At 42.8% G+C, this 45,133-nt stretch carries 37 protein-coding genes and 1 riboswitch; of the genes, 6 read left to right on the forward strand and 31 right to left on the reverse strand.

The genetic code is table 11. The features are described from left to right. Positions 1-198 precede the first annotated feature (198 nt). Positions 199-903: a Bax inhibitor-1 family protein gene (locus VB077_RS00005; protein WP_323413149.1), complete on the reverse strand. Its 705-nt coding sequence runs from the start codon at positions 901-903 to the stop codon at positions 199-201. A gap of 157 nt (positions 904-1,060) precedes the next feature. On the opposite strand from VB077_RS00005, the gene VB077_RS00010 reads away from it, so the two are divergent. Further along, positions 1,061-1,276: a small acid-soluble spore protein Tlp gene (locus VB077_RS00010; protein WP_323413150.1), complete on the forward strand. Its 216-nt coding sequence runs from the start codon at positions 1,061-1,063 to the stop codon at positions 1,274-1,276. An 86-nt stretch (positions 1,277-1,362) separates the two neighbouring features. Here VB077_RS00010 and VB077_RS00015 read toward each other — a convergent pair whose 3' ends face one another. Then, positions 1,363-2,271, reverse strand: coding sequence for a radical SAM protein (locus VB077_RS00015; protein WP_323413151.1), 909 nt, complete (start codon positions 2,269-2,271; stop codon positions 1,363-1,365). Between the two features lie 287 nt (positions 2,272-2,558). Between VB077_RS00015 and VB077_RS00020 the strand changes: the two genes are divergently transcribed. Then, positions 2,559-2,765: a hypothetical protein gene (locus VB077_RS00020; protein WP_323413152.1), complete on the forward strand. Its 207-nt coding sequence runs from the start codon at positions 2,559-2,561 to the stop codon at positions 2,763-2,765. After that, a complete protein-coding gene (locus VB077_RS00025; RefSeq protein WP_323413153.1) occupies positions 2,749-3,219 on the forward strand; it encodes an acetate uptake transporter family protein in 471 nt (156 codons plus the stop codon). The genes VB077_RS00020 and VB077_RS00025 overlap by 17 nt, the downstream gene beginning before the upstream one ends. 129 nt (positions 3,220-3,348) lie before the next feature. Here the strand turns inward: VB077_RS00025 and VB077_RS00030 are convergent, their stop codons facing one another. Next, positions 3,349-4,824: an aldehyde dehydrogenase family protein gene (locus VB077_RS00030; protein WP_323413154.1), complete on the reverse strand. Its 1,476-nt coding sequence runs from the start codon at positions 4,822-4,824 to the stop codon at positions 3,349-3,351. Between the two features lie 165 nt (positions 4,825-4,989). Between VB077_RS00030 and VB077_RS00035 the strand changes: the two genes are divergently transcribed. Beyond that, positions 4,990-5,856, forward strand: coding sequence for a helix-turn-helix domain-containing protein (locus VB077_RS00035; RefSeq protein ID WP_323413155.1), 867 nt, complete (start codon positions 4,990-4,992; stop codon positions 5,854-5,856). Here VB077_RS00035 and VB077_RS00040 read toward each other — a convergent pair whose 3' ends face one another. Both VB077_RS00040 and VB077_RS00045 read right to left on the reverse strand, forming a co-directional pair. Continuing rightward, positions 5,857-7,059, reverse strand: coding sequence for a DUF2974 domain-containing protein (locus VB077_RS00040; RefSeq protein ID WP_323413156.1), 1,203 nt, complete (start codon positions 7,057-7,059; stop codon positions 5,857-5,859). 113 nt (positions 7,060-7,172) lie between these two features. After that, positions 7,173-7,943: an NYN domain-containing protein gene (locus VB077_RS00045; protein ID WP_323413157.1), complete on the reverse strand. Its 771-nt coding sequence runs from the start codon at positions 7,941-7,943 to the stop codon at positions 7,173-7,175. 192 nt (positions 7,944-8,135) lie between these two features. On the opposite strand from VB077_RS00045, the gene VB077_RS00050 reads away from it, so the two are divergent. Then, on the forward strand, positions 8,136-9,626 hold the full coding sequence (locus tag VB077_RS00050; RefSeq protein ID WP_323413158.1) for a Ppx/GppA phosphatase family protein: 1,491 nt from the start codon (positions 8,136-8,138) through the stop codon (positions 9,624-9,626). Positions 9,627-9,720: 94 nt separating this feature from the next. Here the strand turns inward: VB077_RS00050 and VB077_RS00055 are convergent, their stop codons facing one another. The 12 genes from VB077_RS00055 to VB077_RS00110 all read right to left on the reverse strand — a co-directional run bounded on the left by VB077_RS00055 (position 9,721) and on the right by VB077_RS00110 (position 23,280). Beyond that, complete coding sequence (locus tag VB077_RS00055; RefSeq protein ID WP_323413159.1) at positions 9,721-10,185, reverse strand: (2Fe-2S)-binding protein; 465 nt, start codon at positions 10,183-10,185, stop codon at positions 9,721-9,723. After that, a complete protein-coding gene (locus VB077_RS00060; RefSeq protein ID WP_323413160.1) occupies positions 10,178-11,083 on the reverse strand; it encodes a xanthine dehydrogenase family protein subunit M in 906 nt (301 codons plus the stop codon). Before VB077_RS00060 ends, VB077_RS00055 begins: the two co-directional genes overlap by 8 nt. Positions 11,084-11,095: 12 nt before the next feature. Further along, on the reverse strand, positions 11,096-11,545 hold the full coding sequence (locus VB077_RS00065) for a hypothetical protein (protein WP_323413161.1): 450 nt from the start codon (positions 11,543-11,545) through the stop codon (positions 11,096-11,098). Positions 11,546-11,562: 17 nt separating this feature from the next. Beyond that, positions 11,563-12,507 carry an ABC transporter permease gene (locus VB077_RS00070; protein WP_323413162.1) on the reverse strand — a complete coding sequence of 315 codons (945 nt, stop codon included), beginning with the start codon at positions 12,505-12,507 and terminating at the stop codon, positions 11,563-11,565. Beyond that, positions 12,449-13,543 carry an ABC transporter permease gene (locus tag VB077_RS00075; protein WP_323413163.1) on the reverse strand — a complete coding sequence of 365 codons (1,095 nt, stop codon included), beginning with the start codon at positions 13,541-13,543 and terminating at the stop codon, positions 12,449-12,451. The genes VB077_RS00070 and VB077_RS00075 overlap by 59 nt, the downstream gene beginning before the upstream one ends. Continuing rightward, on the reverse strand, positions 13,537-15,063 hold the full coding sequence (locus VB077_RS00080; RefSeq protein ID WP_323413164.1) for an ABC transporter ATP-binding protein: 1,527 nt from the start codon (positions 15,061-15,063) through the stop codon (positions 13,537-13,539). Before VB077_RS00080 ends, VB077_RS00075 begins: the two co-directional genes overlap by 7 nt. 57 nt (positions 15,064-15,120) lie before the next feature. Beyond that, entirely contained in the window at positions 15,121-16,149 is a 1,029-nt protein-coding gene (locus VB077_RS00085) for a BMP family protein (RefSeq protein WP_323413165.1), read from the reverse strand. Positions 16,150-16,177: 28 nt separating this feature from the next. Continuing rightward, entirely contained in the window at positions 16,178-18,277 is a 2,100-nt protein-coding gene (locus VB077_RS00090; RefSeq protein ID WP_323413166.1) for a xanthine dehydrogenase family protein molybdopterin-binding subunit, read from the reverse strand. 9 nt (positions 18,278-18,286) lie between these two features. After that, a complete protein-coding gene (gene ade / locus VB077_RS00095; protein WP_416337007.1) occupies positions 18,287-20,065 on the reverse strand; it encodes an adenine deaminase in 1,779 nt (592 codons plus the stop codon). Beyond that, positions 20,065-20,808, reverse strand: coding sequence for a GntR family transcriptional regulator (locus VB077_RS00100; protein ID WP_323413167.1), 744 nt, complete (start codon positions 20,806-20,808; stop codon positions 20,065-20,067). Before VB077_RS00100 ends, ade begins: the two co-directional genes overlap by 1 nt. 128 nt (positions 20,809-20,936) lie before the next feature. Beyond that, positions 20,937-21,038, reverse strand: a riboswitch (purine riboswitch). 102 nt (positions 21,039-21,140) lie between these two features. Further along, positions 21,141-22,406, reverse strand: a complete 1,266-nt coding sequence (locus tag VB077_RS00105) for an O-acetylhomoserine aminocarboxypropyltransferase/cysteine synthase family protein (protein WP_323413168.1) — start codon at positions 22,404-22,406, stop codon at positions 21,141-21,143. Between the two features lie 16 nt (positions 22,407-22,422). Next, positions 22,423-23,280: a pyridoxamine kinase gene (locus tag VB077_RS00110; protein WP_323413169.1), complete on the reverse strand. Its 858-nt coding sequence runs from the start codon at positions 23,278-23,280 to the stop codon at positions 22,423-22,425. 149 nt (positions 23,281-23,429) lie between these two features. On the opposite strand from VB077_RS00110, the gene VB077_RS00115 reads away from it, so the two are divergent. Continuing rightward, positions 23,430-24,008, forward strand: a complete 579-nt coding sequence (locus VB077_RS00115) for a hypothetical protein (protein ID WP_323413170.1) — start codon at positions 23,430-23,432, stop codon at positions 24,006-24,008. Here VB077_RS00115 and VB077_RS00120 read toward each other — a convergent pair. The 14 genes from VB077_RS00120 to VB077_RS00185 form a co-directional block, all read right to left on the reverse strand. Then, positions 23,998-25,092: an XdhC/CoxI family protein gene (locus VB077_RS00120; RefSeq protein WP_323413171.1), complete on the reverse strand. Its 1,095-nt coding sequence runs from the start codon at positions 25,090-25,092 to the stop codon at positions 23,998-24,000. The two genes, VB077_RS00115 and VB077_RS00120, sit on opposite strands and share 11 nt — an antisense overlap. A 117-nt stretch (positions 25,093-25,209) precedes the next feature. Beyond that, positions 25,210-26,130 (reverse strand): SufD family Fe-S cluster assembly protein, encoded by a 921-nt coding sequence (locus VB077_RS00125; protein WP_323413172.1) that lies wholly within the window; start codon positions 26,128-26,130, stop codon positions 25,210-25,212. After that, positions 26,111-26,866, reverse strand: a complete 756-nt coding sequence (locus VB077_RS00130; protein ID WP_323413173.1) for an ABC transporter ATP-binding protein — start codon at positions 26,864-26,866, stop codon at positions 26,111-26,113. The genes VB077_RS00125 and VB077_RS00130 overlap by 20 nt, the downstream gene beginning before the upstream one ends. A 213-nt stretch (positions 26,867-27,079) precedes the next feature. Continuing rightward, the gene (locus VB077_RS00135) at positions 27,080-28,507 is read right to left on the reverse strand and encodes a flotillin family protein (RefSeq protein ID WP_323413174.1); all 1,428 of its coding nucleotides are present in this window, start codon (positions 28,505-28,507) and stop codon (positions 27,080-27,082) included. 17 nt (positions 28,508-28,524) lie between these two features. After that, on the reverse strand, positions 28,525-29,016 hold the full coding sequence (locus VB077_RS00140) for a protease (protein ID WP_416337008.1): 492 nt from the start codon (positions 29,014-29,016) through the stop codon (positions 28,525-28,527). 226 nt (positions 29,017-29,242) lie between these two features. Further along, complete coding sequence (locus VB077_RS00145) at positions 29,243-29,452, reverse strand: hypothetical protein (protein WP_323413176.1); 210 nt, start codon at positions 29,450-29,452, stop codon at positions 29,243-29,245. Further along, a complete protein-coding gene (locus tag VB077_RS00150; protein ID WP_323413177.1) occupies positions 29,428-29,703 on the reverse strand; it encodes a phage holin family protein in 276 nt (91 codons plus the stop codon). The genes VB077_RS00145 and VB077_RS00150 overlap by 25 nt, the downstream gene beginning before the upstream one ends. A gap of 6 nt (positions 29,704-29,709) precedes the next feature. Next, positions 29,710-29,997, reverse strand: a complete 288-nt coding sequence (locus VB077_RS00155; protein ID WP_323413178.1) for a hypothetical protein — start codon at positions 29,995-29,997, stop codon at positions 29,710-29,712. A gap of 220 nt (positions 29,998-30,217) precedes the next feature. Further along, positions 30,218-34,021, reverse strand: a complete 3,804-nt coding sequence (locus tag VB077_RS00160) for a phosphoribosylformylglycinamidine synthase (protein WP_323413179.1) — start codon at positions 34,019-34,021, stop codon at positions 30,218-30,220. A 212-nt stretch (positions 34,022-34,233) separates the two neighbouring features. Then, on the reverse strand, positions 34,234-35,091 hold the full coding sequence (locus tag VB077_RS00165) for a bacteriohemerythrin (protein ID WP_323413180.1): 858 nt from the start codon (positions 35,089-35,091) through the stop codon (positions 34,234-34,236). Positions 35,092-35,184: 93 nt separating this feature from the next. Continuing rightward, positions 35,185-38,643, reverse strand: a complete 3,459-nt coding sequence (locus tag VB077_RS00170; protein WP_323413181.1) for a bifunctional glycogen debranching protein GlgX/4-alpha-glucanotransferase — start codon at positions 38,641-38,643, stop codon at positions 35,185-35,187. 62 nt (positions 38,644-38,705) lie between these two features. Then, positions 38,706-40,109: a glycogen synthase GlgA gene (gene glgA / locus VB077_RS00175; protein WP_323413182.1), complete on the reverse strand. Its 1,404-nt coding sequence runs from the start codon at positions 40,107-40,109 to the stop codon at positions 38,706-38,708. Between the two features lie 133 nt (positions 40,110-40,242). Then, on the reverse strand, positions 40,243-42,138 hold the full coding sequence (gene glgB, locus VB077_RS00180; protein WP_323413183.1) for a 1,4-alpha-glucan branching protein GlgB: 1,896 nt from the start codon (positions 42,136-42,138) through the stop codon (positions 40,243-40,245). Positions 42,139-42,152: 14 nt separating this feature from the next. Beyond that, positions 42,153-44,861, reverse strand: coding sequence for an EAL domain-containing protein (locus VB077_RS00185; RefSeq protein ID WP_323413184.1), 2,709 nt, complete (start codon positions 44,859-44,861; stop codon positions 42,153-42,155). Between the last annotated feature and the right edge of the window lie 272 nt (positions 44,862-45,133).

The raw sequence follows: 45,133 nt of genomic DNA on the forward strand, positions 1-45,133 counted from the left end.
TTGAAAAAGGAGTGCGGTTAGGCCTTTTTGGCATGCCCATTTTATGAGTGGGGTTCTTCATCTCCTTTTGCTCATCGTAATTCCCAGGGACTTTATCCCATCTTGGAGATTTCCTCCCTTTTTATTCCGAGAGGCTATTAAAGACATTAAAAACTAGGCATTATCACTAAAGCCTAGTTTTTAACTTCATTACAGTGGCTAATCCCTGCTTCCGAAGCCGCCATTGAAGATCATCACGATATTTAAGATAAAGGTAAACAGGTTAATAAAGTCTAGGAATATATTTAGGGCAACCATCACTGTTTCATCAGAAGTACTATGTTTCATGCGTTGAAAATCAAAAGCCGTAAGCAATCCAAATAATACTGCGCCGCCAAGGCCAATCGCTAAAGAAAGTGGATTACTCCTAAAAAACAGGGATAGAATCATAATCCCAAGGAGAACGAGAAGACTAGTAAAAAGGGCTTTGCTCCATGTGCTTAAATTGCGCCGGGTTAAGTACCCATAAACTCCGCAGCTCGCAAAGACGATGAAGGTTACTAAAGACGCTTGCCCAAGAAGTATTGCACCATTTGCTGTTGACATTAACATTTGAACGGTTGGTCCCAGAACAGCACCCGTACAGGCCGCAAAAACGAGTGCCAGCCCTCCGGTCAATCCTAGCGCGGGTTCTTTTCCTTCCGCTGCATCTCGCCCGCTCAGAATCGGGATCGCAAAAATGAGGATAAACTCAATAATCACTGCAGGAATAAAATATTGGGGCGGCAAGAGAAATGCACCTGCCGCCATCGCTAAAAACATGAATGAGAGTAATCCCATAACTTGTGTCATAGCGATCGGTTTAGTGCTTCGTCTATCCATAACTGTACGTGTATATTCTTCAGAGTACTCATTGTTCCCCATAATCTCATCTCCTTTAAACTCTATATTATCATTATATCCGAATTTGTATCATATTAAAAGAAAAGTACCCATTAAATAAAAATGTATACGTTGCATAGCATCCGGCAAAATGGGTCATCATAATAAGGCAAGTCTTAATAGAAGCGGAGGGATTACATTGGCTAAACCTGATAACCGGGCAGATAATGAGATACACCTTCAGCAACATATTAACCACACGCTAGATAATTTGCATGAAGCTGAGGAATATCTTGAAGAATATTCGGATGAAATTACCTCTAAAGAAAAGCGTGATATCGAAGTGAAAAATGAACATCGCAAAGAAAGCATTAATGCTTTTATTGACGAAAAAAGAGATGAATCACAAGGCTAAAAGTCAAATTACGTGTGCGTTCCACCCATAATGGAAACAGTTCCTTTCCAATAGGAAGGGAGCTGTTTTATTATTTCGGAATAAAGTCATACCCCTTCTAAATTAAACTTTGGCGTATAAGCTTCTTTGGCTGATGAAATCTCTTGGGCAAAACCGTTTTCTAATCCTATTTTAAAGAAGTAATCAATGATCTTATCATATTCTCTTCCGAATAGTTTCCTGCTCAGTTCGGGATAATCACTTGCCCTGTACATCGGTGTATACTGCCCCATAAGGCTTACGTAGATGTTCTTCGGTAGGTTAGAGGCGATCCATTGAAGCACTTTCTTTGAGTTTTCTAAGTGACCGGGCAAAATTAAATGTCTTATAATCAAGCCTTCCCAAATTATTTCTTCTTTATCAAATTTGGGCGCACCCACTTGATTATACATTTCAATAATGGCTTCCGAAGCATATTCAAAATAATTTTCTATGCCGGAGTACCTTTTTGCGAGGTCATTTTCGGCGTATTTAAAGTCGGGAAGGTACACATCGACAAGCCCGTTCAACCCTTTTATTTGCTCGGCACTCTCATAACCGTTTGTATTATAAATGACAGGTATATTTAAGCCTCTCTGCTTAGCGATAATAAGCGCTTGTTTTACCTGAACCAGATATTGAGTCGGGGACACAAGGTTAATATTATGAACACCTTTGCCCTGTTGCCTAATAAACAGATCGGCTAACGCTTCAATCGAAATTTCCTTTCCAAAGTCCTCTTGGCTAATCTTGTAGTTTTGGCAGAATACGCACTTTAAATTACAGTGTGAGAAGAAAATGGTACCGGAACCTCTTGTTCCGCTGATACAAGGTTCCTCCCACTTATGGATAGATGCCAAAGCTACCTTGGGATTAATTCCTGCTCTGCATACGCCTCGCTTTCCTTCTATTCTATTAACTCCGCAGTTTCGCGGACATAAAGTACAATTTTGTAATTTGTTCGTTAGTAGTTCCATGTTTTTTACCCCATAATTATTAACTTAATCATCGTTAATATTTAAACATATCATACCATATTCGTCGACATTAAAAGAAATTATGGCAACCTTATCTAGAAATCGACTATACGTGCTATATTATAACGTTCGGAATATTCATAATATTATGTACATTTATGTTCTTCTATGATATTATCTGAAATATATTTAACTGTATTAAAGTTCTATTTATACTGAGAAAGGAGGAATAACCAAAATTAAACTTACGGATTGCTGATTTAGTAAATTAAAAGGAGGAATGTGATATGGATCCACAAGAAGTAAAAATCAGCTATACGGGTGCTGATCCTACTGCATTTGGCGTTTTAGGTTTATCCTTGGTATGCTTTGTAGCTTCGTCTGCAAAATTGGGTTTTACTGATCCTAAAGCAACCGGTTTACTTTTTGTTTGGGCAGCATTATTGGGAGGTATCGTCCAAATTATGGCCGCAAGTATTGACTTTAAAAAATAACGTATTCGGCGGCACAGTTTTAGGGGCGTACGGTTTTTTCTGGGTAGGAATGGCTCTTTCCTGGGCGACTATGAACGGAATGTTAGGCCAGGGAATGAAGGCTGCCGTTGATCCTAAGATGTTAGGTGTAGTTTTTGTGGGTTACCTAATATTCTCACTTTTTATCACAATTGCTTCTTTCGAAGTTAACATTCCTTTTTTAATAATGTTATTTCTTATTGATATACTCTTTATCTCCCTAGCAGGTGTATCATTTAATATGGGCCCTGTGGCATTACTCGCTAAACTTGCCGGTTGGTCTGAATTTATTATTTCACTCGTTGGTTTTTATGCCTCAGGAGCAATATTTTTCAAAAATTTCTACAGCCGTGAAATCTTGCCTCTTGGCAAGCCACTTAATCTTATCAAAAAGGGATCTTCTACTCAAGTTCATGGTCAGAAACATAGCATGTAAGGAATTAAAGAAATGATTGGCTTGCGCCAAGCCTTAGCGCAACCAGAAGTCTTAGTTGCCTTCTACCTGCATACATAATAACGCTCCGGCTGCAAAATGCCGGAGCGTTTTTCCGTATAGGCTATTATTTTAATACAGACCGAATTTGTCCTCGGTAAGGCTGATATAGATGTTCTTCATTTGAGTGTAGTGGTCAAGGATGACCTTGTGGGTTTCACGGCCTATGCCGGATTTCTTATATCCGCCAAACGGTGCGTGAGCAGGAAGGTTGTTATAATTATTAACCCACATTCTTCCGGTTTCAATGCTCTTAGCCACGCGGAAGGCGCGGTTGATATCTTTCGTCCATACAGCGCCGCCGAGGCCATATTCACTGTCATTTGCCATTTGAATAACTTCGTCCTCGTCCTTAAACTTAATGAAGCAGACGACAGGTCCGAAGATTTCTTCCTGGGCAACGCGCATGGAGTTCTTAACATCAGCTAAGATGGTCGGTTTCATGAAGCTGCCCTTTTCTAGGCCGTCTTCCTTAATCTGATAACCTCCGGTTGCGACACGAGCCCCTTCCTTCTTGCCGATTTCGACGTAGTTGAGGATTTTCTTGATCTGCGTGTCGTTGATTTGCGAACCCATGATGGTATCTTCTTTCCAAGGCAGACCCACTTTAATGTTTTCAAATGCTTTGACCGCTTCTTCCAAAAACCGATCATAGATATCTTCATGGACAAAGACTCTGGAACTTGCGCAGCAAACTTGTCCCTGATTAAAGAGGATACCCATTTGCAAGCCTTCCAACGCTTTATCCCAAGGAATATCGGGGAAGTAAATGTTCGCGGATTTTCCGCCAAGTTCGAGGGTTGAAGGGATTATTTTCTTAGCAGCAGCTTCGGCTACTGTATAACCGACTTCCGTCGATCCAGTAAAGGCGAGCTTTCTTAAGCCCTCGTGTTCAAGGATATAATTACCGGCACCCGATCCTCTGCCTGTAATGATATTGACGACACCTGCGGGCAGAACTTCGTTTAACAGCTTGGCCAGTTCAAGAACGCTAAGCGAGGTTGTCGAGGACGGTTTGAAGACAATACAGTTTCCGGCAGCTAAGGCCGGTGCGAGTTTCCAGGCGGCCATGAGAATGGGGAAATTCCAAGGAACGATTTGGCCGACGACACCGAGGGGTTCTCTGAGAATAATGCTCAAGGTGTCCTTGTCGATCATTGTTGCTTCGCCCTCTAAGGTTCTGATGGCTGAGGCAAAATAACGAAAATGATCAGAACTCAGAGGAAGATCAATATTCCTAGTTTCACGGATTGGTTTACCATTATCCAGGGTTTCAATCATTGCAAGCTTTTCTGCGTTTTCGTCAATGAGATCGGCAATCTTCAGCAGCATGCGCGCACGTTCCTGAGGACTGACATTTTTCCAGCTGGGGAAAGCTTTCCAAGCAGCTTTGACGGCAAGATCCACGTCTTCCTTCCCTGCATCAACACATGTTGCAAGGAGTTCGCCGTTAGCCGGATTGTACGTTTTAAATGTCTTTCCTTCTTTGCCGTCAACCCACTTTCCATCGATGTAAAGTTGGTAGGTACTATCCATAATCTTTTCCATGTAAAATCCCCCTTTTTCATTAAATAATGGCTTATAGGGGTAGTATAAAATGATAATACGAAAAATTCTAACAATTATTAAAATAAACTATCAAAATTTTAAAAATCTTAATATTTCCAAGCTCGTTTCATTTAACAATATGATATATTTAAGGGGGGTGTCCTTATGCTTACTAATTTTAACCGTAATTATGAATTATCTGATCGGATTGAGACCAATTTTATGCGTATTCTATATTACGATTTTGCCAAAAACTATTCTGACACCTACAAATCGTATGAATATACGCGACTATGTACGATTCTTGAGGGTGAGAAGCATGTGAGCATCAATCAGGATACCTTTACTTACAATAAAAAGAAATTTCTGTTGATGCCGCCTCAAACAAAAGTTCATATGACGATTGATACACCGACCAAGGCGCTTGTTTTTGAACTGGATGATAACTTGATTCAAAAGGTTAGTGAAAGTGTAAGCTTGGACTATAACGTTGATTATGAAACTCTCATTCAAGATCAACTTCTATGCGCACAGGAAAATGAAGAGTTTCAAGATGTATATCACAGGATTGTCAAAATCTTGACTTCTCAATGTAACCAGAAAGAATATCTTATCGATTTATATGCTCAGGAACTAATTTATCGCCTCTTTCAGGTCAAAGGGGTTACCCAATTATTAAATTGCGGACTGGATAATCCAATAAAAAAAGCCCTTTACATTATCCATAATGAATATATGCATCCCATTACGATTCAGCAGATTGCGGCAGAACTCAACATGTCAGAAGCCAACTTCTGCCAGTACTTCAAAAAAATAATGCGAATTACTCCAAAAGAATATCTAACAGATCTCCGCATGGAAAAGGCTAAAGAATTAATCAGCAATTCCAAAGTAACTGACGTTGCTTATGACCTGGGATACAATAATATTTCTCTCTTTATAAATCATTTTAAAGAGAAATATGGTATCACGCCTAAGCAGTATCAAAAACAGCTGCTTCAAATTCATGGTAACCATTTACTAACAACCTGATTATTTTTTCGTTACAAATATCCTGCTAATATCTTTACCCATTGTAAACCGTACGGAATTGCGAAGTGCTTTTTGACTTTCCTTAAAGAAGATTTCAATTGAATTCTTTAATTGTGCCTGAGTTACTGTATCCATATTCTTATAGGTTTTGATCATGGTATTTGCCATAGTCAGTTTTTCCTTTGATAATTCGCCAAAGGTCTTTGCTCCCGTAGCTTGCAGGATTTCGAACAGGGCGTCTACAAATTGGGCTCTTTGCTTTAGGGACAGCTGATCAACCCATGCCCTTATGGCATTATTGAAGTTTAGGCTGCCCTGGGTAAGATCTTCCTCATAAATAAAATGAGCGCCTTTGACCTGCCATGTGAATGCATCATGCTGCATAATTCCCGTTTGACTGCTGTCCACGACCTTATACTCCTCGCAATGTTCAAGCAGCATCCCTATCACTGACGATTTAGGGATCAGGGTGTTGATCTTGCGAAGTATACTTTGATATCCCTCGCTCTGGATAACGTGGGCTTGAAATCCTGGCCCATCATTATTATAGATGCCCAGTATCCTTTCACGCATTTCTTCTGTGGCGCGGGTTGCTGCGTATACTGCCAAATTGCCCCCTTTGGAATGACCGCCTAAATAGAATTTGCCGTTGAGTTGCGAAAAAATACTGTTTATGTAAATGACTGCCTGTTTCTGGGATTGGACTTCATCCATAAAACTCATTTGGAAGTCTTCCTTCCAGCCGATCAGGGAATCATCTGTGCCGCGAAAGGCAATATAGTGCTCCTCATTAGATAGTGAAAATACAATGGCTGAAAACTGCTTAAACTGTTCATAGTCCATTTGATTCACGTAATGCGAGAGTTGAATATCCTGATAACGTGTTGAGCTAGCAGCTTTGAATAATAATTTAGGGATCTGTCTAAATAATGGATGATGCTGCAAAGACTCAATTCTATTTCGTTTTTCCTTAAAGCGTTCCGCTGCTTCTGACAATGTAATTGAGCCCTCATCCGTCTCTTCCGGAACAATTCCTTCGAAAGGAAGATACGAAAAAACAGAGAAAATCAAATTATCCACTTTATTAAAGCCATCGCGGCTAAAGCTTAAGTCCCCTCGCCAGTCCAGATAATCAAGAATACCGGACATTTCTTTATTCTTTTTTGTTAAGCCGATCTCTTTCACAGTTCCTTTCTCCTTCATTTAACGACCTCCTTTCTATTTATAATAACGGTGATAAGCAATTCATTCCTATTTTCAACCTAAAGCAAAATCTCAAGTTATTCCGAAGAGAATACGCTTGAGATAATGGAGGTTTAAGCTTGCGTTTTATTTTTATTGATGTTTTTTACAAAATAATGAATGATATGAGGGTTGCTTGTTTTCCGTGGTTGAATCTCAAACTGTTTTAAAGAAGATATCAGCGGGGTGAGCTTTGTATGACCATAGTTTCGAGTATCAAAATCCGGATAACGCTTATTCAGCCTCTTGCCTACCTCACCTAAAAATGCCCATCCATCTTCATCTGAACTTTCCGTAATGATTATTTTGATCGTTTTAATCAGTTCATCTATACTGGCCATCCCGTTTTTCGGAATATCCTGCTTTTCAATTCGGGGGCTGGAGATAGCCTGAACTGAAGTTGTAGGGCTTCCCGCTAATACTTCAAGATATTTGAATTTTTCACAGGCGGATATGAACGGCGTCGGTGTTTTTCTTTCTCCCATGCCGATGACATACATACCGGCTTCCCGAAGGCGGGATGCCAGCTTTGTAAAATCACTGTCACTGGAAACAATACAAAATCCATCTACGTTTTTGGAATAAAGAATATCCATTGCATCAATGATGAGAGCCGAATCTGTCGCGTTTTTACCTGTGGTATAGCTGTATTGCTGAATTGGTGTAATCGAGTAATTGAGAAGCACTATCTTCCAGGCATTTAATTGGGGTTTTGTCCAATCCCCATAAATTCTTTTATATGTAGGAATTCCGTGGTTGGATACCTCATCAAGAATATATTTAATGTATTTATCCGATACATTATCTGCGTCAATCAGTACGGCAATTTTCTTATCATTCTCCAAATTACTACTCCTCCTTCTTTGAAAGCGCTTTATCGCAGCTTCTATTTGTGATTATATCATAATTGTAAATTTGTAGCTTTTTCTTTGTTTTAATATTTAACATATTCTTGAAAGAGAAATATTTTTATGTCATACTACGGGTAAAATTAGGTCTGATTGTGTAATATACGCGCATTATATGAGGAGTAAGATATGAAAATAATAGGAATCATTGATATGGGTTCAAACTCCATACGCCTGGTACTTGTTCAGATCACTAAAAATTCCTATCGCATTATTGATGATGTCAAACATTCCGTTCGGCTCGGCAAGGATATTCTGCCCAATGGCAATCTTCATCCGATTCGGATGCAAAAAGCTGTGGAGACCTTGCTATTTTTCAGAAATCTCTGTGACGGTGTTAATGTCGATAAAATCGTTGTCGTGGCTACCGAAGCCGTCCGTAAAGCTGCGAATTGCAAGGAATTTCTTGACCTTGTCAAACAGACAACAGGGCTTAATGTGCGTGTACTGAAAGGATCACAAGAGGCTTTTTATGACTATTTCGGCGTTGCCAATTCACTTGATCTCTCCGAAGCGCTTATTATGGATATCGGTGGGTCCAGCACTGAACTTATCTGGATGAAGGACAAGAAAATATGTGAGGTAACAAGCATCCCCCTGGGGTCGATTCATATCTCCGAACAACTTGAGGAAGCAAAGGGAAATGTCTATGAAAAAGAAAGAGTGGTCACTAATTTATTGATCAAGGCTTACCATGAGATCGGGTGGCTGCCGCATAACATCCCGCTGGTTGGAATCGGTGGGAGTTTTCGAAATATCGCGAAAATCGATAAGAAGAAAAAGACTTACCCTCTTGAAGCTTCGCACAATTACTATCTGACGAGCGAACGCGTTCAAGAAATTCATAAACTAATCTTAACAACTCCTGCCCGCCGCCGCAAAGATATTAAGGGACTTTCTCCCGATCGTGCCGATATTTTCTGGGGAGCAACCACCGCGATTAATGCCTTGATCATGTATTGCGGCATTAGCGATGTTTATGTCAGCGGTTATGGTTTGCGGGAGGGCCTCATTTTTGAGTACCTCTTGCCGGATCTTAATCCGGTTAATGACGTTCTGGACTTTTCACTGCAAAATCTTATGAATAATTTTAACTTGAATCAAAAGCATGCCTACCATGTATGGGGGCTTTGCCGTTCCATGCTGGAGCAATTGAGTCCTGATCATGAAATTGATCCATCTCAAGAAAAGATCCTTAAAACAGCGGCACTTTTACACGACTGCGGTATCAATATCAGCTATTATGACCATCACTTGCATTCGTTTTATACCATTTTAAATTCACGGATCAATGGCCTCAGCCAGCGTGAATTGCTGATTGCGGCGTATGTTGCCGCTTATCACCGGAAAAGCAATTTTAAAATAAGCAATGACTACAAACCCTTGCTTCTTGAGGAAGGTCTAAAGACAATTCGTAAGCTGGGCGTTATTTTAAAATTGGCTGAAGCATTGGACCGCCGTATGAATGGCAATGTCACAAATATCGAGTGCTTAAAGGAATCTGAGGCGGTCACGCTAAGACTTCTTTCTGAATCTAATCACGATCTTGAAGCGAAAGAAGCTTCAGATTCCGCAGCGCTCTTCGCGAAGGAATTTGGGAAAAAGCTTGCGATAATCTAATTATAGCCGATACCTTTTCTATGAAAGGGGCGTTCCAAACGATAATTTGCGTTTGAACGCCCCTTCTTAATTTCGCGATCCTAATAAAAATATTCTATGAGTCAGCAGCTTTCCTAACGGCATCAACAATTTTTTGATAGCCAGTACAGCGGCAGAGGTTACCGGATAGGCCGCGGCGGATCTCTTCCTCCGTAGGCTGCGGAATCCTATCTAGCAGGGCCTTAGTAGCTAAAACCATGCCCGGTGTGCAATAGCCGCACTGGACAGCCCCTACATTGATAAAGGCTTGTTGAATCGGATGAAGGTGTTCTTCTGTACCGACTCCTTCTATCGTTATGACATCTTTACCGTCTGCCTGAATCGCAAGAACCAAACAGGAATTAACAAGCTCACCGTCAAGAAGTACACTGCAAGCCCCGCAGTCGCCTTCACCGCAGCCCTCTTTCGTTCCGGTTAATCCCATAACTTCGCGCAGCAGGTACAAAAGCGTTTTATCTTCCTCAACATTGATGGAGGCTAATTTACCGTTAATAGTTAATTTAATCGTTCTTTCAGACATAAGCGTCGTCCTTTCTCCCCTTTTGTTTCTCTTCATTAGCCAGAGAAAGTCTTTGCAGTGCGTCCTGAAGCATGATTTGGGCTAGATAACGCCTGTATTCAGCTGTAGCCCGAAGATCAGAAATTGGTGATATTGCTTTTTGAACGTACCGGCTGGCAGCTTCTATTGTCCGGATATCCAGCTTATGACCAACAAGAAAGGATTCTGATTCTTTGGCCCGAACCGGCGTAGATGCGACTGAGCCCAGGGATATCCGTGCATTTAAGCAGACATTTTGCCTATCTAATTCGATATTTACAGCCAGATTTACCATGGAAATTGCTAAGGCCTTGCGCAAGCCCGACTTTAAAAAGAGCGATTGCCGGCAGATATTCAGCGGAAGGCTCACCCTGGAAATCAGTTCATTGGGCTGAAGCGCTGTTTGCCCTACTCCCTTAAAAAACTCGGTAATCGGGAGCTGACGTTCTTGGAGTTGGCCGGTCGATGAGCGGCTCACGAGGGTTAAGACTGCATCATAGACCATCAACGGAGGGGCACAGTCCGCGGCCGGTGAAGCACTTTGTAAATTGCCGGCCAATGTTCCCCGATTTCGAATTTGCGGGCTTCCTACCGACGCGGCGGCCAGATTTAAAGCAGGGCAATATTTTAAGAGGACGGGATGTGCCTCCATTTCAGTATGGGTGACGAGGGCTCCGATTTCCAAGACTTCTCCCTTAACTTCGATCATCTTCCATTCATTAAGCTTTGACAGATCAACAAGCCCTGACGGAGCAGCTTTTCCTTGGTGAAGGTCAACTAAGATATTCGTTCCCCCGGCGATCGGCCGATAATTCCCATTTAGACTTAATAATTCAAGGGCCTGAGCGGGGGTCTGCGGTGAAAAGGTTTTAAAACTCATTCTAAGATCACCCTATAATTTTTTAAATTTTTCGATATAGCTTCCATCGGCAACGTCACGAAAAGCGTCAATATAGTACTTTCCTTCTACATAAGCCAGTTTTACTTTCATTTTTTCCCCCGGTAACCGCGAAGCAACGGTAAAAATGGCTTCACCGGACTTTTGACCTTTCGCTAAATCCACTTCATCCAAGTAAATATAAAGCGGCGTGAGATACGGATAGGAACGTTCATGGGCAAAGTTCTGAACAAATTCTTCGCGGCTCAACTGATTTTGTATTTCCGGCAGAAGATAATCATAGAGGTCTGCCGGATTATTGTCGTTGACGGCTTTAGCAAATCGATTGGCTTGCGCTGCAGCCTGCGCTTTACCCGGAGAATTCCAACTCACAGTACCGATGAGAAGTAATACTCCGATCATTATGACCCCGGCAATCCGAAGTCCTCCTTTTAAGCTCCTCATTATATCCCCCTCATTGATCAGCGTTCCGAACGCGAGTATGGCAACGTATAGGCTGCCGGGAATTCTGCTTTTTTAGAAACACTGAGTAAGACCAAGATGGTTAGAACATAGGGCAGCGCAAGCAGAAATTGATGCGGAATGGGTACGCCGATAGCTTGAAGTCTTAACTGCAAGGCATTAGCCCCTCCAAAAAGGAGTGAGGCACCTAAAGCACGGTACGGATTCCAACGGGCAAAGATGACAACCGCTACGGCGATAAACCCTCGGCCTGAGACCATACCGTCAATGAAGGAATTCATATAGCCAATCGAAAGAAAAGCCCCTCCTAAGCCGGCAAAGGCTCCGCCGATCATCACACAGAGATAGCGGATCACACCTACATTAATACCCTTTGAATCCGCAGCTCGCGGATTCTCCCCTACAGCGCGCACTTTGAGCCCGAATGTCGTTTTTTCGAGTACAAAAGCGGTCACAATGACGAAAAGCAGCGTTATGTAGACTAAAATATTGTGATTAAAGAAGATCGGTCCAATGATTGGGATATTCGTTAGGACTGGAATTTCCAGCGGATCAAAGGCATTAACCTGAGGTGGAAGCTTCTGAATTCCAAACATTACACGATACAAGAATGCTGACAAACCAGTGCCTAAGATGGTAATCGCTGTACCGGCAATGACCTGATTGGCCTTCACCGTTATACTTAGAAAGCCCATAAGGAGAGAAAAAGTGATCCCTGTGACGACTGCTGCCAAAAGTCCGAACCACAAATTCTGAGTAAAATAAGTCCCTGCAAAACCTGCAAGAGCACCCATTAACATTATTCCCTCCAGGCCCAGATTAAGAATTCCGGAACGCTGGGTAAATATTTCTCCGAGAGCAGGCAAGAGGATAGGAACACTCATTCTAATTGAGCCCGCGAGCAGACTGACGAAGAACCCCATGGTTAAAATGTCGGTTTGCAACTTTATCCCTCCATTGGGTGTAAACCACCCGGCTAATTACGAAGACAATGACTAAGCCCTGGATTACAGTTATCAAGGAAAAAGGAATTCCCTCCATGAGCTGCATCGTATTTCCGCCTACCATTAGAGCGGCAAAAAAGAATGAGGCAATGGCAATACCGAAGGGGTTTAAATTCCCGAGTAAAGCAATAACAACAGCGAGGTTGCCGTAACCTGAAGAAATGTCATCTAACAGGCGGTATTGAACCCCCATTACTTCTGTCCAGCCGGCTATCCCTGCCAGTCCTCCGGAAATGATCATTGTCAGAACAACCATTTTGGAAACGTTGATGCCGCTGTATTTAGCAACTTCCTCACTCTGACCGACTAACTCGATCCGCAAACCAAGGGTTGACCGCCAGAAGAAATAACCAAGAATGATGATGATTGCAGCGATAATCGCACCTGCATGAAGGCGTGTACCTTGGAATAGAATCGGTAAATGAAAGAGTTTATTGATGAGCGGGGTTTGCGGAAAACCATGGCCATCCGGATCAATCATCGGATAACGGATCAGCCAGCTTAACAAATAGGTCGCGATATAGTTTAGCATTAAGGTTGTGATTACTTCATTAGCATTGAATTTTGCCTTTAACCAGCCTGCCAGTCCTCCCCAAAGTGCACCGCCGATAAAGGCAGATAAGAATGAGACCGGCCATAAGACAGCTGCGGGTAATTCAAGGTTCAAGGCAACAAAGGCTGCAAAAATAGCGCCTATTGTAAACTGACCATCTCCCCCAATATTCCAAAGCTGGCTTTTAAAGGCGATCGAAATTCCGAGTGCCATGACCATTAGAGGCGTCGCTTTAACCATTACCTCGGCTATCCGGCTCGGTGAGCCAAAAGCACTCAAAAGCAGCGTATGAAAGGCTTCTGTCGGATTATGTTCTGAGGCGAGAAGAAGCAAAGCACTCACGCCAAAGGCAAGTGCTACGGTTATAACAGCCGGCAGGGCGCTGTTTAAAAAGTCCTTAATTATCGTTTTCATCTTCAACATGCTTCTCCCCCTTCACGCCTGACCCCGGCCATGAGTAAACCAATCTCATCAACACCGGCATTTTTTCCGAGAATGCCAATAATTTCTCCGTCGTACATGACGGCAATTCGATCCGAAAGCTGTAAAATCTCTTCGAGATCTGCAGAAATCAGCAGCAAACCTGCTCCCTTGGCAGTTTCCTCAAGGAGCTTTTGGCGAACATACTCTGTCGCTCCAATGTCTAAACCTCGAGTCGGTTGATTCGCAATAATAACCTCTGGTTTTGAACTTAATTCACGTGCCAAAATAACTTTTTGCTGATTACCTCCGGAAAGCTCCTTGACTTTCGTGTTGATGGAATTCGCTTTGATATCGTACTCCTCCATAAGTCGTTTCGCATTTTCACGGATGGCCTTGAACTTTAGCAATCCTCGGCTGGCGAAATGAGCATGGTGAAAATTCTTTATGATCAAATTCTTGCTGATACTCATATTCATGGCTAAGCCTGTTTTGTGACGGTCTTCAGGAATATGCACGATTCCCGCATTGATGAATGCTTTCGGTGGCGCTTGGCTTAAATCTTGGCCCTTGAGCAGAACCTCTCCTGAGGTAGATGCCCTTAGTCCTGTCAAAACCTCGCAAAGCTCTCTTTGACCATTGCCATCAACTCCGGCTATTCCTAATACTTCGCCGGCCTTTAGGAAAAAGCTTACATTCTTGAGAGCGGGAAGGCCTTTATCATCGTCAGCCTCTAAATGTTCGATGACCAACTTTATTTCACCAAGCCGGGATTGTTGATGATTAAAGTTAAAAAACACGTCGCGTCCGACCATCATATTGGTCAGTTCACGTTTTGTCGTTGCGGGAGTCACCTTCGTGTGACTGACAGAACGACCGTCACGCAAAACGGTTACCTCATCGACGAGGGCTAATATTTCCTCTAATTTATGGCTAATCAGAATAACGGATTTTCCGTTATCCCGCATCATTCTCAAAATTTCAAAGAGTTCCTCGGCTTCTTTCGGCGTTAACACAGCTGTAGGTTCGTCAAGGATCAGTATTTCAGCACCCCGATAAAGGGCAGAAAGAATTTCTACACGTTGTTGTTCACCGATTGAAAGCTGTGATATCTTCGCTTTCGGATTAACATTAAGATTAAATTTTTGCGACAGAGCTAAGAGCTCTTGGGCGATACGTTCTGAATCAAGGAGCGGACCTCGCTGCGAGCGAAGACCGAGCATTACATTTTCTGCAACCGTCATAGGACGGACCAGCATAAAGTGTTGATGAACCATGCCTATCCCAAGGCTCATCGCCTTCTGGGGACTATCTATTTTTACATTTTGACCATCGATTAAAATATTTCCACTTTCCGGTTGGTAGAGTCCATAGAGACAATTCATCAGTGTCGTTTTTCCGGCACCATTTTCGCCAAGCAGTCCATGAATGGACCCCTTTTTTAATTGAAAGTTAACTTTATCATTTGCCGCAACTTTGTTAAAAACTTTTGTAATCTCTTTCATCTCAACGGCTAAATCCACAGTTTCTACCCCCTAAAGTAAGCGAGCGGGGCCTAGAGCAGGGGCCCCGCCAAAAAGCTACTTTTCAAAATTTGGCATGGTAATTTTGTTATCCACAAAATCTTTCTTGGTTGCTTCAAGTTTTTCTTTAACATTAGCCGGAACCTTACTGTCCAGATTATGGTAAGGTGCAACGGTAATTCCGCCGTTAGCTACGGTTAACATATACTTTTTATCCGTTCTGTTCATAAAGTTATCATTTAAAATATCATCAACGATTTGTTTGATAACGGGTGTCCAGTTATAGACAATTCCAGATAAAACATAGTTAGGGGCTAAGACGTTTTGATCGGCAACGTTTCCAAGGACATATTTTTGCTTTTCATTAGCGGCTTCAACAGCACCAAGTCCAATTCCATCTCCGGAGTGCCAGATTACATCGGCGCCGGCATCATACATGGACATTGCACCCTCTTTAGCCTTAGCTGCATCACGCCAGTCACCGGTATAGAGTTCTTGAATTTTAATATTGGGATTAACTTGTTTTGCGGCATATTTAAAAGCTTCATGACCGCGATAGATTTCAACTGAGTCAGCACCGCCGACAACTCCAATACTATTGGTTTTTGTCATCATGGCTGCAAGGGTTCCCATCAGATAACCGCCGTCTTCTAATTGAATATCATAGAGACAAGTGTTTTGAGCGGTTTTATAGCCGGTTCCTAAAGCAAATTTGGTATTTGGAAATTCCCCGGCAACTTTAATGAGGGGCTCTTGAAATTGAAATCCGTGCCCGATAATCAGATCATAGCCTTGGGTTGCGAAATCGCGTAATGCGGGCTCAATGTTGGAAACTTCGTAAACGTTTTCGGAATATGTAACTTCAATTTTACCGGCATATTCTTTTTCCAATGCTTTCATGCCTTCATACATGGCTTGGTTCCAGGAAACATCATCTACTTTACCCGGGAGAATTAGTGCAACCTTCAGGGGTTTAACATCAGAATCCGTTTTTTTCTCAGAAGAGGCACTTGAATTACCGCATCCGGTTGCTAACAGGCTTACGACTAACATGACTACGATCAATAAACTGAGTTTCTTTTTCATAAAGTTTTTCCTCCTTTTTATTCGGGCATCAATTCAGCACCAGTTTCTCACGTGAGATGGGAAGCTCTGTAATGGGCCGGCCGACAACTGAGCTTACGGCAGCTGCAATTGCCGGAGCAATAACCACTGTTCCGACTTCTCCTGCCCCTTTTAAGCCCATCGGACCTGATTCCTCATATTCAGTAACATGAACAGCAGTAATTGCTGGGGAATCCAAACAGGTTGGAATTAGATAGGATGCTAAGGATAAATTTTTCGGGATACCTTCGATGAATTCCAGTTTTTCCGATAGGGCATAGCCAATACCCATTATGATTCCACCTTGAATTTGTCCTTCCAAAGCCATTGGGTTGATTACTCTTCCGGCTTCAGTCACAGCATACACATCAAGAAGTTCAATCTCTCCCGTTTTTAAAACGCGGACCTTAGCTGCTTGCACAATAAAAGTGTACATGCTGTGCGGTAAACCAATTCCTAAATCCGACTTTTTCACTTCGGGGAAAACGGATTCGCCGATCCCGATGGGATAAGAAATACCTGCTTTACGTTGGCGTTTTAAATCCTCTACAGCCTTGAGAAGTGCGTTGCCGCAAATATAGGAGGTTCGGGAGGCTGCTGTCGAGCCGCTTTCATGGGTTAAGGCAGTATCCCCCATAATGACTTTAATTCGATCAGGAGAAACCTGCAGAGTTTCGGCAGCCAACTGAACAAAAAGAGTGTTGCTCCCTTGGCCGATCTCCACGGTGCCGATTTTCACCACATATGTCCCATCGGTTAAGCTTTCAACTTCGACTTTAGCGTGATCCGGGAGACCTTTGCCCATGCCGCAGCTGAGGTAACCGGCAGCCATCCCGTAACCAATTAAAGGATCGGTGTTAATCGCCTGTTCCCGCCAAAGCGGCGATTTTCCAAGGAGTGCCAACGCTTCCTTAAGTCCTGCCGAGTACTCGATAGTATGACCAAGACACCCTTCTGCTCCTTTATATAAGGCATTGCGATATCTCAGCTGAATCGGATCAATCTCAAGAATTTTAGCTGCCCGATTGAGCAGGGTTTCCATGGCAAAAGAAGTTTGCGGAGCACCAAAACCGCGCATGGCACTTGCGGCAGGTTTATTGGTGTAAGAGAGATAACCATCCAGCGATACATTCGGGATCTCATAAGGTCCTGACGCATGTTCGATTCCCAGTCCAAGAACGGCCGGACCAAGTGCGGCATAGGCTCCGGTATCAAAGTAAATCGTTGCTTGATAAGCAGTTATTCGTCCCGATTGCTCGAAGCCAACTTTGATATGTATTTTGGCGGCATGCCGCTTATAGGAAGTGCCTAGGGACTCCTCCCTCGAAAATACCAGCTTGGCCGGTAAGCTTGTTTTCTGAGTAACCAGGGCTAAAAAGAGCTGTACGGTAATACCGTCTTTTCCCCCGAAGCCGCCGCCGATGATTGCGGAATGAACTCGAACCTTATCCAACGGTATTCCTAAACAGCGCGATATTTCCTCACGGTCATAAAAAGGATTTTGGGTACCGGCAATGAGTGTCAATACGCCCTGCTCGTCAAGATATGAGACGCCAGACTCGCGTTCAAGATAGAGGTGATCAACCACCGGAACTTGAAAGTCATCCTCTAGCACGAGAAAGCTTTCACGAAACGCTTGTTCCGGTTCCCCTTTTGTAAACGGAATATGGGCTAAGAGGTTGCCTCCCTTATGAAGCTTGGGGCTGCCCTCTTTTAGTGCTTCAACAGGATCGTCTACTACTGCTAAGGGTTCGTAAGACACTTTAACAAGCTGTGCATAGTAATTGGCCTTTTCGAGCGTATCGGCGGCAATCAGGGCCAGAGGTTCGCCATAAAAACGAACTTTATCTTTGGCAAAAACCGGCTGATCTTTGATGATGCTACCGTAACTGTTTTCATAAACATCGTCAGCTGTGAAGCAGTATACTCCCTCGACACCTTGGCAAAGATGGATGTCGATAGACAATATATTGGCATGGGCTTCTGTCGCGCGAACCAGCTTAAGGTATAACATGTTCGGGAAGGAATAATCGCTGGGATAGCAAGCTTTTCCTGTGACTTTGGCAATACCGTCGATGCGCGGGAGTGAGCTTCCTATTATTTTTGACATTTTCAACACTCACGATCCGGTTTCAATAACCGTTTTAATTTGACAATGCTTGAGCACATCGATTAGTCCATGATCGGTAAGACCGAGCTCCGGAACGGTCGGCAAGGAAATAAATGAAAGGGTCATAAACGGAGCAGGCAGTTCACAGCCCATGCTTTTAGCAACCTGATTGAGTGAGGTGAGCTGCTCCATAACTTTTTCTGCCGGCAGCGGACTCATAAGTCCACCGATGGGCAGCGGAAGTACCCCCAAGATCTTTCCGTCTTGCACGGCAGCAAAGCCGCCTTGATGTCTGGCTATTTCTTGAGCGGCCAAATACATATCCTGATCATTCGTCCCCACAATAACTATGTTATGGTGATCATGCGAGACGGACGAGGCCAGGGCTCCTGACTTGAGCTTAAAGCCGCGGACATAGCCGACTCCGACTTGTCCGTTTTTCCCATACCGTTCAACTACCGCCAGCTTAAGAATATCGTGTTCTGTATCGACCTGAACTTGTTCAGAATCAATGTTTAACCATTCTTCGGTTTTATTGTTAATGATTTGATCGGGATAGAGATTGATGACGTTTACTTTGGCACTTTTTCCTCGGGCTTTTACAGCAAAATCAGCGGGTTTAAAGTTGAAAGATAAGTGAACGGTCTCCATCAAAAATTCTGGAAACTTCTCAGGCTTTACTTCGGTCGTGAGTTTTCCCTCTTGGGCAACAAGCTGACCCTCTTTAAACACATAAACCGGTTTTATCGTTTTTAAGTTATCTAAGAGAACGAAGTCGGCATAACGCCCGGGAGTAATGGCGCCGAAGAGATGATCGAGGCGAAAGTGCTTAGAGGTATTGATTGTGGCCATTTTGATTGCTTTAATCGGATCAAGTCCTAGGTCAATACTCTTCTGAATGTTATAGCTGATGTGTCCTTCTACGGCGATATCTGTAACATGTTTATCATCCGTACAGAAAAGCAAGTTTTCAGTCGGTAAGTGATGCTCAACGGCACCTCTTACCAGCGCTTCAACATTGCGTTCGGTACTGCCTTCCCGAATCAAGGCCTTGATACCTAAGCGCAGCCGCTCCACAAGTTCTTCATATGTTACGGATTCGTGGTCATCGGAAAGACCTGCCGCTGCATAGACATTCAACTGATCCCAATTGAGTCCGATCGCGTGGCCATTGGCAACCTTTCCCTGCTCACGAGCACTTATAACTTTTGCTAAATACTCTTCACGAACACCTAAGATTTTGGAGGGATCAAGTTCGCCCAGGCTTGCTGCTTGGTTCGATTTTAAAAGTTCTTTGACTTCTTCAACTCCTAGAACCCCCCCTGTTGTTTCCAAACCGGGAGCTGTTGGCACGCGTGATGGAATTTCCAGATAGATCCGATACGGCAGTTCATCACTATGACTTATTAGTGCTTCTAAACCTTTAATCCCCGCGACGTTAGCGATTTCCATAGCATCCACAAATAGAACAGTCGTCCCCCAAGGAACAATAACACTTGCTAAGGCTTGCGGTGTAAGCAAAGTGGGTTCGATATGAATGTGTGCATCCATAAAACCGGGGACGGCATAACGACCTTCAGCATCAAAGACGTGGTCTGCCTTGACTTCCCAGGAAGGATTAATAGCCGCAATTCGGCCATTTTTAATGACCATATTTCCGGAGTAAATCGTCTCTGTGAAGACATCGATAATTTTTAAATTCGTTATGTACAGATCGGCCGGTTCCTCTCCAAGAGCCACTCGCAGTTCTTGAGCTAATGTAGCAACCGTTTCCTTCATTGCTGTCATCAAACCTTTCTCCTCAAAACGGTAAATTCTAAAATTCCCGGTGCGTAATATTCCTTTGATAATAGAATGGGTTGCTGCCTAAGATCGTAACCAACTTCATCAAGATGCAAGATCGGACTACCCTCGGGAATTTGAAAAATTGCTGCTAAATTTTTATCAGCTAGGCATGGTTCTATCTTCGTAAGATCCATTTCCACTGAGCGCTGGCAAAATTGCTCTAAGAACTGAAAAACCGGAGGCTCTAAGTCTTTATCCTGATAGGTTGGATCAATGACCAATTCCTTTGGAATGTGGTCAAAGCATAGAATCGCGGGTCTTTGATCAGCAAGCATAAGGCGTTCAATAACGATGAGTTCATCTCCCTCATTGATCATCAGGCGCTTCGCAGCATGCTGATCTGCCCTCATCCTGCCGGGCTTAACATAAGCAATTGAAGGCATATATCCTGCATCGGCAAGTTCTTCAAAAAATTCTTTTTCCAGATCGAGACGTGAAACGATCTGGAGGACATGCTTATTGACGATTGTTCCTATTCCTCGGCGGCGTGTAATAAAACCTTCACTCTCTAAAGCAGCGAGCACATCACGAACAACAGTCCTGCTAATCCCCAGTTTTTGAGCAAGAACTTCTTCGGAGGGCAGTCTGCCCTTTGCATCGAAGGCTCCATCACGTAACATCGCAATCATAACTTTGCGAGCCTTAGAGGACAGTTCCTCGTTGTCTATTTTCGGAATATCTGACATGTTACACTCCTTAACTTTAAATAAGTGATAAGTAATAAGTAATACTTATTTTTAAGCTAAAAATAAACCCAAGCGTCAATTTTCAATAAAAATAATGAGTGAAAATTGACCGCCTGGGTTTTACCCTGTCGGTGTATACTTTCGCCCATAGTCAGACGATTTACGGTCGTCTGGTAGAAACTCGCGGACCCTATCTCCGCTATTATATGAACGGATATGCAACTAATTTCGACATTTATTTTATCAAAGTTGTCTTATATGGTCAATAGAAAGATAAAGCACCGGCAACTATATCTGCCGGTGCTTTTTGGGGTTCGGTTTTTGAAGTGTATTTAAATGCTATCAAGTGCTTGCTGAAGATCTTGAAGAATATCATCAATATTTTCCAAACCTACGGAAAGGCGAATTAATCCCGGGCTTATTCCGGCTTCGACAAGCTGACTTTCAGTCATTTGGCGATGGGTTGAACTTGCCGGATGGAGAACTAGCGTACGAACATCCGCAACATGTACGACGTTGAAGGCAAGGTTCAAACTGTCAATAAAGTGAACGGCTGTTTCCCGTGTTCCTTTAAGGACAAATGAAATAACACCGCTTGTACCTAAGGGCAGATATTTTTGGCTAAGCTGATGATAGGGATTTCCTTCTAATCCGGGGTAATTTACGATCTCCACTTTATCTGATTGATTTAAAAACTCAGCGACGCACTGAGCATTTTGACAATGCTTTTCCATCCTAACGGCAAGCGATTCAAGGCCTAAATTTAAAAGAAAAGCAGCATTTGCAGAGGGATACATGCCTAAGTCACGCATCAGCTGTACTCTGGCTTTCGCAATATATGCAGCCTTATCAAAATTCTCGGTATAGACTACGCCATGATAAGATTCATCCGGCTCTGTAAATTCAGGGAACTTCCCATTTGCCCAATTAAAATTCCCGCTGTCAACGACAACACCGCCGACCTGAATGGCGTGACCATCCATATATTTCGTTGTTGAATGAATGACAATATCTGCTCCATGCTCGATGGGCCGACAGAGAATAGGTGTGGCAAAAGTATTGTCAATGATCAGGGGAACCTGATTATTATGGGCAATGCGGGCGAATTTTTCGATATCCAGGACGGAAAGAGCAGGATTGGCAAGTGTTTCGCCAAAGATTGCCTTCGTATTAGGTCTGAACTCCTTTTGAATCTCTTCTTCTGAGGCATCCTGATCTATAAAGGTGCATTCTATGCCAAAACGTTTCAGGGTTACGGCAAAGAGATTAAACGTACCTCCATATATTTTAGAGGCACTGATCATATGGTCCCCGGCTTTCATAATGTTGAGAATACTGATAAACGAAGCAGCTTGACCGGAAGTAGTACAAAGAGCACCTATCCCACCCTCGAGCGCTGCAATTTTAGCTTCTACAGCTCCCACTGTGGGGTTCGATATGCGCGAATACATATGGCCATCAACTGACAGGTCAAAAAGATTACCGATAACCTCGGATGAATCATAAGTATATGTCGTACTTTGATAAATAGGCAAAGCTAAAGTATCTCCATTTTTCGGGTGATAGCCTTCGTGTAAACATTTAGTTTCAATTTTCACGTTTTCCCAACTCCTTTTATGTGTAAGATAACCCTAATCTCTCTATTAAATAGGGCAAGGCTTTTTCAAAGCAGACTCCATAGCGTCTTTCTTGTTCCGCTTCTACAGTCAATGAAATACAGCGATGGGTATAATCCACAGCGATTTGAATCGCTTCTTCCAGAGGAAAATCATTGAGCAGGGCGGATAATAAAGTACTGCCAAAAATATCCCCGGTGCCATGGAAATTGCCGTCGACTTTTTCATTAAAAGCATACATTACTTTGTCTAAGTCACAATCATAAGCTGCGGCACCTAATTTATCATTTTCAAAGGAAACCCCGGTAAGCACTACCTTTCTCGGTCCTAAAGCAGCTAACTTTCTAAGCACTTTTTCAATATCGTCCTGAGTATAATTATCGCCTTTATACTCTTCATCCAGGATGAAGGCGGCCTCCGTTAAATTGGGAACAATAATATCTGCCTCAGCACAGAGTTTGGCCATGCCTTTAGCCATTTCCGGAGAATAAACGGTATATAAAACACCGTTATCAGCCATGACGGGGTCAACCATGATAAGTGTATTCCGAGTTTTAAACCGATCAAAAAGGCCGGCGATTAAATCAATCTGTTCAAAGGAGCCTAAAAAGCCACTGTACAAGGCATCAAATTTTAAATTTAGGGATTGCCAATGTTCAGAGATAGGATCGATGTCTTCGGTTAAATCGCGATAGGTAAAACCTTCAAAACCTCCGGTATGCGTGGACAGAACAGCGGTCGGCAACACACTTGTATCGAAGCCTGCCACCGAAATAATCGGCAAGGCAACAGTCAATGAACATCTTCCTACACATGAAATATCATGAATAGCGAGTACTCTCTTTTGTTTGTTCATAGTTTTAAGTATATCTCCTTCTCTAATTTGACTATTCAAGATTAAAATCACTATAATATTGAAGAGTATACAACGCATTTACCACTTTTTGCAAGAGTTATTAAAAAGTAATGTTATCTATAAATGATTTCATAAGAGGGGGGTTGGATATGAAGCGGTTTACATTTGGTTTCTATATTTTCTTAAGTGTATCGATACTCTTGGAGTGCTTCTGGCTGATTCAACAAAAGGAATGGGCATCTTTGGGTATGTCACTGCTCACCCTGATTTTTTTGGCTCTTCCCTTTCTGATCGAAAAACGTTTTAAATTGGAATTTCCCCGTGGATTTCTTAGTGTTTTTCTTCTTTTCCTTTATGCGGCGATATTCTTGGGAACGGCCAATCATTTCTATGTTCGATTTTGGTGGTGGGATAAAATGCTCCACGGTGTTTCAGGGGTGATCTTTGCAAATCTTGGTTTTTTAATCGGGAAGCAGCTGAACCCCGGTATATTGAGCCCAGCGAAATTAAGTCGGATATTCATTTCTTTATATTCTTTTTGCTTTTCAGTTGCATCCGGTGCCGTTTGGGAAATCTACGAGTATACCATGGATCAAACATTCGGCTTCCTTTATCAAGGTGTTGGAATTTATGATACAATGACCGATATTATTGCGGATACGCTGGGAGCGTTGGCTTTTGGAATATACCTTTACTTTAAGGGAACCAAAGTAATACCTAAGCAGTAATCTTTTGAATGAAAACTTTCATGGTTCCACCGCACACCATACCCTCTTCACCGGCAATATCATTTGTCAGATCGACAGTACAGATGATGGGACTGTTCTGATTTAATGCCATCCGTCCGGTTCGGCGTATTTCGGATTCAGCACATCCACCGCCTACTGTACCTACTGTCCGCCCATCCGCAAAAATCAACATTTGGGCTCCCGGTTTACGGGGAGCAGAACCTTTTACCTCGATAACGGTTGCTAGGCTGGCAGCAATATCTGAACCATTCTGTTCAATTCCGGCTAAGGCCTCCACAACTTCATCTTGAATCTCTAATTCACCTTTTTTCCTCAGAGTTAAGAGAGGATCTTTTCTGCGCGTCATTACAACTTCTGCCATAATACTTAAGGCAATTTCTTCCGGAGTTTCAGCACCAATATCAAGCCCAATAGGAGAATGAAGCCTGGCCAAAAGCTCTTCTGAAAATCCCTTTTCCTTTAAATTGTTTCTCATTTCGGCAACTCTGCGACGGCTGCCGATCATACCGATATAAGCACAGGGTGAATCGAGAAGCATTTCGACACACATTTGATCATACTTATGCCCCCTTGTCACAATGACAATATAGGTATGGTCACTCACCGGAAGACGTCTTATCGTAGCAGCAAAATCGTTACAGATAACTTCCCCGGCTTGGGGAAAACGAAAAGGATTTGCGTAGTCTGGCCGATCGTCTATGACTATCGTCTTAAAACCCATCATATGACCCAGTTCGACTAAGGGCAAGGCTATATGCCCCGCGCCGAGAACCCACAGTGTTGGAACAGGCGATAAAGGCTGGACAAAAACTTCAACCGTGCCTTCTCCGGGTTGTCGAGTTTCGAGACGCACAGTTTCAGTGCGCTGCGCTTTTTGACCGAGGCTTATTGCTTCGTCCTCCGGGAATAAAGCATGGGGAAAATCCCCGATAATTTGCTCGGTTTCAATTTCAACAAACCATTTGCGACCTACAAATTCCTTGGCTGCACCATCCCCGCCGATGATCGTCTGGACGCAACCTTTCTTTTGACTTTGAATCGTATTTTGAATCTCATTCCACATCTGTGATCATTGCTCCTTACTTTATTGAAATATTGATGACAAGGGCCGCTACGCTGTGAACGTGATGTTCAGTGGTAGCAGCCCTTTTTATTGCATTCCCTGCTCAGAAAGTGCTCCTTATTTGAGGAAACCTTTAAGAATCGTATCCTCAGCCTCTTTTTCCGTTAGTCCCATTGACATCAGTTTAATTAACTGCTCGGATTCAATCCGGCCGATTGCCGCTTCATGAATAAGCTGTGCTTCACTATGTTGGGCAGAAATACGCGGAGTCGAAAAGACTTGGGCATTATGCATAATGATCGAGTCACATTGGACATGACCGAAGCTGGCACTTTTCCCGATTAAATCAAAGTAGAAGTTCTGTTTGGAATGACCTTGGGCGACAGAACGAGAAATAACTTGGGCGGAAGCACCATTTCCATTTAATTCAACGGAAATTTTGGATTCGGCCCACTGATCTTGATCTGTCAAAAGACGTTCGGTAATAATCAGTTTTGCCTTTGCTCCCAGACGAACCTCAGTATCCCGTTTCGTACTGTCAACGCCCCGTATTTGCACCATTTCCATTTCGACGGTAGCGCCTTCTTCAACTTCCAGAATAGTCTTTGGGTTTAAGATTCGGCCCCCTGTGCCATCCCCTTCGCCGTAGTGCTTTTCAACATAACGCATTTTGGCCCCTTTGCGCACATTGAAAGTATGAATTCCATCATGACGGGAATTGCAGCTTCCGTTGTTATGAATACCGCAGCCCGCTATGACAACGACGTCTGAGTATTCCCCAATTTCAAAGGTATTGTAAACCAGGTCATTAAGATTTTCCTCAGTAAGAATTACGGGAATATGGACACTTTCTCCCTTTGTATAGGGTTTGACAATGACATCAATCCCGGGTTTATCCAGTTTGGTCAGGATATCGATATTCTTCGTGGTTTGACGTTCGACTCCTTTTCCATTCTTACGAATATTGAACGCGCCCTGAGGTACTGCATGTAAATCTGCAATCGTTTCAAGCATGTGTTTATCGAGCGAATTGAGCATCGTTAGCCATCCCTTTCTCACAAGGATTAGTGCAAAGGCAGTCCTCATTCTTAAAGATAACGGAAAGAAGTCTATCTTTCTCTGCTTGTTGACTGATTGTACCGTTTTTCAAAAGAATGATTTCATCGGCCAGTTCAAAAATTCGTTCTTGATGAGAAATGATAACAATCGTTGTATTATACTGTTCATGAATATGGCGGAACGATTCTGCCAGCTTTTGAAAACTCCAAAGATCAATACCGGCTTCCGGTTCATCAAAGACAGCTACCTTGAGGTTGCGAGCTAAGACGGAAGCGATTTCAATCCGCTTCATTTCCCCGCCTGACAGACTGGCATCAGCATCGCGATCGAGGTAATCTTGAGCACAGAGACCTACACTGACTAATAAATCACTGATATTCACTTTTTCGGGATTAGAGGCAGTAGACAACTCTAGCAGTTCCCGAACCGTTAATCCCTTAAAACGGGGCGGGTTCTGAAAGGCATAACCTACCCCCAAACGAGCCCTCTCGGAAATGTCTTTATAGGTGATATCCTCACCATCAAGCAAAATTTTGCCCGAAGTCGGCGAATAAATCCCCATCAATATCTTTGCCAGAGAAGATTTACCACCGCCGTTGGGTCCGGTTATTACATATATCTTTTTACTCTCCAGTTTGAGATTAATTCCTTTTAGAATCTCAGTGTTTTTTTCGTCGCTTTCAACCTGAAACGACACATCCTCTATCTCAAGCATTGTTTTCCTCCTTTAGATTTAGAACTCGTCCATTTAGATTGATTATTAGTTTTAAGTATTATTCAGACTGAGCGCTGTGTCAAGTTTTTTAGCATACAATTATTATTATACAAAGAATTGCTGCCGGATGGAAGAGATTAGAGATATTATCGTCAGGTTAAAAGCGATCGGGTTAAAAGCAATCGTGTTTCAATCCAATCAAAGCCGCGCGGGTTAAGAAGATATGTTCTTTGAAGTTAAATTCTTAACAAGTTCTGTGAAATCGACCCCAGTTACAGATTTAACCATTTCCGGTGCAGTCGCCATAAGTGAAGTTACATAGTTGCTTACGCGTGCAGCTCCCTCTCCATTACCCGTATCAACTACGGTCAGTTTATCTATAGATTTCATGGGTTCAGCAACTTTTCCTGCCAATTCAGGAAGCATCTTAACAACAACATCAAGAACGGCTGCCTCGCCAAATTTCGCAAATGCTTCAGCCAGTTTCTCTTTCGCTTCTGCTTCAGCCAGACCGCGCAAGCGGACTACTTCGGCTTCGGCAGAGCCTTCAGCCTTTTTAGCCTCCGCCGTCGCAATTCCTTGAAGCCGCTTTTGCTCTGCCTCCGCTTCCGCTACCCGTAAGCGTTTAGCTTTTTCTGCCTCTGCTGCCTGTTCGATTGCATATCGATCCGCATCGGCCCTTTTCTTGACATTTGCATCATACTCTTTTTGAAGCCGCTGCGTCTCTTTCTCCTGAAGATCAATTTCCCGTTCTTTACGAACCAGCTCAACCTTCATTTCTTCCTCAACTGTAATCTGCTTCGATTTTGCGGTCTGAATTGCATAGGCTTGATCTGCCGACGCTTTGGCAGTGTCCTGTTCTCTTTTGAAAGCAGCAATTTTAAGTTCTTTTTCCTTGAGCGCTTCCGCTACATTCGTATCCCGGATGAGTTCTGCCTTTTGAGCCTCTTCTTCTGCTTTCGCTTTTTGGATCCTAGAATCCCTTTTTGCTCCTGCCTCAGCTACATCTGCATCGCGGAGTACCTCCGCAATTCGCGGACGCCCAAGAGCCTCTAAATAGCCCTGCTTATCTCGGACATCTTTAATAGTAAAAGAGACAATCTGCAACCCCATTTTTTTCAAGTCCAGGGCGGCAACGGACTGAACCTCTTGAGCAAATTTATCTCGGTTTTGATATAGTTCTTCGACTGTCATTGTCCCAAGGATTGCTCGAAGATGACCTTCTAAAACCTCTTGTGCTTCTTTTTGCAAAGATTCCACCGGCTTACCCATAAATTGTTCGGCAGCCGTTGCAACATCTTCAATTGAACCGCCAATTTTTATAATAGCCACACCATCTGCCAAAACCGGAACACCATGGCTTGTATAGACCTCGGGTGTTGAAACATCGAGTTTAAAGGAAAGCAGAGAAAGAAAATTTGCTTGCTGGAAAACAGGCAGAATAAAGGCCCCACCCCCGCGTATGATCTTTGTCTTGTTACCGCCGGAGTCGTTTTTTAAAACATTCTTGGTCCCGAGAAAGGATCCGGTTACGATCATCGCTTCGTCAGGCCCCACTGTTTTGTATCTTGCCCAAAATGTAAGCGCCAAGACAATGATAACAGCTACGACGATCAAAGGAATCACTAAATAATCAGGCATAAAATCCCCCCCTTGAATTAATTTTGGCTAACAACAGAAACAACACCATTTTCGACTTTAGTGACGAAGATTTTTGTTTCTATTGGCAACTCCTTTCCTGAGTGACTTGAAGCAATGTGATTGGAATGGCCCGCACCAACCTTGAGGATGACTTCACCATATCCCTGTGCGGGAATAGCTACGGAAACTTCCCCGGTTAAGCCAACCAAATCCTGCATAGAATAGGCAATCGAGTTTTCGCTGTTTTTCATGGGTTTTATATAAGCAAAATATATTATGATGGATATAGCAATCGCAAAGACTATGGATAAAATAACTATGACAATAGGGTTCATTAGAGTATATCGTGTCAAAAGTATCCCCGCAGCCCCAAACACGGTAATTCCACTTACTAAAACCATGGGTTGAAAACTATCCCCGAGTAAGTCCCCAAATATGTCCCCAAAGATTATTGTCACAAGGGCGAAGAGGAGTCCTCCAAATAAGCAACCCCAAAAAAGACCTTGCATCATATTTCTCCTCCTTTTTCCCAACGGACAGTGTGATATTTACCTTTCTACTCTATTTGCTTTGATATACTAATATTACAACAAAATGCGCGGTATGGGAATATGTATACGAATTACATATAATTTACAACACTTGTATTTCCCCCAAAAATAAAGGGATAGGTTTTTTCCGCGTAAGGCGAAAAGAACCTATCCCTTTTGCTTTAATTAACTTTAAAACTCATAACTATATTTTCTTCGCGATAGAAACAGCTAAGCTTACAATATTTTCACGAATTTTAACGGAATCAGCAGACAACATCCCTATAACAAAGCAGGCAAAGGTTGCCGGCAAAAAATTCGCAAGAAGCCATTTCTTCGGTTCAAGTGAAATTGCACTCTCTTTCAGTTGTCGCTTTGCTTCCGCGACAGTTAGGACATCTTTTTTTTCGCGCACAGAAGCAACCCTCCCCCAATAAGGAATGCCAATACTGCATTAGCAAAAGCAGCCAAGAAAGGCGGCATAAAAATACAAAAAGCGAGGTAAATCCCGTATACAATCAGAATGAAGCCAACCAAAGCCATTATAAGGGCAACGAGGATTAAACCAATAGCGATCGCGGTATTGATCGCTTTGCCTTTAAGCTCGCTAAATTCTGCTTCGGCCAGGTCCGCAATCTTAATAACGAAATCTGCAATAGCTTCCATATTCTACTACTTCCTTTTCAGCAACTTTACGACTATAAATCCAAGTCCAAAGGCTGCTAAAAGAGTCATTACAGGATGTTGTTTCGCTGTTTCCACACCCTTATCAACAGCATCCTTCCCTTTTTCCCCCACCTTTTCGATTGCTTCTTCGCCCTTTTCCAAAGGTTTTTGGACTGCTTCCTTTAAAAATTCGTATCCAAAGTCCAAAGCGAGAAGTGCAGCATCCTTCAATTGATCCAAAACAACTGTTTTATCAGTGGCAGCTGTATTATTTTCAGTGTAATATTCTTGCATAATATGTTCCTCCTCTAAATATACTTTTACGATTATTTATAACGATGCAATAATATGTTAAAGGACCTATTTGCACCTCCTTGCTTAATGTGAATACAATATTTACTCCTTGTATTATTCTAGTTGAAATTGATATATTTTTAAATATAATTTTTAGAAATTAATGAAATTAATAATAAAAAAAATAAATTTAAATTAATAACTCAATAGGACACATGGTTTATATAAAGTAGTTTACGCCACCCTCAAAAAGAGGTTGATATTTATTGCCGGAAATATTGATGGCGACACCTTCTCCTGTTCTTTCGGAATGCCCCATCTTACCAAGAACCCGGCCATCCGGACTGGTAATTCCTTCAATCGCTTCATAGGAACCATTTGGCGTATAAAGGACATCATTGCTCGGATTTCCTTCAATATCCACATATTGAGTTGCAACCTGTCCGTTGGCAATCAGTTTTTGGATTACTTCGGGCTTAGCTACAAATCGTCCTTCTCCATGCGAAACTGCAATCGAGTGAATATCACCCAGTTCAACGCCGCTGAACCAAGGAGACAAGATCGAGGTTACTTTGGTTTGAACCATACCGGAAACGTGACGCCCGATTTTGTTATACGTCAGCGTTGGGGAATCTTCAGTTAGATCAACGATTTCACCATAAGGAACCAATCCCAGCTTAATTAAGGCTTGGAACCCATTGCATATGCCAAGCATCAAGCCATCTCTCTGATACAAGAGTTTCATAACTGCTTCTTTAATCAGAGGGTTTCTAAACATTGTTGCGATAAATTTCCCGGAACCATCGGGTTCATCCCCGGCACTAAAACCACCCGGGAGCATGACAATTTGGGATTGCTCAATCTTTTTCACCATTTGTAAAATGGATTGTTCGACATCACCGGCCGTAAGGTTTCGAATGACGAGTGTATCAACCACACCGCCGGCTTTTACAAAGGCCTTGGCCGAATCATATTCACAGTTTGTCCCCGGGAATACGGGTATAAAGATTCTCGGTTTTGCAATTTTTATGGACGGCTTATGAGTGTTACGACGGCTATAACGAATCGTTTGCGGCTTCGCTACTTTTTCCGTCTTCGTAGGGAAGATCTTTTCCAGAGGTTTCTCCCATGCTTCGAAAGCTGTGTCAACCGGGATTTCAACACCATTCAGGATAATCATTGGATTCTTCTGAGTATAACCAAGCAATCGATAGTAAACGTTACCGAAGGCCTCCTCTAAATTGACTGTTTCCCCGATTTCCAGAACGATTGAGCCATAGTCACAAGAAAACATTTTTTCAATCTCAACCGGTTTACTAAAGTTAAGTCCAATTCGATTGCCAAAGGTCATTTTACTTATAGCTGCAGCCAGTCCGCCCATCCGCACGCTATAGGAAGCTAAAACCTTTCCGGACCGGATTAATTCATGAATTTTTGAATAGTTTTGACGCAGCGCTTTAAAATCAGGAAGCTCGTTACTATCACGGATAGCCGGAACAAGGACGACCTGACTTCCCGCCTTTTTGAATTCCTGCGAAACGACATCCTCATACTTCATAACATTTACAGCAAAGGCAACTAGGGTCGGTGGCACATGAAGATTCATAAAGGTTCCGGACATGCTGTCCTTGCCGCCGATTGCCGGGATTTCGAGTTCCTTCTGAGCATAATAAGCCCCCAGCAAAGCACTGAACGGCTTACCCCATTTTTCGGGGTCATGACCCAGCTTTTCGAAATATTCTTGGAGTGTCAGGCGCACCTTCCGATAATCTCCGCCTAGTGCAGCAATCTTAGTTACCGCATCAACAACGGCATAGAGAGCTCCGTGGAAGGGACTCCATTTCGCTAACTGTGGATTATAGCCGTAAGCCATCACGGTCGCCGTATGCGTCTCTCCAGACTCAACCGGAATCTTAGCGACCATTCCCTCGGCCGGAGTCGCTTGATATCTACCGCCAAAAGGCATCAATACGGTATTTGCACCAATCGTCGAGTCAAAACGTTCGACTAAGCCTTTTTGGTTGCAGACGTTTAAGTCTTGTAGGTTCGCCATCCAGGCATTAGTTAAGGCGGCAGCTTTATCGTTAAGGGTTAAATTCTGTTCAAGTACTTCAGGTAAGCGCTTAAAGTAATTCTTCTTGGCATCAGGAAGATTCACTTTAACGTCGGCATGCTGTTTAACTCCATTTGTGTTTAAAAACTCGCGGCTGATATCAACAATCGGCTGGTCACGCCATTTCATTATTAAACGAGGTTCAGCTTTAACCTGAGCAACGAGTGAAGCTTCCAGATTTTCTTCTTGGGCATACTTAACAAAGGCGTTAAAGTTTTCGGCAGCAATAACAACCGCCATCCGTTCCTGGGATTCGGAAATCGCAAGTTCGGTTCCATCAAGGCCCTCATACTTTTTCGGAATGGCATCGAGGTTGATCACCAAGCCATCGGTTAATTCACCAATCGCCACCGAAACCCCGCCTGCTCCAAAATCATTACAACGCTTAATCATAGTGCTCACCTTGCTATTACGGAATAAGCGTTGAATTTTTCGTTCTGTCGGCGGATTTCCTTTTTGAACCTCTGCCCCGCAGGCTACAAGCGATTCTTCGGTATGTTCCTTGGAAGAGCCTGTAGCCCCGCCGCAGCCATCCCGTCCTGTCCTTCCGCCGACAAGCACGACGACATCTCCGGGTTCAGGCGTTTTCCGAATGATATTAGCCCGAGGAGCAGCTGCAATTACAGCCCCGATTTCCATCCGTTTTGCAACAAAGTCCTCATCATATATTTCTGTAACTTGCCCCGTCGCCAGACCGATTTGATTGCCATAAGAGCTATAGCCTGCTGCGGCACCTGTGGTAATCTTGCGTTGCGGCAATTTGCCGGGAAGAGTATCCTCAACTTTGGTTCGCGGATCGGCGCTGCCCGTTACGCGCATCGCCTGGTAGACATAGGTACGGCCTGATAAGGGATCACGGATAGCTCCACCTAAACATGTTGCTGCTCCCCCAAAAGGTTCGATCTCAGTGGGATGATTATGGGTCTCGTTTTTGAACATAACGAGCCATTCTTCTTCCTGTCCATCGATGTCAACGTTTACGACAATGCTACAAGCATTGATTTCATCCGATTCGTCTAAGTCTTGTAAAAGCCCCTTCTTTTTAAGTTCTTTAGCTCCCAAGATCGCCAAATCCATAAGGCAGACATCTTTATGGGGAAGTTTTTCGCCATAAACTTCAGCCCGGGTTCTAAGATATTCTTCATAAGCAGTATTAATGGGAACAAAATAATTTCCTTCGTCAATTGTCACATTTTCTAACTTTGTAAAAAATGTGGTATGACGGCAGTGATCCGACCAATAGGTATCGATTACACGAATCTCAGTAATCGTTGGGTTTCTTTTTTCCGTATCTCGAAAATAACTCTGACAAAACGCGAAATCCTCAAAGCTCATAGCCAGACCTGCGTCATCAAAGAATGCTTTTAATTCAGCCGATGTTCTATCGATAAAATCCTCCAGTATTTCCACATCAGGCGGAATATCTGCTTCAAATTCTAAACTTGTCGGTTTCTCTAAAGACGCTTCCCGAGATTCAACCGGGTTGATACAATAGTTTTTAATATTCGTCAAGTCTTCCTCAGTGATTTGTCCGGTAAGCACTATCACTTTTGCTGAGGCGATGTTCGGTCGTTCATGCTGGGTCAAAATCTGAACACATTGGGCAGCCGAATCCGCCCGTTGGTCATATTGCCCCGGAAGATATTCCATAGCGAATACCCAATCATTGGGCGAAATCTCGAGCTCGTCATCATAAACCCAATCAAGCGGAGGTTCGGCAAAAATAATATTTCGGGAAGCAACATATTCTTCATCAGTTAACCCGGAAATATCATAACGGTTAATGATTCTTAGCCCTGTTAGCCCTTTAACTCCTAAATTCTCAGTTAAATCACTCAATAGACCTTGAGCTTCAATATTAAATCCCGGTTTTTTTTCAACAAAAATTCTTCTGACAGCTTGCGCTTCCATATTTTCCTCCACTTCACACACTTTTTCCGAACTTTCGGCGTTATTTTCCCCAAAACGTTCTGTTTTTATCATAATACCACGATAAACTTTATACCGCTAGCCTGCAATTTGATGTTTTTAATCAGAATTATAAAAGAAAAATAGAACTAAGGCTGCTGTTCCGGAACTTCAGTCCGGATGCAGCAGCCTTAGTAAAGTAATATAAATCACAACTACCTTTTATTTAGGGCAATATTTAGGGAGAAATCTCCGATTTCCGTACCGATCGTAACAACATAAGCTTCTTTACAGGCAAGGGAAATGGATTGATTTTTGCCTAATATAACCTGGGGTGAAGTAATATCACAGCGATAGTTTGCACTAGCCAGGTAACTAACCGCATTACCGCTGATAATATTTCCTACTTCTCCAAGGGCCGAAGTTACGAACACATCTATTTTCTCAAATTCCATTCCCGACATCGATTTAACGATTGTCAGAGCGGTTGGTTTTGAATAACTAAACATGACTGAACCTGTAAGGTCACCAACAACACCAATCAAAGCATTGACTTCTTTGCCCTCGTAAAGATCATTGATCTCAACGATTTCTTTCTTTTTAGCCTCCAGATTTAACATCTGTTTGAAAACATCTTGTGTGGCTTGAACAAAAGGGTTTATCACTTCAATGTTCTTCCGAACAAATTCCCCCATCTTTTGATCTTCCCTGGCAACATGGTAAATCAACCAGGCCATAAGCTTACCCGCAAATTCTTGGCTCAGTTCTTCGGGGTAATCTTCATCCTCCATTTTATGGGCATATTTAAAGACATCAGCTTTAAAATCTTCGTGGTGTTTATGATGTTCGTCTGCCGCGGGGTAATTAATTTTTCTTTGGTAGACTTCCTCGTTGGCAAAGTGTTCTACGACATAACTTTGCATAAAGGACATCGTTTCCTTTACGCGATCAATTTTCTGCTCCCAGGGTCTATTTTCTTTGATTGCCTGCAAAAAGTCGGATACTCGTTGAAATAGTTCTCGATGTTGTTCATCAACTGTTTCTATACCAACACGATAGCTTTCTTTCCACATCCTGTTTATCCTCCACTTTTAAACTATTCTAATTTATTTTATCATTCTACAACCGGTAAAGAATTCCTGCCGTTTCATTAATCTTTGTGACGGTTAGTTATCAGATATACTTCGTTGTGTTAGGTCGGTTAAGTTTCGCAGGTACTCCGTCATATTTGCAGACAAACATTCCTGTGAAACCTGCCATTGCCAATTGTTGCCGACGGTTCCCGGAACATTCATCCGCGCTTCTGAATCAAGCCCCAATATATCTTGGAGGGGCAGAATTACCCAAGAAGCCGTACTCTTGTATAATTCTTCAATTATATCACGACAAGCCTGCCGACATTCTTCAAGTGTGCTCGAGACATTTGCCAAGGTCGTTTTATACCACCCCAGTAAGGTATCGTTATCATGTGTACCAGAGTAATAGATTAACTGCGAATCCCCCCTGTCCTTGAGTTCACTAACCGGTGTAAACTGGAAAACTTTCATTCCGGGAAACCCAAAAATCCGGCGAAGGGTTTCTACTTCGGGCGTGATCATTCCTAAATCTTCTGCCAGTAAAGGCAGTGGCCCAAATTCCTCAATTAAGCTTTCAAAAAAACGCTTACCCGGACCTTTCTGCCAATGCCCGTTGATCGCCGTCTCCTCTTCTGCATCGATCTGCCAATAGGCCTCAAATCCACGGAAATGATCTATTCGAGTATAATCAAACAACTTTAAGGTCTGTTTAATTCTTCTCTTCCACCAGTGATAATGTGTCGCTTCATGCACTTGCCAATCATAAACAGGGTTATCCCAACGCTGTCCTGTTAAACTGAAATAGTCAGGCGGAACCCCGGCAACAGCACTAGGCTTGCCTTGAGCGTCAAGTTTGAATAATTCGCGGTTTACCCAGACCTCGCAGCTGTCTGCTGCCACATAAAGAGGCATATCGCCGATTATTTTAACCTTTTTAGAGGCTGCGTAAGCTTTTAATTCCTGCCACTGTATATAAAACGTATACTGAACGAAACGATAATAATCTATTTCCTCAGTTAGCTTTAGTGTATACTCTTCAAGCTTCTTAGGAACGCGCGTGGAAATTTCGCTTTCCCAATCATACCAGGGGATTCCATTAAAAAGTTCCTTTAATGCGCTAAACAGGCAGTAATCTGCAAGCCATTCGGAATTTTCGCTTATGAACTTTTCGTAGTTATCCAAGGTCAAATATGCAGATCGGGTGGATTGGCCAAAAGGGTTCGTCAATTGTAAGCGAAAAGCGAGGAAAGCTTTCCGCAGCAATCCTTCTTTGGTTTTCTTATATGCATTAAAATTTTCTTTTTCGATTTGAGCCGCATTTTCGAGAATGGCTTCCTGAATGGTATCCCTTGGGAGAAGGCCTTCCTTGATTAAAGGATCAAAGCTGATCAGGAACGGATTCCCCGCGAAAAGTGAATCACTTTGGTAAGGAGAATCTCCTAGGCCGACTGGATTTAAGGGCAAAACCTGCCACAAGGACTGGTGGGCTGATGCCAGAACGTCAATAAAGTGGAAGGCCGAATCTCCTAAATCACCTATTCCCCAAGGCGACGGCAGAGAGCTTATATGCAATAGGACTCCCGAGGCTCTTGTCAGTTGAGTTGCAAAGTTGGTCTTATCATCTTTCTTTATAAAGAAGGCCCTAGCTGACAAAGGATTTATCGGTATGATCCAATCATCTTTGTCCAGGGGGGTTAAAACCTCACTTGTTAGGAGATCAATCACCCATGGAATTGTTTCCGAATTCAAATCCAGCTCAATTTTTTGTGCTGTAGTACAATTTCGATTAACCAGTACCCAGATTGACTCTTGCGGATTTGTCCGCACAAAGCCATAGACATCCTCACCGAAATGTAAGGACTGAAACTCCCCTGTTTGCAGCACTTCATATTCCCGGCGCCAGCGGACCATTCGTTTAAACCAATTTACGAGTTCTTGATCTTCCTTACCCCACGGAAAAGTACCTCGGTTATAGGGATCACTATATCCTTCCATTCCGGCTTCATCACCATAGTAAATGCTGGGCACACCGGGGAACGTCATTTGGAGCAAACTGAATAGTTTAAGCTTTTGAACCGCCAACTGCCGAGCTTCAGCAGAAAGGCGGAAGGTTCGCCGTTGTTTATCGGTTAAATTCGCTTCCGGAGGGGCATCTCCGAGGAGGGTTAAGATTCGGGCTCTGTCATGACTTCCCAGCAGATTCATTAAAGCATAAAAGTTCTCTCGAGGATAAGTTTCATAAAGGCTCATGACATGGCGATGGACCTGAGATGCCCCCAAATCCCCGCGCAAAAAGTGAAGCAAGCACTCTCGTATCGGATAATTCATGGTTGCGTCGAGTTCTTGCCCCCAAAAATACTGCCGAAGTTCACCATAACTCATTTTATTGGAGGCATTCTCCCACACTTCACCAATCAAAACGGCGCTGGGATTGATTGCTTTCATCGCTTTTCTAAAATCCCGGATAAAAGCGTCAGGCAGCTCATCTGCCACATCAAGGCGCCAGCCGGCAATCCCCATTGTCATCCATTTTTTAAGGACGCTTTCTTCAGTACCAAAGATGAATTGGCGGTACGACTCATTCATCTCATCTACTTCCGGAAGATCTTCGGTATTCCACCAGCATTCATATTCCGAACTGCCGGGCTTAAACCGATACCATGAGTAATACGGTGAATCCGGTGACTGATAGGATCCTAATCCGGGGTAATGGCTTTCCTTGTTAAAATAGCGGCTGTCACTTCCCGTATGACTGAAGACACCATCAAGCAGAATGGAAATGCCATACTGGTTGGCCGTTTGCACAAGCCGTTCGAATGTTTCGTCATCGCCATACATCGAATCTATTTTTAGGTAATCCCCGGTATCGTATTTATGATTGCTTGTCGCCTCGAAAATAGGGTTAAGATAGAGAATGCTGATTCCCAATTCTTGAAGATAGGGCAGTCTTTTAATAATCCCGTCCAGATCTCCCCCGAAAAAATCCCAATGTGTGACTCTGCCCCGCTCATCTTTCGTATAAAAAGGCGTATCTTCCCAATCTAAATGCAGGAGCGCCCTCTTTTTTGTATACGTTTCCGACTTGGCCGATTTTCCTTTCGCAAAACGGTCGACGAAAATTTGGTAGATAATTCCCCGCCGGTACCACTCCGGAATCTGCATGGGCTGATAGACTGTGATTTGATAGGAAAGGGGTTCCCCCTCGGTCATTTGGCCTAATCCGCCCAAACCTTCTTCATTGTTACCGTAATAATACTGATCTTCCCCCAACTTCAGAATGAAATAATACCAAACCAGACCCGGAACAGGCGGTGCTGAAAATTCCCCTTCAAACCAAACTTCTTTTTGACTTTCGGCATTTTCAAGCCGATACATTGCGATAAGCTTTTCATGTTTCGAAACTGTTTCCCATAAGCGAATATAGCATTGGTCGATCATCATATCGTCTGAAATTTGCAGCCTGAGCACTACATTTTGTCCGCATACAACCGCTCCAAACGGTTCCCGAAAAATGCGTTCATGAGAATGATGCCGTACTTTAACTTCCATATCCACTCTCCATATCAAACACTTTTGAAGCGGCTCACTTTTCGAATAACCTTCCAGATGGATTATTCGATTAATAAATCTTCATAAAGTTTCAGATAAGCCCGAGCCGAGCGATCCCAACTGAAATCTGATTGCAGCGCATTTTCTTTAATTCGGTTCCAAGTTGCTTGATCTTCATAAAACAGTTTTACAGCCCTTTGAATGGTATATAGAAAATCATGTGCATTATAGTTATCGAAATGAAAGCCGTTTCCTCTCTCCCGGTCCTCCTCATAGGAGATAACCGTGTCGCTTAAGCCTCCCGTATTGCGAACGATCGGAATTGTCCCATAGCGCATAGCCATCATTTGCGATATCCCACAAGGCTCAAAGCGTGAAGGCATCAAGAAAATGTCTGCGCCTGCGTAGATCCGGTGAGCAAGATTATCATCAAATTTTATACAGGCAGCAACCTTACGCGGATATTTTTGAGCAAAGCAGCGCAGCATGTCCTCATACTGCGTATCTCCGGTACCCAGGGCCACGAATTGGACATCGAGAGCCAGAATTTCTTCAAGAACGCGTGCCAGAAGGTCTAACCCCTTTTGGTCGACTAAACGTGACACAATAGCCAGCAATGGGGTATGATCGTTAACCGGTAATTTTAAAAGTTGCTGCAAATAATTTTTATTTTTTTGTTTAGCCTGCGGCGAGGAGGAAAATGGAAAAATCGTGTAATCCAATCCATTGACAATTCCAAGCAAACGATCTGAACGTTTTTGCAATACACCTTCCAAGTGTTCGCCATAATATGGTGTTTGTATTTCACGGGCATAGGTTGGACTAACGGTTGTTAGTCGGTCTGCATAGATGAGGCCGGCTTTCATAAAATTGATGGCCTGATTAAATTCAAGCGCCTCCGAAGTGAAATAATTTTCGTCCAACCCTATGATATCTTCCAGAACCTCTTTGCCAAAAATTCCTTGGTACTTGAGATTATGAATCGTAAATACGGTTTTGATCCGATAGCAGGAATTACCACGATAAAATTCCTTGAGCATCAACGGAATTAAGGCCGTATGCCAATCGTGACAATGCAAAACAGTAGTACGGCTGTTAGGAAGATGTTGAAGACTTTCAAGCACAGCCCTCGAAAAAAATGCAAATTGTTCTGCCTTATCATATTCATCGTAGCTGCTGCTGCGCTTAAAATAATATTCATTATCCAGGAAATAAAAGGGTACACCTTGATAAACCATCTCTTCCAAACCACAGTATTGATTACGCCAAGCGACAGGAACCCGGAACTGTGCAATTGGCTTGAAGGTTTTGCGAAAGTTTTCAGAGATAAGGCTGTATTTGGGCATTATCACACGAACATCAACCCCTAATCTATGTAAAGCAATAGGCAATGATCCCGCCACATCACCTAAACCGCCGGTTTTAATAAAGGGGGTCGCTTCCGCAACAGCAAATACAATCGTCATCGATATTTCTTCCTCCTTAGGGCAAGCGTTTTTAACCATCGTTAAGGGATGGTTTTGCCATCCCTTTAATATATTCTCCGCTTCCACTTCTAAGGACTTATCCAAAAAAGAATAGACGATTTCTTCAATTGATCTACGCAATATGACTATCAATCAGAGGCTTTAAAATAATACACGTTAGGGGCGGTAATGTTATATTCAGAGAATACTTCCGACCATGCCAGGCAGTTGTTTCCGCCTGATGTATCCCATTATTCATCAACGTATTGCCTCCATATGACTGAAGGTCGGAATTGAAAACTTCCTGATATTGGCCCTCTTGGGGAACCCCAATCCTAAACTGGGGATAAGCTTGAGGCAGAAAATTAAGCACGATAACTAAAAAATCGTGAGGATCTTTGGCTTTTCGGCAGAAAACGAGTACACTCTGCTTATTATTATGGACATCGATCCACTCAAAGCCTTCCCAATTTGAGTCAACTTCCCACAAGGCTTTTTCGTTTTGGTAAAATTGGTTAAGACAACGGACATAGTCCTGCATCTTACGATGCAGTTCATAATCGAGGAGCAGCCAATCCAGTTCTTCTGTATCACGCCATTCAATAAATTGTCCAAATTCTCCACCCATAAAAAGGAGTTTCTTCCCGGGATGACAATAAAAATAGCCATATAAGATTCTTAAGCCCGCAAATTTCTGATCATAATCCCCTGGCATTTTACTGAGCAATGATTGTTTCCCATGAACAACCTCGTCATGGGAAAGAGGCAAAATATAATTTTCAGAGAAGGCATAGGTTAAGGAAAAAGTCAGCAGTTGATGGTGGTTGGGGCGCTGTTTAAAATCAAGCTTCATAAAGCGAAGCGTATCATTCATCCACCCCATGTTCCATTTGAAGTTATATCCCAGACCCTGAACCTCTATAGGATAGGTCACCAGCGGCCAGTCTGTCGCTTCTTCGGCAATCATCAAAATGCCGGGAACTTCATGAAAGACCACTTGATTTAGTTTTTGCATAAAGGCAACCGCTTCAAGATTTTCCCGGCCTCCGTATATATTGGGTTCCCAAGTACCCGGTTTTTTACCGTAATCCAAGTAGAGCATACTGCTGACGCCGTCAACGCGAAGCCCATCGATATGGAAAACGGATAGCCAAAAAATTGCATTTGAAATTAAAAAGCTTACGACTTCATTCTTACCAAAGTTAAAATTATAGGTTCCCCATTCCAAATGTTCATCTTTTTCAAAGACGGCTTCCCCATTAAAACGTCCTAACCCATGCGCATCTTTACAAAAATGACCGGGTACCCAATCAAGAATGACCCCAATTCCCGCCTGATGACATCGATCTACAAAAAACATAAAATCCTGCGGACTGCCAAAGCGACTGGTACAGGCATAATAGCCAGTCACCTGATATCCCCAGGAACCATCAAAAGGATGCTCCATTACGGGTAAGAGTTCTATATGCGTGTAGCCTAACTCTTTGACGTAAGGAAGAAGTTTTTCGGCAAAATCCCGCCAAGTAAAAAATTCACCGGAAGGATGTTGGTGCCATGAACCAAGATGCACCTCGTAAATCACTAAGGAGCGATCGAGCGGGGAGCCCTGAGATCGTTTTTCAAGCCAAGCCTTATCATTCCAGGTATACTGTTCTAAGGAATAGACAATTGAGGCTGTCTGAGGGCGAACTTCCGCATAGAAAGCGTACGGATCAGCTTTATAAAGGATATCTCCCTCTTTTGTATGTATTTCATATTTATACCGCTGACCTAAAAGGTTGTCCGGTACAAAAAGCGTCCACACTCCTGTTGTCCCTGATTCATGCATAGGACTTGGCTGTGAGCCCCAATTATTAAAATCACCAACCAGATTAACTTGATAAACAGATGGAACCCATACTGCAAAATGAGTGCCCAGAATTCCCTTATATTTAAGAAGGTGAGCGCCAAATTTCAAAAAACTATAAAACAACTCACCTGAATTGAAAAGGTAAATTTCATTATGTGATAAAAAATCTATCTTTTCCATAATGACGATTCCTCTCATTGCTTTAATCCGTTCGCATTGTTCACTTTAAGCCACCTTAGAATGTCTTCTGCCGGTTTAGGTTTACTGTAATAATACCCTTGAAGTTCTCTACATCCTCTTTCCCGAAGAAAATTAAGGTGCTCTTCAGTTTCCACTCCTTCAGCGATTGTTCTAAGATTCAGATTCTGAGTCATTCCGATAATCATATCAATAATCACTTCGGCATTAGAATTTGTCCCAATCTTTTGGACAAAGGATTGATCAATTTTGAGTTTATTGATCTTAAAACGTGTCAGGTATTCGAGCGAAGAATATCCTGTCCCAAAATCGTCAATAGCTATCGAGATTCCCAAAGCATGGAACGCATCCAGCATAGCAATTGCTTTTTGGGGATTGCTCATCGCCGCACTTTCCGTCAATTCCAGTTCTAAATATTGAGGAGGCAGATCTGCCTCTTTAAGATATTGCAAAACGGTTGTCGGTAGATCCTCTTGGCGAAGCTGAACTGCCGATAAATTTACAGCAACGGTGATCGGGGAAAATCCTTGTTTCTGCCAGCTCTTCGCTTGATTAATGGCTTCGCGCAGTACCCACTCGCCGATGGGTAAGATTAGACCGGTTTCTTCTGCCAAAGGGATAAACTCCAGTGGAGACACCAATCCGAACTCGGGGTGCTGCCAACGAATTAACGCTTCCATTCCAACAACTTCACCGGTTGTTAAGGATATCTGAGGTTGATAAAATAAGCACAATTCGTCACGCTCTAAAGCCTTACGCAGCGCATTTTCCATTTGCAGCTGGCGAATGGAATGAAGCTGCATTTCCGGACTGTAAAAGCGATAAGAATTACGTCCTTCTTGTTTTGTAAAAAACATGGCAATATCCGCACATTTGTAGAGAGTTTCAAAGTCTGAACCGTCTTGAGGATATAAAGCAATGCCAATCGATGGAGTTATGGTTAATTCATGACCTTCAATATAAAAAGGTTGGGAATGAACAAATAGTAACTTTTTGGCTAAGCTAGCGCCCTCCAACATATCTGTATTCGGCAATAATAGGATAAATTCATCTCCGCTAAGACGATAAACAATCTCTTGATCAGCGAAAAGGGATTTTAAGCGTTTGGAGAGTTCCTGCAACAAAAGATCGCCGATTCGATGGCCCAGCGTATCATTAATATTTTTGAAGTGGTCAAGATCAAGAAACATCAGCACAAGTGGCTCTTTACTAATTTCCGCCTTTGCAATCGCTTCATTAACTCTCTCGGTCAGCAAGGTACGGTTGGGTAAATCAGTCAATGCATCATAATAGGCTAAATGTTGAATCTTTGCTTTCGCTTCTTTATGCTGGGTAATATCTCGAATCGTTTCAATTGCCGCAATGGGTACACCTTGAGAATCACGTATTACCGAAGCTTTTGACTTAAAATGGGTTTTCCCGCCTGGTAAAACATGAGTCGTAGATTCACCCACTAAAACATCACCTTGCGTGAAATGAAGGAATTGATAAGGCTTGGATTCTTCTTCTTTGAAATCAAGGGCTAGATCAATTAAAACAGGACGCCTTTGATGATATAGCGGCAGAGAATATTCATAGTCTCCTTTGCCGAGCATATCTTCTGCCTTCACACCTGTCATCATCTCAATTGCTTTATTCCATGCAATGACCTTTCGCTCATGATCAATAACAAAAGTCGCCTCGGGAAGAAAATCAATAATATCGATCAATCGCTGCTGAACTTCAAATAACTTTTTTTCCGCCTCAATACGTTCATTAATATTCCGCAAGATACCAATATAATTAGTAGTTGTACCGTTAATATCTACAATTTTATTAATGGAAAGGCACTCGGCATACTCGATGCCATCTTTGCGTCTATTCCAGAGCTCCCCCCGCCAATGACCTCTATCTTGAATGGCTTGCCACATCTGCTTGTAAAATTCCTCATCTTGGCGACCTGAAGAAAGCAGGTTGGGATTACGCCCTATTACCTCTTTTTCCTGATAACCGGTTAATTGGGTAAACCCTTCGTTAACATAGATAATATTCGCGCCAACGTCGGTGATAATAACCCCTTCACTAATCTGTTCACCGACTTTACCAAAAAGGAAAAGCCGCTCCTTGGCTTTTCTATGCTTATAATTCACAGCAAACTGATCTAAGGCAAAGCTGATATTCGATGTAATCTCTTCCAATAGGTTAATCATCCGCTGATCAAAAATATTCGGTTCATGATGATAAACGGTTAAAACAGCATAAGGCTGTCCCCCACGTCTAAGCGGTATTGCAGCACTTGCTCTCCAGCGATAAGGAAAGGCGCGTTTTTGCCAAGGTCGGGTATGATTGTCTTCAAGAAAGTCCTGGCATAGAATCAGACGATTTTCTCGATAAGCCATTCCGGTCGGGCCCTTCCCTTCGGGAACAATACTGCTGGCAGAAATATAGATATCCTTTAAGTATTCGGTGCCACTTCCATAGCTTGACAGAACTATGAAGCGATCGTCTTCTCCCGGACGTCCAATCCAGCTCATTTTGATGCCGCCTGTTTCAACTGCAATACGGCAAATTCTGTCCCATAAACTCTCCTCATCAAGGGATTCAATAATTGCTTGATTGGTCTGCGCTAAAAAATTATAAAGTTGATTAAGATAATGAAGATGTTTTTTACATTCTTTCGTTTTGTGATTTCTTATTCTTTTGGACCCATATATTTTTTTCCTCATATATGAATCTCCTTTAACTAAATAATAATAGAGTTCTTCGAAATAATTTGATTTTCGAGCAAAAGAGACAGCAAAAGAGACATTGCAATATATTCTATTTATGAGCCATTTTTCCTCTTCTATTTATTATATACTCAACTTTCGCACCCTGGTTGTGCGAATAAAGCCTTGATATAACTGGGTAATTCACTCACCCAATTCTGTAATTGACTTATCGATGACTCATTATTCCCTGATTTATTCGTTAAAAGGTCGAGGACAAAAACCATTAG

Origin of the sequence: Desulfitobacterium sp. (assembly GCF_034927245.1) — a bacterium.
Lineage (GTDB): Bacteria > Bacillota > Desulfitobacteriia > Desulfitobacteriales > Desulfitobacteriaceae > Desulfitobacterium_A.

Coding starts and splice junctions, on each gene's coding strand:
- VB077_RS00075 (WP_323413163.1), bottom strand. CDS start 13,543: ATGTTGAAGATGAAAACGATAATTAAGGACTTTTTAAACAGCGCCCTG.
- VB077_RS00130 (WP_323413173.1), bottom strand. CDS start 26,866: ATGCTTGAGATAGAGGATGTGTCGTTTCAGGTTGAAAGCGACGAAAAA.
- VB077_RS00165 (WP_323413180.1), bottom strand. CDS start 35,091: ATGTGGAAAGAAAGCTATCGTGTTGGTATAGAAACAGTTGATGAACAA.
- VB077_RS00185 (WP_323413184.1), bottom strand. CDS start 44,861: ATGAGGAAAAAAATATATGGGTCCAAAAGAATAAGAAATCACAAAACG.
- VB077_RS00035 (WP_323413155.1), top strand. CDS start 4,990: ATGCTTACTAATTTTAACCGTAATTATGAATTATCTGATCGGATTGAG.
- VB077_RS00040 (WP_323413156.1), bottom strand. CDS start 7,059: ATGAAGGAGAAAGGAACTGTGAAAGAGATCGGCTTAACAAAAAAGAAT.
- VB077_RS00120 (WP_323413171.1), bottom strand. CDS start 25,092: ATGTGGAATGAGATTCAAAATACGATTCAAAGTCAAAAGAAAGGTTGC.
- VB077_RS00090 (WP_323413166.1), bottom strand. CDS start 18,277: ATGTCAAAAATAATAGGAAGCTCACTCCCGCGCATCGACGGTATTGCC.
- VB077_RS00030 (WP_323413154.1), bottom strand. CDS start 4,824: ATGGAAAAGATTATGGATAGTACCTACCAACTTTACATCGATGGAAAG.
- ade (WP_416337007.1), bottom strand. CDS start 20,065: ATGACAGCAATGAAGGAAACGGTTGCTACATTAGCTCAAGAACTGCGA.
- glgB (WP_323413183.1), bottom strand. CDS start 42,138: ATGGAAAAGATAGATTTTTTATCACATAATGAAATTTACCTTTTCAAT.
- VB077_RS00135 (WP_323413174.1), bottom strand. CDS start 28,507: ATGCCTGATTATTTAGTGATTCCTTTGATCGTCGTAGCTGTTATCATT.
- VB077_RS00150 (WP_323413177.1), bottom strand. CDS start 29,703: ATGGAAGCTATTGCAGATTTCGTTATTAAGATTGCGGACCTGGCCGAA.
- VB077_RS00065 (WP_323413161.1), bottom strand. CDS start 11,545: ATGAGGAGCTTAAAAGGAGGACTTCGGATTGCCGGGGTCATAATGATC.
- VB077_RS00110 (WP_323413169.1), bottom strand. CDS start 23,280: ATGAACAAACAAAAGAGAGTACTCGCTATTCATGATATTTCATGTGTA.
- VB077_RS00140 (WP_416337008.1), bottom strand. CDS start 29,016: ATGCAAGGTCTTTTTTGGGGTTGCTTATTTGGAGGACTCCTCTTCGCC.
- VB077_RS00100 (WP_323413167.1), bottom strand. CDS start 20,808: ATGTCAGATATTCCGAAAATAGACAACGAGGAACTGTCCTCTAAGGCT.
- VB077_RS00155 (WP_323413178.1), bottom strand. CDS start 29,997: ATGCAAGAATATTACACTGAAAATAATACAGCTGCCACTGATAAAACA.
- VB077_RS00115 (WP_323413170.1), top strand. CDS start 23,430: ATGAAGCGGTTTACATTTGGTTTCTATATTTTCTTAAGTGTATCGATA.
- VB077_RS00060 (WP_323413160.1), bottom strand. CDS start 11,083: ATGAGTTTTAAAACCTTTTCACCGCAGACCCCCGCTCAGGCCCTTGAA.
- VB077_RS00020 (WP_323413152.1), top strand. CDS start 2,559: ATGGATCCACAAGAAGTAAAAATCAGCTATACGGGTGCTGATCCTACT.
- glgA (WP_323413182.1), bottom strand. CDS start 40,109: ATGACGATTGTATTTGCTGTTGCGGAAGCGACCCCCTTTATTAAAACC.
- VB077_RS00005 (WP_323413149.1), bottom strand. CDS start 903: ATGGGGAACAATGAGTACTCTGAAGAATATACACGTACAGTTATGGAT.
- VB077_RS00125 (WP_323413172.1), bottom strand. CDS start 26,130: ATGCTCAATTCGCTCGATAAACACATGCTTGAAACGATTGCAGATTTA.
- VB077_RS00085 (WP_323413165.1), bottom strand. CDS start 16,149: ATGAAAAAGAAACTCAGTTTATTGATCGTAGTCATGTTAGTCGTAAGC.
- VB077_RS00055 (WP_323413159.1), bottom strand. CDS start 10,185: ATGTCTGAAAGAACGATTAAATTAACTATTAACGGTAAATTAGCCTCC.
- VB077_RS00170 (WP_323413181.1), bottom strand. CDS start 38,643: ATGGAAGTTAAAGTACGGCATCATTCTCATGAACGCATTTTTCGGGAA.
- VB077_RS00160 (WP_323413179.1), bottom strand. CDS start 34,021: ATGGAAGCGCAAGCTGTCAGAAGAATTTTTGTTGAAAAAAAACCGGGA.
- VB077_RS00015 (WP_323413151.1), bottom strand. CDS start 2,271: ATGGAACTACTAACGAACAAATTACAAAATTGTACTTTATGTCCGCGA.
- VB077_RS00050 (WP_323413158.1), top strand. CDS start 8,136: ATGAAAATAATAGGAATCATTGATATGGGTTCAAACTCCATACGCCTG.